This window comes from Halobaculum saliterrae (genome assembly GCF_009831625.1).
In the GTDB taxonomy this organism is placed as follows: domain Archaea; phylum Halobacteriota; class Halobacteria; order Halobacteriales; family Haloferacaceae; genus Halobaculum; species Halobaculum saliterrae.
The window spans coordinates 1-46184 of sequence record NZ_WUUS01000014.1 but is presented as its reverse complement, the minus strand read 5'-3'; the positions used below and the strand labels follow the sequence as shown (position 1 = coordinate 46184).

The window sequence follows — 46184 nt, the reverse complement described above, 5'->3', positions numbered from 1 at the left end:
TCGTTGATGATTGCTCGGGAAATGCCGGAGGGTAGTTCTCAAATCTTACCAAACATTTATTCTCCTATAGTTTGTATTGTTAGGTAAGAAGATGCCAACCCGACCCCCAGCTCCCGATTCACTGCCGCAGTACCTCGCCGAGGGCATCCCGAAGCAAGACGACGCGGACTTACGTGCCCTCCAGGACTGGATTGACGACCTCCTCGAGTACCGCCAGGATGTCGCTGCCGAGGACATCGACGCCGGCGAGGGAAAATCGATCGAAGCCGTCGAGGAATCGAGCGGGGGGACCGTGGTGATCAAGAAGGTCAGCTGTGGCAAGGACAACTGCAAGTGTCAGTCCGGCGCACTGCATGGTCCCTACAAATACATCGTCCGTCGACAGGGCGACAGTCTCGACTGGGAGTACAAGGGGCCGGTCACGGAGTGATCGTCTCCTTCTGACTCGGTCTATACCAATTCGGTGCTCGCCAAAGTAGTTAACATTCAGGCAGTCATAGCTCCGCGTGAATCAACGGTCGGCCTATGATTACGAACGCCTACTATGCCATCTGATCCCTCGAACTCGGATACGCCACGGACGATCTCCGATCTGGACAGCACCGTTGAAACTCAGCGCCAGCGTCTCAACACTGTCACCCAGGAGACCCGCTTCGTTTTGATTCAGAACATTCTGTCCCATCCGAAGCAGTTGCCCTCACTCAAGGAACTCAACTATGTGAACCCCAGTAAGAGCCAGAGTACGATCCGCGAGCATCTCGAGATCTTGATTGAGGAAGGTATCGTCGAGGAACGGGTGCTTCCCGACGACCGTCGACAACGTGATCTTCCCTGGCGCTTCTACGGGTTGACCGAGGAGGGACGAGCGTTGCTATCGGAGGCGGGCCTCTTGCGAGCTGAAGCGACGTTGCAGGATATGTATACGCGGCTGGACACCACGCCCGAGATCGATAAGTATGCACAAGCGGTACGTCCGGGACACGCAACCGAGTAAGCCGAGAAACGAGTCAGACGCTGAGCTTGACTACAGTGCTCTCCCTGTTCGTTTCGTCCTACGACGACGATCTGGTAACGAACGCCCTCGGTTCTACTCGTTTGAAGGCTTCTCTTCAGTCAATTCGTCTGTACAGCTTTCCCTATAGATAATCCTATATTGGGACCTATAGGGTATCAGTTAGGAATTCTACCCCCGATAGCGCGTTATATTGGCGACAGGTTATCGACCCGTACCGACGTCGACGCCGTCGAGATCTGGTTCGTCAAACTCGAGTGCCGCCGCAACAACCGGCGGCAGGTCCGGACGTGGCGCCGCTTCGTGACGCTGGATCTTCTCCGTTTTCCGGGTGTTCTCATAGAGGGCTCGAGCAACTGGGACCCCTCGTAGGTATTTGTAGCTGTGAAGGATCTCCACACCACGCTCTGTGAACCCATAGAACTGCGCTGGGAGTTCCCGGTTTTCCTTGTTCGACTCCGAGGTGTACCGTGCGATGATATCCGCCTCGCGTAACGTGTCGAGGTGGTCCTTGATTGTCGCACGATTTTTCCCCGTCATATACTCGAGCTCCGCGAGAGATATGAGGTGGGCGGGGTGGCCGAGGATCTCTTGGACGATGAGTTGCCGGGTATCCTGCGAGAGAAGCTCAAATAGCCGCTGTTGCTCTCCGAAGGGATCCGTGCCCCCGGTGTCCATATTTGAGCAAACGTGGAATCAGCATAAGAAATCTCGGTCTGTAACGGGACGATCTACGGCCGCCTGCGTTCTACTCATTCAATGTCCGACCTGCGACGACAGTATCAAGCTCACGAGTCTCGCTTTCGGTCCAGTCGGTCCTCGATGTCCTCCCGGGCTTCAGTTTCAGCTTGTTCGTGGAGACGCTGCAGGTGCTCTTCACGGACGACGAGTCGGGCACCGTAACGGAGCGCTTCCGACCGTGATCCGAACATACCGTCCTCAACGAGTCTGTCGAGACGGGAAACGAGTTCCAGTGGGAGAGAGACTGGAATAGACTGTCGGTCTTTGCTCACGTCGCTACCTACTCTACACGATTGTATAACTTCGTTCACGATTGAACTGACTGTTATGACCGGCATCGGATTACGAGTGGGTAAGCTACGGTCGACAAACCCGGGTACTCAAGCGGATGGATACGAGATTCCTACGTAGAATCGTACAATGACCGATGATCTGCCGGTGTTGCAATTACATCATCCCACCGACAATCGGTTTGCGCTCCGATTCATCAGTGATGATAGGAAAGCCCGATCTGAGAAGGCGGCTCAGCTGGCCGAACAGTCCGATATCGAGATAGCGACCACCGATGAATCGATCGGCGGCGAGACTATCTACCTCCTGTACACACGGACATTATTCGATGCGGCGTATCCGGAGTTCCAGACCGAAGAGGCGGTCATCGAATGGTTTGACACGGAGTTTTCCGCGGATGACAAGCAAATTCTCTTTGCGGTTATCGACATCTTCGATGGAATCCTCTCTGAGAAGGAAGAACAGGGGGCGAGTTTAGCCACGTACAAGAAAATGGATTTGGAGAAGATCCCGGAGGTACTGAACCGCGTCGAGTGGCGACAATTAGTACCCGATGTCGGTGCAGAACTCCTTTCGGGCTTCATTCTCGCCCATCCGATGCCCAACACAAATCATCGAACGGGGATCGGACTTCTTGACCGATACCTCACTTCATACGAGGCGGATTTCACGATGCCAGATACCGGAGAAGAAGGCCGGTGGTATCAGTGGGCGCGGGAGTTCATCTATGATTCAAAACAGGTCCTTACCCTTCGAAATCAGCTTCCGTTGTTGAGATGGGCACGAGAGTACGGATACGAACACGCCGAGCGGAAGGAGGGGATTCGGATTGATCTCACCGAGGTCGACGTGGAGCGCGACGATTACCGGAACTATTACGCGCAGCGACATCTCTCCCGTTCCCGCAGGTTCGTCGAGACCGTTCTGACGGAGGCTGATGCTACTCACTTACTCAATAAACGGGATGATGGGAAGCGGGCGTTCGTGGATCGGCTGCGAGGAGGGGAGTAACTAGTCGGGGAGGTTGGCGAGCTTCCGGCCGACTTCATACGAATCCTTGCTGAGCTGGGATCGCTCCCCCGTTTGCTCTTCGAGGACCCGCTTGAACTCCTTGAAATCCATTCTCGCCTATGTCTAGGTCGCTCCGGCTTATTAATATGGTGGAGCAAGTAGTTCCACAGTTGCTGTAGGAACAGATGGCCGTGACAGGAAGAGCTGGATACGCGGCATCTTCTTGATCGAAGTTATGATACAGACTTCTGATTTTTTGTTCTCTCATTGAGGTGGACTGGTCTATGGGTCACCCTATAGCCGGAATACGGTGTGTGTCTGACGTAGTTTTAAGCCTACAGCTTTCGCTATAGGAGATACTATAGGTGCTATAATGAGTGAGACATTACGCGCCGCCGCGTTCCTCGACAAAGGCGGCACCGGAAAGACGACGACTGTTGCCCACCTCGGCGTCGCCCTCGAGGAACTTGGTCACGAGGTCTTACTTATTGACCTCGCTGGAAAGCAGGGCGATCTCGCTAAACATTTCGGCGTCTGGGGCGATTACCAGGCGCGGATCGAGGCCGACGAGGCGTGGCCGAACATCAGCACAGTCTTCGACGACGCGTGGGGAACAATTGCCGAAAAGCTCGGCGACGACACTCTGGCTGATCTCGTCGTACCCACCGACGAAGGTCCGGATCTCATCCCGGCCCATCCCGGCCTCGACACCCTCGACGCCGAACTCGGGAATATCGACGATGCCCGCGAGCGCTACAGTCGTCTCGAACAGTTCCTCGACGAGTACGTCGACCCGCTTGGCTATGATGTCGTCCTGGTCGACCTCCCGGGGATGACGAACAACGTCGCATATAACGGACTGTGGGCTGCCCGCCACGTCATCACGCCCGTCGAGATGGGACCGTTCGAGGCCGAGCAGGCTGATGCCCTCCGTCGCGACCTCGGGAAGATTGCCGACAATTTCGCCGTCGACATCGAGCTCGCGCTCGTACTTCCGAACAAGGTCGATACTCGAACGAATCTCGCCGAGGAGTACTTGAACGCGTTTGAGTCGGAGTATCCGGACGCTATCGCGCCCGACTACGTCCCGTATTCACAAGACATTCGGAACGCAGCAGACCGCGGCCAGACTGCGTTTGCGCTCGAAGAGCCGTCGACGACAGCACGCCGGGCCCGTGAGGCGTATCTCGCTGCCGCTGAAACGCTTGTCGAACGGCTTGGAGGTGAACACTATGGCTGAAGACGATGACGATCTCGCGGCCCTTCGCGAACAGACGTCCCACGGTGACCGAATCGAAGAGGCGGCTGCCGAAGACGCAAAGCGCGATCTCGTCGAGGACATCCTCGATGAGTTGGAGGCTATCGACGCTGGCGACAAACAGAAGACCATCAGCGTATGGGATGGACATCTCGCGGCGTTTATTCGCGCACTTGAAGAGAATCCTGACCGCTTGGAGGAAGTCGGCCACGCGCTTCAGCGCCAGCTAGACATCGAGGAGGGTGACGTTGACCGGAGTGAAATCCTCCGCCTTGCCCTCCGCCTTGGATTCCAGGAAGCCGCTCCCGAGGAGTTCGAAGCGGTTCGCGAAGCGGCCCGGAAACAGGCGACAAAAGGTCTGTAGATTCTGCTATAGTTTTAACAATAGCTATTCCTATAGGATAGTTCCAGCTTTCCCACTAAGATGGTCACTAAGCCACTCTGTATTGCTCTTTGAGTGCTTCGTACTCCGTTCGACGCGGCAAATGAACTCCATCTTCCGCTGCTGGCTCGTCTTCACCAGCTAAGTACCGATACATATCTGAGATAGTATCCGCTAACCCGTACCACGTTGCGACGTCGATAAGTTCCTGTTGGGCGATCGCTTCTGCCTCGATCAGTAGGAGGGAGTAACTCACTCGTCGCGATCCGCTGTCAAGGACAAGGGTATGGCAGACGATTTCGGCCGGCGTCAGCGTCTCTTCTGGAGCATACCAGAACGCAGGTTCTCCGGCGAGGAAGAACTGTAATCCGAACTGCTCGAACCGGCCCAGGCCGGTTACCTCCCACTCTTCGGCCGCGTAGAGTGACTCTGTATCCTGCCGTTCCTGGACACGAATGAGCGCTCGGTCAGGGTCGCACCATTCGACTGTGGTGCTGGGAGCGAGGTTTCGAGCGCGATTCTGGTGATCGTGAACCACGACTGCCTGGATGAATTCCAATAGCGGTTGAATGCTATCGCTGAGCGCGTACTCCGGACCAGCTGGAGATAACATCGCTCTGTTCTTCAGCGGCGATAACGCTTTGTGGACGCTTTGGCGAGAAATTCCCAACCGGTCCGCAATCGATGTGATACGGCGTGGTTCATTGAGGTACCAACAGACGCGCATCGTCGCAGGAGTGAGTAGCTCCGACCAATCGACGTGACTGAACTCCGCTGTCAGCATCCGATATTGCTCGATCACAGGGTGCTCTGTGATCTGGACCACTCGCTGATTGTGATGTCGGCGCGTTTCACGGAGGAGCGCAGCGTCGATCAGCTCGTCGAGGAGGTGGTAGATGTGGTTGCGTGTATATTCTGTGTCTGTTGCGAGCTCTTCAGGAGTCGCTTCACGACCTGTGATGAGTGCGTCGACTATCGCGAGTCCGCCCTTCGAGAGCACTATGAAAAAATATTCACTGTACACTTATAAATGATACCAGATATTAGTTTACAAAATTGAGCCATAATTGGCCATTAGGTATACCTATATTGATTCCTATAGATTGTCGCATTCCCTACTAAACACAGGCTAGAAGTTGAGGAGGGCTATGCCGACGGATTCATTCGGCCCACTGGACTGACTCCAGGCCGGAGACCTCGGCAAGTCGGTCGCTGATCTCTTCATCGGTCATCGTCGCCGTCCAGTGAAGCGTGATCTCGATAGTGATGACAGTGGCCGAAAGATTCGGATCGATACTGTGAAGCTTGTCAATCGTAACCGAATTCACGTCTTTCACCCGTGAGAGGCGCTCCTCGGCATCGGTGACGAGATCACCGTCTGCGCCGCAGGGGATTCGAATCGTCACGACAGCAGTTGTCGTCGCAGCTGAGTCGTTGGTACTGGTTACAGCCATTCTATCATCTCCGTAGAGGAGCACCTCACGGGCTGATTGGTCCACGAGCTGTGCTCCGAGTGCGCGAGGGGCGATTCGAACGCCCGCCTCGGCCGTGGCACGACCGCGTGTTTCCGAACTCCACCACTCGCGCATCCTCAAAGAAAAGATACAGACAGGGCTAGGTCGGCTCGAACGCCTCGATCTCATCGATGATCTGCTTGGGGTTCTCGGCGTGGTCGATGAACGAGAGGACGTTCTCCGACCATCCCGAGATGTTGTAGACGTTCTCGTAGCCTTCTGGCGTCACCAGATCGCCGTAGGCCGCGAGATCGACGAGATACAGCGCGGTGTCCGCAGACACCTCGTCCCGATACGCATCGAACGCGTCCTTGACCGTCTGGGAATCGCGGGCCGTGAACGGCGTGTTGTCCCAGATCTGCATATCGGTGAAGATGACGATGCGTTCGACGGGCTCACCTCGTTCGCGGAGGTAATCGATTGTCTTCCAGCCGTTCGTCGAGTTCCCGACGTCCTCGTCAATCGCCAACACCGCCGCCTGGCGCTGCAGTACTGGCGTGTCGACGTGCATCGGAACGGTCTGGAAGTCGTCGCCGAACCCGCCGACTTGGGCACCTTGGTCGGCCAGGATCGCACCGAACAACGCACCGATCTCCTTCAGTCGGAGCGTGCTGTTCGCGGACAGCGGATGATCCATCGATCCCGACAGGTCGACCGCGACAAAGGTATCGCCGAATCCGCCAGGCACCGTCTCGACTGCGACATCGATTGCGTCTTCGAGCCACTGCTCGACCGTCGGTGCTTGGACATCGGCGTCTTGCAGCGCGGTGTAGGCCTGGTAGTACCGGAACGGGTACAGCGGCGCGTGCCGGACGGCCTCCAGGTCGAGGTGATCCACGATGGTGTCCTCCGGAACGCCGGCTTCGAGCATGTTCCGGAGGTTCCGGATCGACGCGAAGATGGGCAGCGTGTACTCGTCGTCCTCGATGAGCAGTTCCCAGGCGTCTTGGGTGTTGCCGCGCTCGGAGATGACTGTCTCCCACGTGTTCGGCGCCGGCACCGGATCGACGTCGGGATAGTCGTCGAGGCCGCCGCGCATGAACCGCTCGAAGAGCACTTCCTGCTCGGCGTCGACGGGCGTGGGGTGAACGCGGTTGAAGACGTCGTGCAGCGTTACCTCGCGCCGCGACAGGTCGTACTTGCCCAGCGTGTAGGCGTCGGCCATCTCCACCAGCGCGTCCTCGATGCCGCGTCGAAGCGGCCACGGCGCAGTCCCGCCGAACAGCTGATCGTGGACCGCAAGCGCGGTGGCTGTCTCGTCCATCCGCTGGATGATCGCCGGCGCCCATTCGCGGATGAGCGACTCGGGGGAGTCGTCCTTGAATCGGTCGTCGTTGGCTGCCAGTACGAGTAGCACTTGTGGGATGTCCCGCAAGTAGAGCTCCTGGCGCGCATAGGCCGCGAGCTTCAGGACGAACTCCGGGTTGTCGTTTGCGGCGGCATCGAACTGGTGAACGACAGCAGCCAACTGCTCGTCATCGGACTCGTAGAACGAGCCCTCCAGCAGCTGATTGATCGTGCGCTTGTACAATGCGAGCCGAGGGTCGGCAGGCTCGAACGCTTCTCCACCTTCGTAGTTGGTGGTCCGCGTTGCCTCCGCGACCGTTTGCTTTGGCGTATTGAATTCCATCCTATCACCCGGAGCCGCAACAGGCGACTCCGATCGCAGCTGCCCACACGATCTGTGAGCAGCAAGTATCGGGAGAGAAACTTCCCGAACCAGCCTCGTTTCGCTCGGCTGGACGTTCCCGGCACGATTCGAACATGCGACACCCGGCTTCGAAGGTCGGTGCTCTGTCCTGACTGAGCTACGGGAACATGAGTGGCCGGACAATTCCTGGAGCGAATGACGGGATTCGAACCCGTAGCGTGCCATCGATGTAGCGCTCCAGATCGACGGCCACTGTCGATACGGCGACCGGAAAACTGTCGGAGCGGAACCGGTGTCGAGCGTCCTCTCGTACGCTCTTTGTCCGGGATGTTCTCGATGGACGGGGCCACCGACAGGATTTGAACCTGCGAGTTCCTGGCGAAGCAACGCTCCGACTTGACGGTCGCCACGTGCGGCCGGACAACCGGTGGTGCGACGGGCTATGACTCCCGTTGGTGTGCTTTGCGGGCGAAGAAACGTACCACCTCGACGACCACACGTTGGGGGAAAGCCGACCGTGACAGCGTCACGGATCCGTGGCTGCCCGCTATGTCAGACACGGAAAACGCTGTCAGGGCCAGCCCCCGAGTGCTCCCGAGGGGAATCGAACCCCTGACCTCCAGTTTGAAAAACTGGCGTCTCTCGCCAACGGAGACTCCGGGAGCGTTGTAGGGAAGAAATCAAGCGTTGAGGTGCGGCGGACACGCACGGATTATCGCAGGCGTTGGAAGCCCTCGAGTTGGCCGTGCGTGAACGTCACTTGATACGTGACGAGTGTATCGAGATTCTCGAAGGAGTGTTTGAGCTTGAAGCGGCCGTGGTAGTCGTCTCGTTCGATCCAGCCGTCGTGGACTCGGTTCCGACAACCGGCCATATAGAGGAGATCGTCCTCGTCGACGTCATCACGGCTCGCGTATGGCCGGTCTTTCGGCGGGACCGCTTCGGTGTGCCACTCCTCTTCGAGGAGCCGACCGTCCGCCGTAATCCGAAATGTGGTCATAGTCGGTCGATCGATGCCTTTCGTCTGCCAGTCGACGTCCTCTGCTGGAGCCACTGTACCGGGATACTCCGGCAGATGGACGCCGTCATAGAGTTCAACGGTGTCGAAGAGACCCATTTATCATCACCTCAAGCGGGATGGGTAGGATCCGATCCTACGTGTTCTCGTGCTGTTTGACAGCACGTACTGTTCAACTTCTGACCGTCGCCTTCGAGGCGAGAACGTTTACAAGTCCCAGTCACGGCACGAACGAATGGCGGTTACCTCGTTCCGTGGAAGTACGCTCCGTCCTCGGTGACGCAGATTTTCACGCTTCCAATCGTGTCGATGGATGTTGTCTCACCGAGCGGGACGTGACGGAACGCTTCCTCCTCGCAGGCAGGACAGACATTCGTTGTCATGATGTCGCGACCCGGATTCGAACCGGGAGGCCGAACGCAGGCGGCCACGGCATAGCAGGCCGCTGGGTTCCCCGATACCCAGTCGCGGCACCCTGAACCGACGAGAGCCCGACCGCCTCGGTTCTGTGCGTTCAAGGCACAGCTCGTCGGTCGTTGGACTGTCGGCTTAGAGGGACTGCTGAGTGTTCGGCAGTTGGTTATCGAACTGTACAACTCATTACGACTGCGCAACTGCGACTGCTCGGTCGTAGTTGCGTTTCTCATCGTTGGGGCGTACTTCGGGAGATCCCCGGGAATACCACACCGGAGCATGGAGGTTGCAGACCCTGCTGGGCCCGTCACCGCCGGACCGATCCGATGATCGGACAAGCGGACTGTGCCTCCCTCGATGGGTATCCCCACGTGGCCACGCCACGCATCCACGCCGACGCCGGGATTCGAACCCGGATCACGACCGCGACAGGGCCGTATGCTCGCCGGGTTACACCACGTCGGCACCGTAGTCGCCCCGGCCGGAATCGAACCGGCGACCTCCGGATTCAAAGTCCGGCGTCCCTCGCCAGCGGAGACTCCGGGGCTCGACGTAGCCGCAGCTATCGCTGCGGGGCTGTTGGCTAACGACTTCCGTACGCTCAGCGTGGACGGAGCCCATTCGCCCCTGTATCGGAACGAACGGAAACCAATCAGCCGCGAGCCTGGCATCCCGCACTCGCATCAGGCTGTGTACTGAGCGAGTACTGGGCACAGGCAGGCGGCAATCCCGTGTTCCCCGACCCCTGACGGGTAGTCCGTATGGGGGCCGAGTTATGCGGGTGAGAGTGTCCGGACGTCGCCGGATTGCGTCGAACTCTCGTATTCGAAGTCGACGTGGATCCGGCGGTTTGCGCCCGGGCTCTTCGCACGCTGATCTTGTAGGCACTCGCCGAACACGGGGCCCGCGGCTAAGCGAGGACGAGCACGCCGCGGGGTGAGGCGAGTGATGATCATCGTGTTGAACGCTCCCAGTTTGAGGGGTGTATCGGACGTCAGCCTGGAATATCGTGGCAATTGTATTAAAATTAGTCAGGGTGTGTTACCCACAGGCACGGTAGTCACACTTCAAGATACGGTTGTATGCGACGTTCATTACTCTAGCATCGGCTGTCGCCGATAGCCAGACGCTGGCCGGTGGTCTCGGTTGGACCCACAGAAACTATTTACAACAACCTGCTCTCTGTGGCGATAGATGAGTGACCGATCGTCGGTCCGGTTCTAGCCGGGAACCCAGTCACACGGCGTGACTGATGGTTCTCGGTTAGATACCAATGACCGAGAATACCGACTCCAACGAATCTCAGAACGTAGGGAGTGCAAACAGCGGATGTTCCAACCCCACCGAACAGCGATCATCCTCCGGATGCGAGTGCAGTGGTACATCCCCGCCGTGTGATGCGTGTGATACCACCCAGTCCGACAAACTCCACGAAATCTCCCTCGGTGAACGGGCGTATGATGTGTGCGGTGATTGCCTCCAGCTCCTCATTGACGACGTCGAGGCGCACCACTGGTGGGACCGCCTGACTGAAGCGCACTACAATCGCGCTGCGGAGTTTCTCCGGTCACTTGATGCAGTCTGGTGTGTCAAAGATCAAGCGTACGCTGGCGGGGAACTGTGGATCCACACGCCCTATTGCGACGCTGCCGTCGTCAGAGATGTGTGTGACCACTTTGGTTTCCGGATTCGCTGGTTTAGCGTTGTATACCCCTTTGACGACGGCTTCGAGTGCGTCTCCGAGCACGGCCCTTGTGTTGAAATCAACCTCACGTTCACGACCCACCGTTCGGATCCACTCCCGCTTGAATACGACATTCAGAATGACGTGGCGTACCACGAGATCGAGTGGCTTGACGACCCTCATCGCCTGTTCGACTCGATTCTCGATTGAGGTAGAGGGAGCGAACGCACTCGAATTCAGGAGTGAATATGAGGCTCGCCCGTGGCTGTCCTCTCGAATCACGAGGGCCATCCATTCCACGGCGAGCAGTATATCGCGCTGACACTGACCACTAGATCGTGGCTGGATGACCTCATCGAGATCCCTGGGGTGAGCTGGATTCGCGGTGGAATGCCTGATGACCGCAGAATCGTTCCTTGGGGCGTTCAATCAGTCAGTCGTGACGATATCGATTTCTGGCAAGGGCGTCTTGATCCGGAGTTAGTTGATGCAGCCGTCACAATCCTTCTTCAGGAACTCCGGTAGCACCTTGATGTAGCTGCTAATCATATATCGATATGCGCTATATCGATTGCTTCGAGTGGTTGGGTCCTGAGCTCTGACGACGTCTTCTTACCTCCGTTTCTAGCCAATCAGCCTTCCTATGTTTCTATATGATATTCTATAATATTTGCTATAGGATTCTCTATATGGATAAAACGGGGGTAGTCAGGAGTTAGCTCCGTACACTTCCTGAGAGAGGTTGCTTAGATCGTTCGGAAGTGATCGTACTCTCGGAGCGTCGTCTGGAGAGAGGCGTGGCGCAACCGATTCCGGACAAAGTAGATGTCGAACCGATCGTTATCGCGCTCGTGCAAGAGTCGATAGGCGAGACTATGGCGCAGGACGTGAGGATGGACGTCCTCTGGATCCCCACGGCCGAAGTCCCCATCCTCGTATTTGTAGGGACGGACGTCGGCTTCGACCGCAGCCTGTTTGACGAGATTCCGAACTGACCGCGTCGTGATCTGCTCTTTCTGGCGACTCGGGAATAGATAGGGACTCTCCTTCCACCGATTGTCGAGGTAACTGTTCAAGGAGCGCTGTGTGCCCAACGTCTCGTCGACGTCGAGCTCGAGGTGATGAGATCGTGGCCAATCTGAGCGACCGTTGTGACTCGATTTCTGGATCTCTTTCGGGAGATACAGTTCTCCTTGGTCGCGTAGATACATCTCGACCGTCAGCTGCGTGAGCTCCTCGTTGCGAAGTCCGGTGTCCGCGAGCAGTGTAATGATAGCCTCGTTGCGCTGTCGGAGGTACTTAGCCCCGGTATCAATCACTACATCACGCATCGCGTCGACCTGGTCGGGCGTGAGCCAGACATCGGCTTGTTCGTTCGACTGAGTTTCCGAATTCGTATCGGCGGACATCGGTTTATATACAGTTACCCGTAGGAACCGGCGCCAACCACTTTGAGTTTCCGACTCCATTAACAAAGTCGGAAACTAATTCTGGCACCGCATTTATCCACAATCCTCGACTTACAAACTCAGGAAAGACATTACAATCTATCCTATCTAATTTTCAGGGAAAACTATTTATCATCGGCTATTGAATTGTGAGGTGATGCCTGGGACGATCAACCTGGACGAAGATCTCTACCGAGAACTCGGTCAGTACGGAAACCGGGATGAGTCGTGGAACGATATCGTGGCAAGGGTGCTGGAACACCTCGACGAGGACGCTGCCCAAGAGGATCGGGAGAACCGTACCACCACCTTCAGTCGCGAGCGGCCAGAGCAGGGTGGCAACCCTGCGGTTCGTGCGCTGGACGATGGAACCGAGGTGCGCCATCGATACAACCGGGGAGAGTACGAGGACGCCGAGGCGACTGTTCGAGGAGGTCACCTCGAGTACGATGGGGATCTGTGGAGTCCGTCGGGAGCGGCCCGCGAAGCAGATCGGGACATCCGAGGAAATGATGCGCGCGATAGTGGGTATCGTGGGCCGACATGGTGGGAGTACCAAGACGAGAGTGGGGAGTGGGTCCCGCTCAACACGGCAACCTCCGAGTAGGCCGACCGACCCGCCGTATTCTGTACATTTTACTGGTAGACTAAGACGCCAGGACAGCCACAGAGCTTGCCGCCCTCTCTGGTTCGTACTGATCAAAGAGTTTCCCGTGGAGAGGCGCTATTTCCCGGAGATTTTTCTAAATAGGGAATTCTATCTTTCTGTTTAGAGAAAGATTTATACGTAAATAGTCTCTTAGCAGAAAGTGACAACATGTCGCGGTCGAGAAAAACTGATGCGCAAATCAGAATGGAGAGAACACGAATGACATACTACCCCAACCGAAACGACGACATCGAAAAGAAGCGCGAATTGGCCGAGGCGTTCCTCGAGAACCCGACTCGCGACGCATTCGCAGAGTTAGTAGCCCACGACGGCTTCTGGGCGACCGAGCCCCGCCGCAGCATCGACTACTACGTCGACGATATCGTGTTCGACGACCAGACGCCCAAGGAGGTTGCCACCGCAGTCGAGCAAGCACTCGAGAACACGGACTTGCTCGAGGATGTGCTGGAACTCGATGGCTTCGGCTGGGCTACTGCGACCGAGCTCCTCCACGTCCTCGCGCCGGACACCTACGCGATCCTCAACAAGCGTGCGGTAGCTGGGATGGAGGGCCTCGGTTACGACGCCCCCAACAGGCAGACGGCGTCCGTTGAGGAGTACTGGGACTTTGTCGATGATGTGCGGGAGGCGTACGAGAAGTACGATCTTCGGACGGTGGTCAACGAGTCTGAGTCGGCGCCAGACGTCCCCGCGGCTGCGGCAGATCTTGAGGCAGCGGACGCCGCGTTTAACGCCCACTATGATGACGACGCCTTCGACATCGATCTTGAGGAATTACGTGAAGAGCAAGCCGGTGGTAGACAGCTCGAAGTGCCCAGTGAGCTGTGGGAACGGATCGATGAGAAAGTCGCAAGCGACCCAACGTACCGGGATGTCCAGGACTTCCTCTACTCGGCTGTGCGGAATGAATTGAACTAACTCACTGGTCGACGCCAATTACTGGTGCTGATCGATTACGACAACGATTCGTTCTCTTTGCGTGCTTTCGCCGTCGTCGTCAGCACCCATTTGTTGGCAGCGTTGCGCCAGCCCATCGGCTCGTACGTACGCCCGCGGCTCACTTCGTCGCTCTCGATGACTGCCGTAACCACGTCGTCGAATCGAACGATCCGCTCGATATGGTCCGTGGGGTTCGTGAGCGCGTCCTCGAGCGGTCCCTCGGCATCTAGTGCAGCTGCGGCAACTGCGCGAAGCGTTGTCGGCACATCGTCGGGGTCCTCCTCGCCGTCAGCCTCCGTCTCGTCGGTCTCATCCGGATCGGCATCTTCGGGTTCTCCGCCGTCAGCGACCGACTGCGTCTCGTCGTCGCCAGCGTCTTCGGACTCCAGCGCTTGGCCTTCTTGCTCGTGTAGGTCCTCGAGGAACCGCGAGATCTCTTCGTCGAGGAGTGGCAGCATCTCTCTGTTGTTCGGGTCGAAGAACGCCTGTCCAGTCCGCTCATGTAGGATGAACTGACCGCCTCCTTGTGAGACTTCGTCGACGACGTTGATACCTTCGAGATGGTCGAGGAGCGTGTCCACGCCGTATTCGAGCCGGTCGCCGAGGATCTCTTTGAGGTCACTCGTGGGGACCACGCGGTCGTTGGTCTCGAAATACTCGTTCGCGTAGAGCCAATTCGCGAGCGCAATCATGCTCTCGCAACTGTCGAGATGGCTCTTCTCATCGCGGATATACTGTTCGAGTCGGTCAGTGTCGTCGGAATCGCTGGTACTCATTGTGTAGTGTGGTGGGTTCTCGATCACTACGGGTGGCAGTTCCTCGGCGTGAGTCCGGGTTCTGTTCGAGAAGTAGGCGTCCACGGCACTCTGAGCGGGCTCTCACCGGACAACGTCGCATTCCCAACGGCCTACTCTAACGGAGGTTCTGTCTGAACTTAATGGTTTTCCACCCTGTTCTCCGTGTTACTATTGTCTTATACACAACAGGCATATTCCAAAACGCCGAAATAAGTTCGAGTAAGCCATCTTTCGCCGTGGTTTCTGGATATAGCTCTCTCAGAATCGAACGTTTTGTATCAAGATATTGTAACCGTTGTTCTCGGATAATCACTTCATTTGGTTCCTCGTCAGCTTTCCTAGCTCCGGTTCACCCCCTGATTTCGGGGATATTCTGTGAATAAGACGCTAAATCCGGATTTCACAATCGGAATTCTCTCCGCTAGTAGACGGAGTTATCCCGATTATGATCGAGTGTGAGACTTCTCCGCCCCCAGAGAGTACAAGTTCTACGCGGGCCTGTCACTCACTAATGTCGCCCTCCAGGTATCGACGCTCTACAGGACTGTGGCACAGTTCGGACAAGACGAGACATCTTGGCCATCCAGAGGGAGGTCGTACCGATGCTCAGTGAACGCATTCCCGGCTGGGAGACCGTTCCCGAGGCGCTTCGCAAGCGCGAGCAGTGGGTCTGTTGGCGGGCGGTTGATGCTGGCGACTCGGCAGACGGAATTTCGCTTACACCGATCGATCCGGCGACCGGCGAGCGGGCAACCTTCGATGACGAAGATACGTGGAGTGGTTTTGAGGATGCATATGCCACGGCGACGGCGTCCGAACTGGATGTCGACGGACTCGCCTTCTATCCCACACACGATGATCCATTCACTGCTGTCGAACTCTCCACCTGTCGTGATCCTGAGACCGGCGACCTTGATGACTGGGCCCGGACGGTGATTGAGACGCTTGATTCCTATACCGAAGCTGCATACGACGGTCAGAGCATTCGGATTATCGTTGCGGGACAGCCACCGAGTTGGACCTCCGGACCGATCGACATCTGTGATGCGGAGTTCTATGTCCCGATTACGGGCGATCGGCTGTCGTCGACGCCGGCGACAGTCACTGAACGAACGACGGAACTCCGGGGTGTCTACAAGGCGTGGAAAGGAGCTACCAACCCAACCGAAGCTGCGGCCACGCTGTCTGTCGTCGATGTTCAGGAATTCGGTGAGCTGCCATCAGAGCCCGGTGTCGACGTCGACTTGAGTGACACAGCGGTCATTGAACAGGCCCAATATGGGCCCGCTGGCAGCGTCTTCCGGCGGCTGTGGAGTGGCAGTAGTGCGGGGTATGCGAGCCAAACGGAGGCTGACGTCGCGTTCTGCAGCCAGCTTGCGTATTGGACTGGGGGCGATGGCGAGCAGATAGAACGGCTGGTTCGGCAATCGGATCGGAATCGAGCCGAGTGGGTAAGCCTTGTTTCGGAGGATACGCTATACGACGAACGGACTATCGAACGGGCACTCGAACTGACCGACAACTACTACGACCCTCGAGACACGGTGTAGCCGTATCTGATCTTATTGAAATATCAGTCCATGATAAGTCTCAGGAGTTGTGCTGCATACAGGGTGTATATTCAGCAAAGAGTTTTGCATCATTTCGTATCTAATTGAAACGATGACACAGCCATCACCGACTCCCGTCCCAGACCATGGCACCGGGTGGGGCCTCCTCTTTCTCTTTATCTATCTCTTCGGGATTGTCGCCCTCTTGGGGGTCGGGACGGTTGTGGCGATTGTCATGACCCAGTTTGATCGGCGGATTCCAAAGGCGCTGCACTACTTGGTGGCGGCAGTACTCCTCCTCGCCCTCGGTCTCTCCGGGTTCGTTATCGTGGTCGCAGGGACAGCCCAACGATACGATGTCGTCGCGTTACTCCTTCTTATTGTTGTTCTCCCCCTGACGCTCATTGTCCTCCGCCGTCGCGGAAGGATCCGTAGTCGCTTGGCCCTCCTGACCCATGCAGCAATGGCGTGGAGTCTTCCATTTCTCGTTGGGTTTGGCGTGATCGCCTTTGTCGGCACCCAGTCTGGTGGTGTCTCCCCCGAGATCGCCGGCGTGCTGGCGGTGATTATCGTGGTTACTGGGACGATTCTTATCGAACGCCTTCCATTCTTTCCGGAAGTTGAGTTATCCCGAGAGAAATCGTAGAGAGCCGCATCTAATCAGTCTGGAACTCATTCTTTCTTCTCTTCAGTCCGGATAGTGTTTCCACGTCGTCTCTCAGGATCCGCCTCGGTTCTGGTTTCATCGTGGCATACGGGGGGTCTATCCGGCCTGGTTTGATGCGAGTATCCGACCGACAGCCACCTGCGTCCAAACCATCCACCCGCCGATTCCGATAGCCGCCACCCCGAGCACGGCAAGGCCAACAGCATCCCACCGCGTCACTGCGAGCGCACAATCCAGCGTCTCGCTGGCGCAGCCTCTGGTGAATAGCTCCCGGACGATGGTGCCCTCGTATGCGAGGATCGCGCCGACCACCATCAGAACTGCACCGCCAAGCGTCTTGAGCACAGCTTCCAACACGGAGGGCGGATCATCCAGGACCGCCTTGTGGGCGCCCGGTCGTGGACCAGTCCACAGCGACGCCACGGCGGCCCCGAGTAGCACGAGTGCGGCTGGGGCAACGAAAGGACCTAGTGACCACATCCCGACGATAGACAATCCCACCAGCAGCAACGCTGCCACCCAGAGGAGGGCAGTCCGGCGCGTCCATGCCCCGAGTGCCCCGACCACAGTGAGGATGACAGCAAAGAGCACCCACACGGCGAAGAAAACATCAGCCAGCGGTTGGGGGAACAGGAGGAGGACAGCCCCTAGGCCAGCCAGCACGACGGCGAGCCCGCCCAGCAGTCGGCTCACGGTCACCGCATCTGGCAGCCGATTTGAGGGGACCATATCGTGGTATCGATCGGAGCGGCCATAAACATAGGACTGTTCTCTACCGAGTGCATCGAAGGAATCGTTCGGACGTTCGACGAGGTTAGTAACGAACCGCGTGATCGGGACGAAATATATTCTAGTATTCTGAACACACGGGTTGGAGACCTCTGTAAATTCTACTCGGGTCGGAGATGTGCTGTTTACACAGGTGTTTCAGGATGATTCTGTAGCCTCTCGGTACTGAACACCCCTTGAGTCGGTGGCTCTCACCTGTGTAAATCTCCGCGATTATTAGGAGAGAGGGGGTGAGAAATACTGCGAGAGTGGTGTCTAGGTGAGGTATGTTCGATAGGTGAGAGATATCAGGGGTGGGTGGTGGATGTCGATGTCGCGAGGTTGGCGCGAGCGGCGTCGTCGTAGTGGCGGCCATACCAGCCGGTGATCGTGTCGATCCGGTCGATGCCGGGACAGTGGTAGTCGGCGTCGGTATGGCTCTGGTCGAGGTAGCGGTTGCCGACCTGGAGGCTGTAGTTTTCCGGCGTGTCGAACGGCGCGTTCGCGATCTTGCAGTCGACGTTGCCGGCCTCGTGGAGGCGGTTCAGCGTCTCGAAAGCAGTTTCTCGGTTCTCGAAGATCCAGAGGTGCTGTCGCTCCGGTCGCTCGGCGAAGGTCGCGAACTTCGATCGGGGCATCGCCCGGTCGTGGTGGTCAGTCAGCACCTCGGCTTCCCAGGTAGTACCGTCGAGTGCTGTACTCCGAACGTCCGGCTGGGCCTGCCCCTGTTCGCCGGGATACAGCTCGACGGAGCGTCCCTGCTGGCGCCAGACCGCGGCCACGACGGCGACGCCGGTGCGGTGGAGGAGCGACTCGTCCCAATCACCGACGAGGCCGCTGTCGGCCTTGAGCTGATGCTGCGGGAGGTCGTCAGCGTCGAACAGGCCGGCGAAGAGCGTGTCCATCGCGGTTCGGGCGCTCCGGGTCGGTGTCCACCGAACCTTACGCCGGAGGATGTACTGCTCCGTAAGCCACGGCTGTGATTCCTCGCTCTGGCCGCCGTGTCGGTTCTCGACGAGCGTCGGCGACGTCGCAGGGGTCTGTAAGTCGGCGAAGACAGCTTCGTATCGTTGCTCCCACTCCGCGTCGGAACAGCCGAGGAGCGTCTGGAGGTCCGGCGGACGGTGCCACCCGATGTGATAGCGCTGGTCGTCTCGCTCCAGCACGGCGCCGTTGTACCATTGTGCGATCGCCCAGAGAATATCGAGTGTCGGCGGGGACCAATCCTCGAGGATGTCGTCAGCTCGCGTTCGAGCTTCGGGCGGTGCGTGATCCATCGGCCATCGCCTCTTCTAATTCTTCGAGTTCTGTGGTCTTCAAATTCCGTCCTGCTCGTGAGGCGAGCCAGGCCTGTACACCAGTCGTGACTGACATCGAGTCCTCGCTGGTTCCGCTTCTCAGATGAATCGCCGGCGACAAAGCTTCGGAAACAGTGGAGGGGGTAGGTCATTAACCAACAGGCTCTGCTTTCGATTCGGATTGTTGGTTAATCTCTGTGCGTGTCTACTACCGAGTTCGGACTGTGAACGAGTGACCTCTCAGGATATCGAGAGGATTACGTGTAGTGCTATCTCGCTTGTACTGAAACCCCGTCGGGCAATTTTGAGCGGGTTCAGCGTCCCGAATTCGCGGGAATCGGGGATTCTTTCGCCATCTCTCGGGAGAGCGCGGCTATTCAGCGAGGTGTTCTTGACACAAAGTCATTCGTGGCTCTCATCGGTACTCCCCGAATTTGCCCCGCTTACCCGCCGGTCGAGCAATTTTAGCGAAATAGTGGTGAGTCGGCAGCTCGTCGAGGTATTTTCTACCGCCTCAAATCGGCCCGACGAGGGTCTTCTGCGATTTGAGCGTGTTATTCCGCCTTGCATATCGCGGGTTTCGTCCAAAGAAAGGGGCGATATGCAATGTGCGAAGGCCGCCGGCTCTCTCCGGCCGAGGGGCCATCTCTGGAGTCCTGCTTTCCGAAATGTATCAGTTTGAGAGCACAGTATCGTCTACTGAGCCACCGGGGTGATTGTCGTCCCAACGACCAGCCTGAGGTATCAGGTTTGCCTCCTCGAGAGTTCTGTCTGTGGGTCCGTCTCATGGGCCCCTGATGTTGATGACTGCGGCGCGCATCTGTAGGATATGGACTGTCCTGCGTGCGGTGGCCCGGTCACGCTCGAGGTCGGGCCGGACCGACTCCCGTCGACGTCACTGACCGACGTGGTGCTTGATGCTGCTGAAGACGAGCGTTTCGACGTCGTCCGGACGTGCTGGGACTGTGGGTGGCAAGAGGAGCGCCGGCTCCGCGTCGAGGCAATCGATACGACCGCCGGCGATGCTGACGCGATCGAGCGTGCCCGTCTTCTGGAGGAGATCACCGATGAGCTCGCGGCCATCGAGGCTCTTGGGACGCTGGAGGACACGCTTGCGGAGGTTCGTCGACAGCGACGGCTGGAGCCAGCGGCGGAAGACACGAACGAGAACGCGACGGAGTAAGTATGATGACCGACTCTGAGCCCCTCTATGACGTTCGTGAGCGCACCGGGCACCCAGAGCATCCATCGGTTGATGACGTCATCGACCTCGTCCTCGAGCGAGCAGAGAACCCACGAGCGGATCATCAGGACGCCCACCTGGACGAAGCGATGGCGACTCTCGTCGACAGATATGACTCGGAGACTATTCGAACCGTTATCCATCGGATTCTCGTAGAGGAGTATCCGTTTCGAACTGCGACGGCGGACCTCGACGTCGACAACATCGACGGCGTTCGAATCGGGACAACGGCTGTCCAGGTTCTTGAAGAGCTGAACGCACGACAGGACGATTCTTGATTTCACCCCTCGATGTGCAAGCTGTGTGCAGACGCCGAAACGGTTATCACTCTATGTGCAAGATATGCACATAGGATGAGTTCGAGTGACGAGCCGCGACGCGTCCACTTCCAGTCCCCGGAGTATCTCGTCGACCGGCTTGACGCAATTGCCGACCTCTTCGATAAGGATCGGACGGACCTGCTTGTCGAGGCTATCCGTGAATATATCGAAGAGACCGCCGACAGCGAGACGTTCCAAGAGCTGGTCGCGACGAAGTACTACGACGACCAGATGGAGTTCGAGACTGTCAAGCAGCTTGTCGGCGCCGAAACTGCTCAGCGGCTGCGGCTGCTCAAGGCGGACCTCGACGACGAGCCACTCGATCTCGCGGCCCCTGAGGACGTCGACATCTATGGTGGAGACGCGGTGACAGTCGACACTACTGCCGACGAGTGATGAGTGAGCAGCGACTGCGGACGATCGTCGCTGACACGAGCGCACTGGTCAGTCTGGCCGTACCGCGGGCCGACGACACGTACGATACTGCCACCGAGCCCGACCCGCTCCAGTATCTGCTCACCTCCTGTGACGTGTTCGTGCCCCCGGAGGTTGTCGCCGAACTTCAGGATCTTACCCAGTATCAGGATATCCACGGCGCCGCAGCGACGAACGTGCTCGCAGCTCGTGACTTCTACACCGTCGAGGATCCCTACGAGCGTGCGGAAACCCCAGACTCGCGGCCGACGTTCGGCCTCGACGACGGTGAAACCGACGGGATCGTTCTTGCGAATACACGTGACGTCGACGGCTTTCTCACCGACGAGTTCGGCGGGACAAATTTCCCGCTCATCCACGCGGTGCTACAGGGACCACGAATTGTGCCGACACCGCGACTCATCAGTGAGTACGCACGAAACGGCTATCTAACCGACGAAGCGGCGCGGACGCTGCTCTCCGTGATCAGCCCACATCGAAGTTGGGACACCAGTCCGTACGTTACCCAAGTTCGAGAACGCCTCGGGGAGTAGTCGAGTTCGTATTTGAGCTCAGAATTTCATAGTGTGGTCCGTTTGCCCGCAATTTTCACTTTCACTTCGGTACTAAAAGGTATTTAAATACCAGTGTATAATATGACACTATGGCGGCCGTAGACTCTGAGATCATCGACTTTCTCCAAGCCAGTCCTGATGACTGGTTCGACGCAGAGGCAGTCACCAATAACATCGACTCTGACGTATCCGAAGGCCATGTCAGAAGTAGGCTCGATCACTTTGAAGCAACCCGTGACGATGTCGAGGATAATTACTGGACCGAAGAGATCTTTGGATACTACTTCGGCGACAATTGGGTTCCTGCCAATCGAGAAAACTTGGTGAGGGAGCTACGGATGCGAACTAGCGAACCTGTTGACAGTATGACTCTCTCTGAACTCCAGAGCCTTGCAGAAGAGGTCGGGAATCCCGCCCCCATCGATAACGAACATCGTGACTTCCGGTACGATGGGTAGCCTGTTTCTTGCGACTGTATCGACGGTGGCGTTGGTTTAGCGAAGCCTGTAGTAATTCCTATAGTCTCCGAACACGGCCACCTACCGCAATATCTCCCGTTTCTGTCCTACAACAGGTATGAGACATAGGGGCCGAAGGCAATGAGTAGGCCACTCAGTACGTGGGGCCACTCGTTCGACAGCTTCCAATTCTCGATCAGCAGATGCAGGTACCACATACCGACTACGAGCAGGAGGCCGGTAGTCTGGACAACGACGAACGGGAAGGGCTCCACCAGCTGGGGAATGACGACGTCAATCAGGAGGCCGGCGCCGACACCGACGCCGAGAATGATCAGGAGCGCCTGTTCTTTGCTCTGGAGTGTCTGCCGGCTTCGAAACGAGATGTCGCTCGTACTGTAGGCGAAGTGCGTAATCATCCCGGCGGCAACCCCCTTCAGTGCCATCACCAGCAACTGTCGTAGCTGCGTGAATCCGTCAAGCGACGCCAGAAGTTGGTCCAGGGCCCGGACATCGACGAGCGCAACGATGACGACGATGGAGCCAATCCCGAGCGGCCAGACGTGTTCGGGGTCGATGTACTCACTGTCCGCGGCCCGCGACATAATCGCATCATAGAAGCCAGACATTCGGGTGCCGATAACCAGCCTGTAATTGTAAAGCATCATCGTCGAAAGCCCTCGGCCGCTCGGCATCCCGCGACCACCGCTGCGCGCCTCGTTCCTGCGGTGCTTGCGGGATCGGGGGACGACCGAGGCGGCCTCGCCCTTTCTGAGTCCGCCAGGTAGTGGTCTGCTTCCTCATCGACGACATCGGCTGTCCGGTGTGTCCCGAACGGCCCGCGCCGCTCGCCGCTGCCGCCCTCCGCGTCGCTCGCGACCGACCATTCCGGGCGGTCTGCCTGCAGTAGCGGGCGGACTGCCGGGCTAAAGTGAATGTGCCCTCGACGCCAGCGCTTCACCCGTTCGGGTCCTGCGGACCTCGGCTTCGCCGACCGCGACGGACGTAGTTGCGTCGCGGCGAACGGGGAATGCGCTGGCCGCTCGCTCCGGGCGGGTCGGCGCGCGGCGCTGGTTGTGTCTCTCCGTGCGGGCGCGCTCTCGCTCGCGCCCAGGAGGGCGCTCGCGAAGGCGCGAGCGAGAGCGCGCAGACGGCTCTGTCGGTCGTGACGTCGAGGAAACCCCGTGCTGGAACACGGGGAGTCGGGCGCTGTGGTGAGCGCCTTCGGGATACTGCAATGACGAGTAACAACGCGAGCGAAAAGACGGTTTCGGACGTACAGAGTACGACCACCGAGGAACGCGGTCACGAGCCGACGGTCGAACACGAACCGTCGGGGCGGTCGGCCTGTCCGGAGTGTGAGGGCCAGGTGATCACCGAAGACGAGCAGTCGTTCTGCACGGACTGCGGGCTGATCGTCGCCGACGAATGGGTGGACCTGAGCCCGACGCTGAACGACCTGGGCCTAGTCGGGGACGCTGACCAGAGCATCGAGACGGTGGATCCACTGCGGACGGACAAGGGCCTGCACACAAAGATCGGGCGGAACACCGACGGTCGGGGTAATCCCCTGAGCAACGAGCAGTGGGAGAAGGTCCAGCGCCTCCGGAAGTGGCACAAGCGGATGCAGTTCGGCGAGAAGCGCAAGCGAACGAAGCGGCTCAACGAGGGGCTGCGGGATGTCGAGATGATCGGCGGTAACCTGGGCCTGCCGGACCACGTCATCAAGCAGGCGGCCCGTCATCTCCGGAGCGCCTCGGAAGCGCGGCTGCCGGGCGGGCGGATGGCCTGGGAGGCACTCGCCGGCGGCGCCGTCCTCTTGGCCGCACGGGCCTCATCGGTCGACCGAGACGAGATCGATATCGCAGTCGCGACGCACACCAAAGCGCCCCACGAGCGGGTGTGCGCTGCGGCACGGAAGATCCGGTGTGAATGCGGGTTCGACGTGCCGCTCATCAGGCCCAACGCCGTGATGCAGGTTGTCGACGCGCTCGATGATGACGCGATCCCCGGAGCGCGAGCGATCCAGACGTGGCGGCTGGCCCAACACCTGATGAAACTCGGCGACCAGGTGCCGGTCGGGCCGGGGACGCCACGGTGCACCGTCGCGGCGTCGGCGCTGTACGCGGCGGATCGGCTGCTCTCGCGCAAGTACCTCACCCAGGAACAGGTCGCCGCGGCGGCGAGCACGATCGTGCCGACGTCCCGGAACCGGATCGCGCGGTACAGTCGGGAGCTCGTCGACGCCTACGAAGCCGAACACGGCACCGACGACCCGGGTGTCGGCCTCGAGGAAGAACGGGACACCCTCCGCTGAGCGGGGCGCTCCCCCGTTTTTAGTGGCGACCACCGCCCGTGGACGCCCCGCCGCCCCACCCACCGCTCCGTGCTCGCTCCCTGCGGTCGCTGCGCGCGCAGCCACAACCTCTCTTCATACGAATACAGACAGCCATGTGTCGATGGATTTAATCGCGTATGATTCCGAGGACGGGATGCAACAGCCACGGTGGGACACTTGTTTGGTCCCATCTTCCAGAATCTCCAGTAGCCGTAGCCCTGTCTGTAGTTCCACTTTCACCCCGCTGAGCGAGAGTTTTTATGTCGCCAGACAAGTGTCTCTAATGGGTTGAAATCACCCACCGTGACTGTTGCATCCGCCTGCATCCACCGCTGTAAGGCGGCAGGGCGGACCCCGGGAATCTACGCTCGCACCATATCGAGACCAAATGGTGAAAACCGCTTGGAGTCTCGACCAGTGCGTGACGGCCCCTGCGCCAGCGGGCCTAAACCGGCGTAGAAAAACACAATGACGAGTACGCCACCCACAGACGACCTCAGTATCGACATCAACGACCTCCCTTGCCCAGCGTGCGACTCGCCGTACGCGACCGTTGCAACGATCCTCGCTCCCGAAGAGGTAGAGAACGCAACCGGCGCCACGTTCGCCGGCACAACCACCGGTGCAGCCGGCGGTGCAGCTGTCGGATCGATTGCCGGGCCGGCCGGTACCGTCATCGGTGGGACCCTCGGCGCACTCGTTGGCGGATCAATCACGAAGGAGCGACAAGAGAAACGTCGTGTCGTTCTTGAGTGCCCGGAATGTGGCTATCACGGTGATGCGCTCGGGTCCGATACGGACAATCAGTAGCCATGTCGTCGGTATTTTTGATCAGCTATGACCTCAAGGACGTCAAAGACTATGAGGAATTATATCAAGCTATCAAGGACTACTCAGGGTGGTCCCACATATTAGAATCGAGCTGGTTCGTATCAACGAGTACCAGCAGTGCCTCAGATGTTCGAGATAATCTACAAGATCATATTGATAGCGATGACCAATTATTGGTCACGAAGATGCCCGACTCAGGGAGTGGCCGCTGGGCAACAACATTCAGCGACGACACAGTAGAGTGGTTAAAAGACAATCTTTGAAAAACGATTAGCATGGCTCACCGAAGCCGAGAAGAGCAGAAGGCTCACGACAAAGGTGTACTGGCAGAAGCTCGGGAACTCGACCGAGAAGGATGGGATATCAAAGCCGATCACATCTCAGATCATGGGTTCGGAACGCCACCGGCAATCAACGGCCATCGTCCGGACGTGTATGCCACAAAGCGTGGCGGGACGCGGATCGTCGAGATCGAAACGGATCCAGACGACGATCATGACCAACATACCGCGTTCAGGCGGAGTGCCGGCCAGACGGGAGCAAACTTCTACGGCTGGATCGTCGACAAGGGTGGGAATCGCCGAACGAAATTCGAGTGAGTGCTACTGATCCTCCCGTACCCCATACTTGACTCGGTAGGTTTGTCGTGCCCACGGGGGGTGGAGGTCGAACGACGATGGACACTACCCAGCCGTTCAAGATCGATCGGACAGCCGCCGCGACCGTTCGTGACTGGCTCGTTGACGAACACCACACCGGTGAGCACGGCTCACCAGTCAGTGAATCGCTGTATCACCTTGCAGCGCTGCTCGACGATGGACTGCAAGAGTCGGGGAACACGTTGGAAGTTCGTGTGACGACAGGCGATTCGGAAGCTGAAAATACGGGCACAGGGACATCCGCAGAGCCAGTGCAGTACGTCACGACGTTCGAGTGTTCGATCTGCGGCGCTCACCGGGTATTAGCCGCCTCGATTCAGGTGTGTGCGTATCTCGAGGACTGTCCGAACTGTGGGACTGCGAACGCCCGGTTCACTGCGAATGAAATTCCGACGCGCGTCAGCGACGAGTAGACCAGGTCGCTGAGTAAGACAGTTCTCCGGTTCTCTCGCGACGTAGTTTCAAGGCACCCAGCGACGAACTGAGCGGTAGAAATGGCTGAGGATAACGGTACCAACCACTCGATCGAACTCACCGAATCTATCGGCGTTGATGACTCAATAGAAATCAATCTCCGGTCGTACTTTTCACATAATCACATCCTCTCAGCAGCCTATCTCGCACGAGAGGCAGGGAAACTCGAAGCAGAACATACAGACGACCTCCCTGACCAGCCAGAGGAACGCGACGAGGTCTGGACAACCCACCAGTCACACGTCATCACGTCGCTCATTAGTTCCGTGTCCTTTCTGGAATCGACGGTGCTCGAGCTGTTTACTGATATCTGTGACGACGGCCAGCGCGTCGAGGAGTTGGACCCAGCGTTCTGCCGGAAAGTCCAAGTCCTCGATGCCCATGTCGACGACTTTCTCAATGGGCTGTCCCCGATTGAGAAGTTCCAATTAGCGCTGGACCTCGATGGCTCGCAACGATTCGATACGGGAGCCCAACCGTACCAGGACGCGTATCTTCTCAAACAGCTCCGAAACTACCTGCTGCACCACGAACCGGACTCCGTTCAGGCACATCCTCAGCTGGCGAACCCGCCAACTAGCGTTGCTCGTGGACTCCAGACCAAGGGTTTCGATCGAAACCCGCTGATGACCGGACCGTTCTTTCCGAATCAGTGTTTGAGTCACGGGTGTGCAGCATGGGGCGTAACGACGAGCCTGGAGTTCGCCGATGCATTCTTCGATCGACTCGACATGGAGCCACCGTACGAACACCTACAGTCGCGGCTTGCGACGGCGCCGGAGTAACGAACCGCCACGCCGGCACGGATGCACAGAGGAAGACTACTTAATTGGATTCAGCACGAACCACCAGACACGGAATAACCGAGCTTGATGGGAAATGTGGACAAATGAACCGCGCTCACTCCCAGACTGGATCGAAGACGCTTACGAGATCCTCGTCCCCGAGATAGAGGACGGAGAAGGTGGGCTCTCGCAGGAGCAGGCATATGATCGACTGTTAGCTCACGATACGTTCCCATCCGAGCCTGCCGATGCGGAGTATGCTGTCGAACGGCTACTCGATTCCGGCTGGTTCTATGAAGTTGATGGGGCTCTCCGAGTCACTGACCCAGACCCCTAGCTCTATCGCGGAGTAGTAGTACCTGCCTACAGATCGCGCGGCTGGACCGTCTTCCGGTCGTTCGCCTCAGCCCGTCGTGCGGCGTCGTCGAGCAGTTCGGCGACTTCGTCGTCCAGCACCTCGTAGAAGTCTGCGGAGACGTTGTTGTCGTCGAGTGCTTTCTTCACGGCCGATTTGACAATCAGGTCTGCCATACGGCCCAGTTCAGCCATCTCTCACATAAACGTAGATATTCGATCGCGGCTCTCGACTGCGAGTCGTCGATATAGCTGGTAATTTGGGGCGGTCCGACAAAATCTTACCAAACAGTAGCAGTGTATTGTAGACGCAAAGTTTGGTAAGAGTGTGTTGTCCAAATACAACCACCGCTTGGATAATAACGTGAAACGATACCTCAGGGTGGCCGAAGATCGCGCCACCGAACATCCGTTTTTGTCCCGTCGTCCAGCTGAACACGGTACAGCACGGCGTCACGATCATCACCCGTGACGGCGCCGGCGTCGTCCTCTAAGATAGCGACGATTTCGCCGTGCCGCCCGTGGAGCCGGTCATAGTCCGGGTCCGTCTCATCAGGAATATCGATTCGCACACGGTCACCCTCCTCGAACTGGTGGTCGGTCATTCTCGCTCCCGGAGGTACTCCGTTCGTTCGTGGACGTCTTCCTCGAACTCAACGAGCCACTCCTCGAATGGTGTGTCTTCCTCTTCAGTTCCGAAAACCCGTTCGATGAATCCTTCGTCTGTATCATCTGAGGTTGGATCAAAAGTTCGAACGGAGATGTTGCGTCCCTCCGGCTGCTCACCCGCTTTGAGGAGCGCAAATGCCCGGTCAACGATTGTCGGATCGTAATCCCGCCTTAGGAGCCCAAGGTTGTTCGTCCACATCCCGAGACGGCCGTCCTCAAGCTGATCAACACGATAGGCAAGTTGGATCGTCGTACTACAGCACAGCGTTGCCAGGCCATCTATCCCAGCATCGGCAGCAGATTCGGTGATTCGCTTCCAGCCATCGTCGATTGACCCCTCGACAAACGGGTACTCTTCCTCCGAGACGCGATATCGGAGAACGGTCTGCGTAAAGCTGACATACTCGCGCCAGACGTGTCGCAGTGGCTCCGCCTCATCAGGGAGCGTCCACTTTCGACCATCAGTAGGAGAGATCCAATTGATATCTTGGTCTTGCACGTCGTCGCCGTACCGGTCAACGAGGACTTCGAATATCTCGCCCACCTCTCGGCTGTAGTAGTCCCCGACGAGCCGGTCTGTGACGTTCGCGTCCGGTCGCCGTCGGAGCAGAACAGCCATTTGATGATCCAGATGGTGCGATACCGACATGAACGTCGTATACTCAGCATCGCTGGCTGTGGCTTTCGTAAGTTCGACCAGCGACTCTTTCACCGGGCTCCGAAGCCGATTCCCCTCCCACGTCAAGGGCGCCGCATCGAACGCGTCTCCAAGTCCCTCAGCAGCGTCCTCGGCGACGTCAGTAAAGCCACGGTCGAGCCCGTCGAGAGCGACCGCCTCGACATCGTCGACTGCCTCCGAAACCAGGTCGTATTGCTCGTGGGTGTATGCCTGCTCCAAGATCGAGGGAACATACTCCGTGAGGACCTCAGTCGAAACAGCCGAAGCATACTGCGCGGCATCTTCCTCGGAGTACTCGCTCTCGAGGTACGCGAACGTCCGGGTGAGAACCGTCCGAAGTCCGTCGATCCCCTGTTCTGCGGTTTGGTATTCACCCAGCTCGATCGCCCGAGCAATCGTTCGGTACAGTGGCCGAATCGGATGGACCTCGATTTCGGTGAATTCCGTTGCGGTTGCTGGAAGGTATTCGTCGGGTGCGAGTTCCCGCTCAACCAACACCGAGATGAGATCGTCGGGCGAGCTGCGCTGGATCATCAGCTGGATGAATTGGTAGAGCGCAAACGTGGAGACAGCAGCAAGCGCAAACGCGATTCCGACGGCTGCGTTCAGTAGGCGGCTGTTCTGTATCGGGAGCAGATAGACGACCAGCAGGTTGAACGCAATAGCGCCAACGAAGAGCGCAAACGTCGTACGGAACAACGGCTCCTTGATGAACAGTGAGGTGAGGCGGGCCGAATATCGCGTCACAACGAGTTGTAGGGCGACGACTGTCACGGAGAACACGATTGCCAGAACGGAGGCTTCTGCCGTCGCTAACGTCGTCAGTAGCGCCCTGATATTCTCGGTCTGAACAGCCGGGTTGAGGAGAGCAGTCAGCGTCGCGACCACCGCAGCTGTAGCGACGATGAAAGCAGTATATCGAACAGTTAGATTATGAGACCACTCTTGAAGTGACTCCCTCAAATTCCAATCAGTCATAAATTGCCCTCATATATGCTTTCTCACACCCACCACGTAGTTCTGTGATATGAAGCTGAACGTGGAAAGTCCTATTAATAGACAAACTCTAATCTTACAAATAATGGCAGGTGACGTCCGCAACCCGCTTGGAGACCTGAAGGGTTACCAGTTCTGGGCAGTTGTCGGGATACTCACGATCATTGTTCCCCGGATTCTCCTCGCCTATGATATCCCTCTCGGAATATTCACCCTCCATCTCTGGGAAAATCCGCAGGCTACGATTCTGCTTAATGACGCCCTCGGCTTTCTCATCACCCTGAGCGCGTACTTCACTTACAAGGATTTCGTGAACGCATCCTCTGCCTGATATGGCATACGGACAGCCCCGTCAAGAACCAGATCCCGCTTCCGCCGCTGGCATCATCGCCGGGTTCGGTGAAGGAATCGCAGTCGCGTTCGTTAACAAAATCGTGGTCGTTATTTTCACCCAACTCGCTGCCATTCAGCAATCCCTCAATCCAGAGACGACGCTCGTAGACCTCGGTACGATCTTTACTGCATGGGGTATCGCCTACTTTTTCATTGCCTATGTCGCTCCAATCATCGCTGCGTACGTGTGGGCCGACAAGGCCGGAGTCGCCGTGTATGGCGTAGGGTGGCTCGGAACTACGATCTTCCTTAACGGCGGCTTCACACTTGGTGTAGTTTTGTTGATTGTCGCTAGCCTGCTGGTCGTCATCGTAGACGTGCTGAAGAATGCGGGGAACAATCGACAGGGTGGTCGGGGACATCCGCCGGTTTGATACATCTACCCCTCATTAGATCTGTTTTTCAGCCCCAATCTGCTCTACCAGCCAGTTGAACGCATCAAACGCTCCTTCAACCGTTGACGTACCTGGAATAACCACCCGACCCGATGAGAAGATTAGAAATACACTCTCCATCTCGTCTGGTCGGTAAACCATCCCTGGGAATTGCTCTGGCTCATACTCCACCCGTTCAAGACCGAACTGGATAGCTAACCGGTTCAAATCAATCGTTTTCTCTAGATCTCCAACGACAACCACATTCTTCACCGCAAACGTGACCTCCACGTCCTCAACACCTATTCTCTCCAGTTCCCCGATAAACCAATCCCGCGCCCCCTCAGCGTCCTCCACGGACTTTGCACCCGAGATATGGTAGCTTCCAGACTCGTACACGGTAACGAGGGGACCATCCTCGTGTTCCCGAATGTAGGCAGTCGGCGTTTTGTATTCACCCGTCTGTGACTTCACCTCGTTAGCGTCGATATCCTCACCAACGGCTCGAATGTTCAATTCACGGCCCAACGCCCCCGACGCGACGACATTCACTACTTCAGGCATCACATAAAGTCGCTGAGTTCGGCCTCTTCCTCCGCTTCCGTGCCAACAGTAAATGTATGGGTGCCAACGTCCTCTAACGTGTCCACGCGACTGACCATCACCTCTGACGTGGTCCCCCGGTCGTTACGTTCCTGCGTCACTGCCTCCCGAATCTCCTGAAGCTCGTCCACGTCCGTCTCGACATCCATAATCTCAAGAATTACTTCATCAAGTTCGTCCTGTGCTCCCTCAACACCGGACTCCCACTCGATGAATGCATCCTTAATCGCCTGCTTTTGATCGTCGTCCAGTTGCCGAACATCCAGGACGGGTAAACTCACTAGGTCTCCCTTGGACAGTTCGAGCATTCCGCGCCCCTCGCTACGCCCGAGCGTTTCGACGGCGGCCTGGTATACGGTGGAATTCAACACGCCGAGCAGCACCTTCGTGTCTACGCCGCGTGCTGGATGGAGACGGTATAGGCGGTTGTTAGCCGCGATGTTGTCGACATTGCGCAGACAGAACAGTCTGTACTTGAATCCCTTCGGATGGAGTATGTCAGCACGTTCCAACTCACCAACATCGAACCATACGTCACGGGCAGCGCACGTCCGCTTCTCGTTGACACCTTGTGCTTCCCCCTCTCGGATATAGTCCCATAGAGCGGTATACCCGTCCTCACGAAGCCGAGATTTCACGCGCTCCTCCAAGTCCGACTGTTGGAGGTTCCCACTCGACTTCACCTCCTCGACGTAGTCATGAGTGTCAAGAAGATACACGTCCGTGGAGTCCTCGGTAAGCTTCGTTTGGGGCTCCATCTGCTTGATCCACCGGATCACAGGAGTGAGGAACCGCTCATCTATCCCGCGTGACTTGGCGTCCTCCTCGTCAATTAGGAAGAAGTCGTTGTCACCAGTCGTCACGCCACGACTGGAGTCTCGGAGAAGATTCTTCAGCGAGGTGGTATGCGGATTTTCGAGGAGCTCGATGAACTCTTGCGGAGCTGAGAGGAAGTGACCGAGTTTGGACGACTCACGCTCCATCAAGTACTCCTGGCGCACAGCAACCGTCCGGTACGAGTCGCGCGTCAACACCATCATCTCACGACTACCATCCAAGTCGATCTCGTACTCCACGGTATCAACGATGTCCTCGGCATCCATCTCCTCCTTAATCCGGATGAAGTTGACCACATTATTTCGACGTTCCTCTTCGTCGTCACACCGCTCGATCATCAGCAGCGCACCGTCGACGAATGCGTCCTCGAAAGCCCGCGCCCCGAACGCCACCACGGCTCGAATCTTGTAATAGTCGTGAAGGAACTCTTGGAATTCCTCACCATACCCGGTCATCATCCACTTTGTCGGGACGATGTATCCAAGCCGCCCGTTGTCGTTTAGGAACTGCGTGGCATGAGTGATGAAGTAAATATAAGCGTCACACCGTTTGCTGAACCGCTTATCGCCATCGTAGTACGGATTCGATCCCTCCGGCCCAAGTTGTTTGAGATGCTTCCGAAAGTGTTCCTTGTCGGGATACAGACGCCTTTGATCGATGTACGGCGGATTACCGATGGCCGCATCGAACAGTCCCACCTCCCCGTCGTCAGCCTCCGCGTGAACTTTTGAGCTGAAGAGCGCGTCAACATCCGGTGAAATGTTGAAGAAGCTGTCGTGGTGCGTGTGGATGCGGTCGGTCTTCTCGCTGACGTTCTGCGAGGCGACGTTTAGCGCAGTGAGATGAAGTGGGAACTTGTTGATGTCGATGGAGACGAGATGATCTACAATCTCCTGATGAGAGGGCTGCGAGGGCAGCTGTTCCAGCTGCTGGTACGCCTCGACGGTGAATGTCCCACTCCCCGACGCAGGATCCAGAACACGCGGAATACCATCATTCGAACGGTCAGGAATTGCCCACGACGCAAGTGTCTCGGCGATTTTCGGCGGAGTGTAGTATTGGCCGAGCATCTTCCGCTCGTCCGCGGGAATTAGTTCCTCGTAAATCTCCCCAAGAAGGTCTTCATCCAGCCGCGTGATCGACTCCGCCTCGATGTTCTCCAAGAAGTCCTGCAGAGTCGTTAGTGTCTTCCGATTCTGCGGGAAATCAGAGAACAGGCTCGCCCCATCGTCGAAGATAGGTTCGTAGTCGATTTCCTTAATGATCGTCTCAAACTGGTTTTGGAGGTGATTCTCGAGGTTCTCGAGGGTAGTGTGCCCGTGGAGCGGATCAAGCTCGAATCCGCTCTCCGTCTCGATCTCAGCCACACTTTCGCCCACCTCGGGATCGTACGTGCTTTTCGTCTTTTCGCGGATGACCTCGTAGAACAGCACCTTGTTCGTCAGCAGATAGGCGTATTGCTTTCCCGCTACCTCGTACTGCTCTTCTTCATCCAGGTCCGTGTAGTCGTTCTCCTGCACCCACTCGTCAAACTGTTGCGTGAACCGCTCGTTGCTCCCATACTTCTCGCGAGCCAATCCCTTGTATGTCGGCCAAATCGAGCTGTGGAAGGAGCGGAGAACCCCAACGATACGCTCGCGCTCGGTCTGATCCGGCAGCGATTGCGCTTCATGGACGTGTTCGACAACCCCGAGAAGCTGCGGAATCGCCTCAGACAAGTCGACATCTCGGAGATTGAAGTAGTAGAAGTCTATGTCGCTGACCTCGATCTCCCCTTGGTAGTGGAAGAGGAACAGGTCATTCGAGTTACACGTGGCGAAGAAATCTGCATCCAAATCCTCTGTGTACTCGCGTGCCTGCTTGATGACCTCCTTATCACGAGGGTAAATGTCGTCCCGCTTGACTTCAATAACCAGTTCACCGTTTAGAGCAGATGGAACGTAGATATCCGCAAAACCCGATTCAGTTGTTTTTTCTGATACAGGCTCATCGAAAAGAGTGTCATTATCTTCAACATAGTCAAGAAGACGAGTGTACAGGATCCCATGGAACTTCGCCTCTTTTGCACTCATTGTTTAACTGACTCCCCACCCAACCATCAAAATTGTAACGACGCAGGACTACGTATTCTCAAAGGAGTTGAGATGCTCAGTCCCCGAGTATCGACCGAGTGATCCCGGCGAGATTCGGAGCTTCTAGCGAGGACCCACAGACGCACTCGTACATCTCTGTGTCATCCTCTCCATCGGAGATGCGAGTGTAGAGCGCGCCACAGGAGCACTGTGGGAGTTCGGTTACCCCATCGGCGCCGGAACTCGGCATATCCGCGTCACCCTGCCGGACGAGTTTCACTCGCGAAGGATCCGCGTCGACGTCCTCCGCATACGTCCGTTGTGCATCATCACGGATGGTGAACGCGGTGTCCGTCCTCGGATCAGTGGCTGCCTCCTCAGCTGCGTCGGAACTTCCCTGTGCCATCGTAACGACAGCCGCCGATTCGCCACTCCAGTGTTCGAGCGCGAAGGCCACGATATCCCGCGCTCGTGCGTCCAGCGCGTCGACGTCCCAACCCACTGCTGGAGCTGGGAGGTCGTCACCAAGAATCTCCATCTGCGCGTCTTGGTAGATCTCCTCGTACTTTGTCGCATAATCGTCGTTCGACGCTGACGGATTATCCTTCGGCCCGAGAAGAGCGAGATTCCCCAACCGATTCACGTTCTCCTCGTGATTTTCAAGCTCCGCAGCGCTGGTCTCCGGCGTTCGCGGCGCGATGTGCTCGATCGTGAACTCGTCGAGGTCCATCACGCTGGGGAGCATTTTCAGCGACGTATCCGTGTTCTTCTCCTGGCGAAGGTGCTTCTCGTACTCGAACAACAGGAACCGGATCGCACCCTTGTTGCAGAAGCCCGGCCAGCCCCGGGTGTCGCTCCCTTGGATGATGTCCGACCGCGTCAGGTACTCGACGAAGTCGTTGTCGGGGCAGTGCCGGCCGATGTAATTGTCGAGATACGCCGTCACCTCGTCGACGGCGACAGCTGGGTTCTCGTAGGGCGGGTCAACGACTGCTTCACCGAACAGGTCCTCGACGAAACCGTCCTCGAACTCGGAGGCGTAGAGCCGGTGTGCTGCCTCCTTGAACTCGCGGCGTGCGGTCCGTTGCGATCGTTTGGCGACCTGGTAGACGCGGAACGAATAGACCTCACAGAGCGTTGCGATCCGCGCGAACTCCGGGCTGTCAGCATCGTATCGCTCGATGGCTGCGATGATGAGCGGCGCGATATTGGAGAAGTTGATGTTGTGAAGGGACTTAACGCGAGCCTGAACCTGGGGCGAGACGTCGGTTTGCCGGTTGAAAACGTCGAGGTAATTCGCTTGGACGTAGGACTTGGAGACGCTCGAGAGTGTATCGACGTAGTTGTTGACCCACGTCGCGACCTCTTCTGGATCCCGTTCGAGGGGAATATGGCGGGGTGATTCCTTGATACGCCGGTGGATTGGCGTCGGGCCAGATCGGTTCTTGCGGACCTTCTTGTACTCTCCCGTAAAGAGCTCCCAGTGGAACTGAACCAGTTGGTCGATATCGTCATCATCGGTGGCGTACTGGGCTACTGTTTCGACGGCGTCGTTGAATCGACGGGCGACCGCTTCCGAGTCCAAGGTGTCGAATTCACCGGAGACGTAGATCAGGTACGATTTGACCTTGTCGGCAAGGGTGATATCCCGCCCTCGGTCGTTGACAGCCTCGAAGAGCCGACCTGCCTCGTCCGTGCTCTCGACCTCTTGGGAGGTGAGTTTGAATTGGGAGGTGAGAACACCCGTATACCGCTTGATGGCCGTATAGTATTCAAGAAGATCTGCTTCCGTAGCCTGTCCCAGGTCTTCATCACCGAGGAAGAGTTCCCGCTTCTCACGGATCCACTTCTGGATGATCTCTTTCGCTCTGGCCAGCTTCTTCTCCGGGACAAGCCGCTCGTCATCGTCAAGGATCGTCTGTGGCTCACCTTGGTCGATGATGAGTTCTGCATACGCTGCTTCAGTGAGTTCCCCGGGCTCGAGATGGCGGCCCTCCTTCCGGTCGCCAAGCTTGAGATAGTTCTCCGTGTAGTTCGTCGCGAGATAGCCGGGGAGCCGGACGACACCTTCCGGGAGATCCTCCTTGCCAAGCCCCGCAGCATCGAATGCATCCGCGATCGCCTCGAGCTCCTCCACGATACACGCGATGAAGACGTTGGTCGTCGTGAGCCGCTGTTGCCCGTCAATTATGTCGTAGACGGTCCACTCCGATCCCATCATGTCCTGCTTGCCTCTCGCGTTGAGAACCAACGTCCCGAAGTAGTGGTAGACGTCTGAATTCCCGTTCGTGTCGTTGCTGTCCGCATCAGATGAGGCAGTAGTCACGCTACGAGCGTTCGGAGAGCCGTAGCGCCGGCGATAGACGTAGTCAATATCGTTCAGGAGGTCCTCGACCTGCTGCGGTTCCCAAGCATAGCTGCGCTGATAGAGTGGGACTTGTAATTTTGCGTCCGAGAAGACCTGTGAGACTGTTTTTTGATCCGCCTTCGGCATGTTAGCAGGTGTTTAAATGCCGCCGTAATAAATTCCTGTACCGACAGGGGACCAACACCTCACCTACGAACGTATGCTATCAGGTTTTTACGCCGCACTTGCTACTTCGGCAAGTGTCTTTATCGGGATTCTGACCGCCCTCTTAGTCAGTAACCTCTCGAATCTCAAGGCCGAACGTCACTGGATCAACCGCCGGCTCGAGGAGATCGACGCCAAGCTTCGCGGCCTCGACAGCGAACAGACCGAAATCGAGGACAAGACCCACAGTATTGACGAGCCTCGGTATGTCGAAAAGCCTCGGTTCTCGCCGGAACGGAAGTTCTATCGCGAGTCAGAGGAGTCGCAGGCGGCGAACGTCCAAGCCGACATCCAGAGCGCCAGACGGCACAATCGAAATCATCGCCGCTGGCTCCAGCTTCGGAGTCGACGGGAAGCACTCACCGACGAACGACAGCGACTCGTGAGTCGATACGAAGCCCTTGACCCAGCGAATGTAACAGGAACTCTCAAAGCGAGTGTGATCGCGATTCTCCTGGCGGTCGTTGTGCCTTCGCTCGCGTACCTCCTTCGGGTGTTGGGACTAGCAACCGAGTTCGGATCAGCGAGAGTGCGCTCGATAGCTGTGTTCGCAGCGTGGGTGTGTGGTCTCAGCTACGTATTCCTACACCTCTATCGAGAAATTTCGGAAGTATCGGACGAGTCACCCAAGCGGTCAGTCGATAATGACACGACGGACACGGCGGATGAGAATCAGCCGGTCTAACGGGCAACTAAGTGGGAGGATAGAGTGGTCCTCGATAGAATGCCACCTGAGTGGGGCGCTGATGTGCGCCCGCTAATCAAAGAGGGAGTCCGTGCCGTCATCGAACGGCACTCCGATGTGGATGTCGACCCACCTACACGGACGTTCCATCAGCTGAGTACTGGCGGGTTTATGCAGAACACTGAGGAGGTCACGGTTCCTGTCCCTGGTGACTTCTTCGACGACAAGGACGTCTTCGACAATCTCTATGCTGGGGAATTTGCAGAGGCGTCCCAGCTCATCTATGATCAGCTCCTGGATCCCCCCGACGACGATCAGTTATCCGAAGCCAACCGTATCGAGTCTATCGAACGGGGACTGTTCGAGTTCGTCGGTGTCGTGTTGAATTACGCCGGCGAGTTTCAGTTTGACGAGGATGCCTTCGCAACCGCCTTCGAGGAGCAGTTCGAGCCCCGGTTCACCGATCGCGAGTACTCCCGATTCCTGCTCGTTCTGAAGAACACCTCCATCGAGCCAGACATCACGATCAACCTCGAAACGGAGATCCAGGGTAGTCCGGACTATCTGGGACCATACGCCGTTGACACGCTCCGGATTCGTCCCTTAGACCGTCTGGAGGAAGCCGGAATCGCGACGCACGAAGCCCCGGGGACGAGCGTCCTCGAGCCAGTCGAGACGCTCGATGCAGGCGGCCCGAACGCAGCGCTAGAAATCGTCCTCCGTCGACGCCGGCCCTATCGGGATATCGCTCGCGATATCGATGACACCGAAATCTCCCCCTGGGAACGTCCCGACTTCGACGTCACACCGGCCGATGTCTATCCCTGGCAACAACTGACCGATGTGGTCGAATATCTTGCAACGAGCGTTCGTCGGTGTCTGCGGCTTCTCTGCCCGATGGGGACTGTTGGCTACGAGAAGGGCTACAACGTAGTTCCAGGCTGGGAAACGTACCGTGGAATTGCGGCACCAGTCACTTTCGAGCTCGAATTCGAGTGTCCGAGTTCGACGACAAGAACGCATATCGCTGAAGATCGTGCCCTGGAGATCCCTCGGCTGTGGAAAGATCATCGACGTCGAATCGCACCCGGCCATGACAAGTTTCAGAACCCGCTGGCTCGGTTCGAGCGAATGTTCAGCCGGGAGTCCCTGGAGGATCAATTAGTCGACTGCGTCGTCGGCTGCGAAACGACCGTGCTGAAAGGTGGCTCTCCCGGCGGAAACAGATACCGGCTCGGTGTGCGGACGGCAGTGCTTCTAGGTGAGCAGAACGCTCGGAATTGGCCGTCAAAGCGGACAGGGGAGTTCTTCAGAACGCTGTATGACTACCGGAACGAGGTCGTTCACGAGGATACAACACTCCCAGACGAACCGAGCGATAGTGAGTGGATTACAGTCGAAGACGAGGAATTCCTTGCTAGCACGTTCCTCATCCGTGCTCGCGAACTCTATGCAGATCTCATCCTGGAGTACCTTGATTTAATTGTATCTCAGGATGCGTCCATCGAGGATGTCAATGAACAGATTGACAACCAAACACTTGAGTACGGTACAGAGATTCGCGAACAGCTGTTCTAAATTCATCCAGAAGACTCTATTGAAACCCATCAGAGTTGATATTCAGGAGATCGACTCTTCAGCGTAGATCACATAGTTCCAATTGAAGACTAGATTCTCGGCAAACCGCAAGACAGCAAGAGAGGTTCAACAGAGCCAATAATTGCTACCTGATTATTCAACCCTGCGCAACTGCTCTCGGCCTAACGCATAGAGGTTCCCTGGATCGTCAAGTTCGACATCATCGGGATTGTCTGGGTCGATAGCAACTGTGTCTAATCCAATATCGATGAAAATCACCTTCATCGGGGGGCCACTGGCTTCATTTTCCCCACCGTCTGTAATTGGATCCCCTGAGTCATCGACGAGGGAGTTTTCACTCCTACCAGAGGTGAACGTAGCGTCCCGCTGCTCTTCGAACATATATCGAAGCATCCTATCGAGCTCATCGCCAGACTCGAAGGGTTGACCATACTGCCGCCTGACCATACTGATGAGTCGATTCGAGTATTCATTCACGTCCCATGGCTCTTTACGTGGAAGTGTATAGATCGTAGGATCGGACTCTTCGTCGTAGATGTACCACTTCGAGCGATCAACTGTCTCAAAGAACGGTGGGAGGAAGTTGCTGGCGAAAATGTAGGTAGTCAAGCTTTTGTTTTCCTTTTCGATCGAGAATGTCTCGTCAGCATCTTTCCAGACAAATTCGAAGTCTGGGAGGTTGTCGAGCAAGTAGAATTGGTGCAGATCTGGCTTCCACACGCGGTCTGTTCGCTTGCCGTATTTTCCTTTCTTGAATTTCGCCTGAGCAATTGATGCGCGGCGTTCAACCACCTGCCCCGATTCGAAGAAATTCAAGATATAGAGGAGATCTCCCAATTCGGGGTTTGTATTAGGCACATATTCCGGTCGGTCAAACGTGACGTACGGCGATTGGTGAAGCTCTTTGACCTGAATACGGGCAGATTGGGAACCGACCGAACAACTGATATTGTCGAGTTGCTGGACAGCGATATCGATGAAGTTCACCTCGTCGTCGAATTTCTGGTAGACTTTCTCTTCGATTTTGGGGAGTCGGCTTCGTAATTCGTCGATGAGCCCATCAGAAGGCCGATTTTTCATTTTTCTAAAATAAGTGAATCAAACGCAGTGTAATATAACTACCACATCTTGAGCGAGAAAAGTGGAGAGATAATTCATTGAGCCAAGTGAAATGCCTGCACGACGAACCGGTCCAACAGCGAGTGAACCGACTCGTGAACGGGAATATGGATCGGCTTTCGGATCGGGTCACAACCGTTGTTGAGCGGCAATACAGTGGCGAGGTAAAATTCCAACCGAGCAACGCGATATCGATCAGGAGTCACTCAACAGCTATCTCTACCGGCTTGACGAGGAGGGGACTGACCTTTCGACACACAGAATCGGACGTTCATACATACTATGCTTGGACGACCAGAACGAGGTAATATCAACTCCTGAAGGAGGGAAAATCAAGAGGTAGTAATAGCCGATAGTCGTGGGAGTAGCGTGGGCTAAATTGGGGGACTCCGACACGGTTACGGTGGTTTCAAGCACGGTGACTGTCTACGGTTGGTAATAACGAGATAATGTCGAGTGTGATGGAACAGTGCGATCAGTTCAGGTAATCGATCAGTCCTCGGGGAATACAACACGGGTTGAGCATGTCATTGGCGTGGATGAGTCTGGTCGAGTAGTTGGACCAGAACCATTTGCCCTTGCAGTAGTTCGGTGTCCTCGTGAGAATAGTGAACGGCTCGCGGAGTTGCTTTTAGAGCATAATCTGGCCCCGTGGCAAGCGAAATCACAGACGCTCGTTGAAAATGCGACACCGGCTGAACGAAATCAGCGAGTGCATAGCTTTATCGAGTCGCTGACCGAGGAATCGATTCCGTGGAGTGTGGCTGTTGGGCGGTCACAGGAGTCGATCCATCATAAGGCAGCGGCAGTCTGTGTTCTCGCAAAAAAGACGATCACATCCGTGGACGAATTCAGCGGTGATTCAATCCTGATTCCGGATGGGGCACCGAGTATGTATGGCGATAGCCAAGCCCATCTCCGAACGCAAGCATCTCAGATCTTCGACGGATCGTTTCAGTCGACGTTTGGTGGTGTATACGTGACTGGGCTTCCGAAAGCGGATCTCACGTATCCTGAGGTCACAGCGGCTGACTATATCGCGGGCTACGTCCGAAACGTAATCGACGAAGGAACTGAGCAGGTTCATACGCTACCCGAGGAAGTTGTGCGATTCGATACAAACTGGCGTGAGCCATCGGTATCTCCCGTCCCATTCTATCGAATCCGCGGCGTCGGAGGTGACTACGGGGCACTTGAACGGACTCGCGTCGCGGCGTGGATCAAAGGGCGACACCCCGATAATGATGGGTTCGACGTGAGTTCCCAGTGGGAAAATACAGTACAGATGCTCGAGTCGCAACAACTCCGAAGATATCTCTTGGAGACGATTGCGCCGTAGGATCGGACGTCATCAGGACGTGGGCCACTACCCCACGTCCCTAACCGGATCAGTCCCGAGGGTTCAACCCAGCGGGCCTGGTCCGCGTCCTCATTCTTCCTTAGCCGGCGAACGCCGATAAGCCTTTACCTGCGAATCCCAGTATAGCCTATGCTAGCAATCAAGGGATTGCCAACATAGGCAAGCCACGGAATCCCGGAGACCACTGGTCCGGGATATCGTGGTGAACACGAGGCTACCAACATATGCCCATGCGACCCGAAATCACGGACCGAGATATGGAGTTGCGGATTAAGGGACACCTCTACGAAATTCAAGAGATCAACGACGAGGTGATCGGTGGACAGCAGGGACTACCCATGGCAAAAATGGGGTATCAGACGACGCTTATGAACGTCGCCGAGTGTGCTGACGCCGACGTCGTCGACGAAGTTGCCACCTACATCAAGGAATATATCGACGATTATGGAGAGCGGCCGCCAAATCGAAAAGTTCGGCGCACCGCTCGAACGAAAGTGACACAAGCTGAGTACCCAGCCAATCAGTACCTGAATTCCGCGTAAGCCGCTGGCTACAGCAATAGGTGAAGAGTGGAGTCATTGTAGTACGTAGTGTGTGCTAATCCTGGAGGGTCGCGACTGTTCGGCCTGCCTCTTCGGCCTCTTCGCTCCACGACATCCCGTACGTCGCGAGAGCTTCTTCGACTGCGTCGTCCAGACTCATTAGTCAAGCAACACTTAGCTCTGTGAACGGACTAAATCTCGCCCGATTTCCGTTATAACTGACTGCGCTCGGGTTCACCGTAGGCAACGTCAAGATCCAGATTCTCGTACATCCGATTTAAGATCGCCAGCGCTGACTGGAAGTGGGCGTAGTGCTCGCGCATATACTCGATCGTCTCGTCTCTCGGGATCACTGGGTACCCCTCGACGTGTTCGATGTCGAGTGACGGTTGTGAATCGAAGACAATCTGCAACGGTCCGTCCAGCTCCTCTCGGGACTGTCGCTCGAATGCGGTCGGGAGATCGAAGGACTCGAAGAACGCCTCCCAAGCGTCGACGTCTTGGTCACGGACAGTCAGGAACAGCGGATAGTCGTCAGGCTCGCGACCGACCTGGTAGCCGCCTTGGGTCCATACGTAGACGGCGTCGACCCGTGTGAACGCGAACGGCCAGTCACCGAACTGTGGGATGACGTAGGCCTCCTCGATGGTGGGTGAACTGATGCCGGCGCTGGCAGCGACGAGTTCGCGGGCTGCATCGCGCACGCCCTCGTCGACGACAGTGAGGCCGTCGTCATAGGTGACGTAGCCTGCGTCTTCGAGCCGGTTGACGGCTTGTCGCACCGTCTCGTAGGGCGTGTGGAGGTGTTGGGCGACACGGCGGATGGAATCACCACTCTCGATGGCGAGGATAGTCTGTGCCGCCGTATCGTCGAGTACCTCGTACATCTAGTAGTTACCAGTAATCCGGTAACAGTTAAAATTCTTATTTGACTGCCTATTGTGTAAGCCGTATCTTACCTAACACATTAGAATAAGTCTGTTTGGTAAGACTCGGACCACCGTCGCGAACAGCTCAGTCCAATTTTGCGATGCTCAAACCAATCTCAGTCACACAGATTGGCGGGTTTCACCGACGGGCTGCGTCCGTTATGGCTACCACCTCATCGATAAACGCCGTGAGAAGGTCGACAGGGTTGCGATCAGAATCTTCCACCGGTGGCTCCCAGAGTGCGACATCGAACGCTCGAGCAGTCGATGCTTGCCCATCAGTAGCCGTAACCATAAGAACGGCACTCTGGTAGATCACAATCGTCCGGGTATCGTCGACATCGAGATACTCGATCCCAGCGGCCCCGAGCGTATTCGGAATATCCACTTCCGTATCCAGTCTACAGCTCTGTACCGGCTCGCCGTCGTCCGCCATGACAGTTGCTACTCCCCGCCTATACAAGTATACCCGGACGTCGTGGCGGCCTACCGTCCGAGAACCCGCTTCCGTTGAACGCCGCAATGGCTCATCCACCAACAAGGACATACGGTAACTCGGCGTCGATGATTCCGACAAAGTCGGCGACGCGCTTGAGGTAACCGATCTTCGCGAAGAGGACGTCTACGACATCGACGAGCGGGCCTACGTTCGGAAAGCCGAGGTCGACGGCGACATGAAAGAGACATGCCTGCAAGGGCTCAAAGACCAGTTGGCAGCCAGTGAGAACGAGGAAGCCGCAGAACTTCGTGACGAAATTGAAGCTCTCGAAGCCCGGATCGAGGAGTTCACCGGCTTTGACTCTGCACGAGAATTCTATACCGATTCGCAGGCGAATTAGTAGTTGTGAGGAGGAACAGCCGATGCAAACCTGTACCAGGCTACCGTCGTGTGCCGCGTGGTTCAACACAGAGGGGTTCGGTTCACTTACCAAACATACGTGTTGGAGCACTACGGAGTATGTTTAGTAAGACTCGGCAGTAACGGATTACTGCTGTCAACACCCCACCACACACCACTGTTACAAGTGAATCAGCAGTCACCCTCCTGTATATCGATTCAACGACACAGACACACCCCACTGTTACAAGTGAACCACACCACGATTGCGAGTGAACAGCGACAGAATTGACCACACCACGTTTGCAAGTGAACACGAGAAATCGCTCTACGTCGCGGACTTCACTTGCAGCAGTGGTGTGTCTATGCCACGTTATTTATTGACGCGATTTCCCGAATCGTCTCTATTTCGCTGTCTAACCGAAGCACGTCGGACATCGCCTCAACCGCGCTCGTGAATGGGACGTCAAGTTCGTAGCTGTAGTAGTTCCCCCGGGAACCACTCCGGTTCTCGTAGGCTGACAGGATCCCGAGCATCCGGAGATCAGACAGATGATTATGGACGGATCGTTGGGCGAGGGAGTCGGTTCCAGACGAATCACAGAGCGTGATGTACTCCTCGTAAATCTCCCGCGTTCGGCACGGCGTCTCCTCCTTGGCAGCTTTCGAGATGACCGCTAACAGTGCAAGACGCCCGTGCGTCGTTAGCTCACGCATTCCTTCCTCAACACGTTCCTGTTCGAGGCGGGATCGAGCTGCCTCGACGTGGTCACGTTCGATGAGATCCGCTTCACGATTTTCAGCGATCTCGCCGGCCAATCGGAGGAGATCAAGCGCCTGTCGAGCGCTTCCACTGTCGCGAGCAGCGAGAGCCGCACAGAAGTTCAATACGCCCTGCTCAACAGCACCCTCGGTGATCGCGATTTCAGCACGGGATTCAAGAATATTCTCTAGTTCAGGGGCATCATATGGCGGAAACTGTAGTTCTCGTTCACAGAGCGTGTCTTGGACACGAGGATCCAGCTGCTCGCGAAATTTGAAATCGTTACTGATCCCGATGACACCGACCTTCGTTGAGTCGAGGTTGTTGTTCGCTCGAGCTCTCGGGAGTTCGTACAGCAATTCGTCCCGGTCACCAATCGAGTCGACCTCGTCCAAGACGATTAGAATCGTTCCCCCGATCGCCTCAAGTTCCTCGTACAGTTTCTTGAAGACAGTTTGCTGGGGGTAGCCGGTCGAGCTGATTTCACCACCAGCAGGACGGAGTTCGTTCACGAGTTCTACGGCGACTTGATAAGAAGAGTTCAGCGTCTTGCAATTCAACGAGATAACCGAGAGATCGATATCGTCGTATTCTGCGACGTCGTCTCGGAGTCTGTCGAGAAGGTAGTCGGTGACGGCGGTCTTCCCGACGCCGGTATTCCCGTAGAGGAAGATGTTGTTCGGTTCCCACCCGTCGATGACAGGTTGGAGAGCGTCCATATACTCCTCGATCTCCTCGTCCCGCTCCTCGATTTGGTCAGGCTGGTAGGATTCTCCAAGGGCGTCTTTGTTGCGGAAGATGTTCTGCTTCCGCTCGAATCGCCGCATGTCACCGCTTTCTCACGTCTTCCATATAAAACCACCCCTACATCTGTTTCAAGTGAAGGACACAGACACACACCACTGTTACAAGTGAAACACTAGACTAGTAGTAGTAACTGTAGCAACAGTCCACAATTTCAACTAAAGCGTTGACATTTTCGGGTGGTTAATACTGGTCATTTCCGTCCTAGAAACCCTCTTCGTGTTGGAATCGCTGTTTGTATCTCTATCGGCTTATTGTCTCCACTCGTACCCCCCACCTCGAATTTTTGGCTTCACTTGCAAGAGTGGTGTGTCTCTGTCCTTCGGCTCCATTCCGTGATGATTGCTCTAACGCGGCCTGGTCTGGTTTCTACTGATGTCTATCGTGACTATTTAACTTGACACAGAAAGCTCCGGAAACGGTGGAGGGTCGGATACCGAACTTTCCGAAGCTACTGTATTTGCGATAATCAGCCGGTTCAGAGACTCTCGTTGATGATTGCTCGGGAAATGCCGGAGGGTAGTTCTCAAATCTTACCAAACATTTATTCTCCTATAGTTTGTATTGTTAGGTAAGAAGATGCCAACCCGACCCCCAGCTCCCGATTCACTGCCGCAGTACCTCGCCGAGGGCATCCCGAAGCAAGACGACGCGGACTTACGTGCCCTCCAGGACTGGATTGACGACCTCCTCGAGTACCGCCAGGATGTCGCTGCCGAGGACATCGACGCCGGCGAGGGAAAATCGATCGAAGCCGTCGAGGAATCGAGCGGGGGGACCGTGGTG

The 46184-nt window shown here is 56.7% G+C and carries 47 protein-coding genes, 6 tRNA genes and 2 pseudogenes; 28 read left to right on the top strand and 27 right to left on the bottom strand.

The features are described 5' to 3' along the window. Window positions 1-91: 91 nt before the first annotated feature. Window positions 92-430, top strand: a complete 339-nt coding sequence (locus tag GRX01_RS17995) for a DUF6788 family protein (protein ID WP_159671029.1) — start codon at window positions 92-94, stop codon at window positions 428-430. A gap of 114 nt (window positions 431-544) precedes the next feature. After that, complete coding sequence (locus GRX01_RS17990) at window positions 545-994, top strand: winged helix-turn-helix domain-containing protein (RefSeq protein ID WP_159671026.1); 450 nt, start codon at window positions 545-547, stop codon at window positions 992-994. A 222-nt stretch (window positions 995-1216) separates the two neighbouring features. On the opposite strand, the gene GRX01_RS17985 is transcribed toward GRX01_RS17990, so the two are convergent. Next, window positions 1217-1690 (bottom strand): ArsR family transcriptional regulator, encoded by a 474-nt coding sequence (locus GRX01_RS17985; protein ID WP_159671023.1) that lies wholly within the window; start codon window positions 1688-1690, stop codon window positions 1217-1219. A 483-nt stretch (window positions 1691-2173) separates the two neighbouring features. Between GRX01_RS17985 and GRX01_RS17980 the strand changes: the two genes are divergently transcribed. The 3 genes from GRX01_RS17980 (at window position 2174) to GRX01_RS17970 (ending at window position 4677) form a co-directional block, all read left to right on the top strand. Further along, window positions 2174-3055, top strand: a complete 882-nt coding sequence (locus tag GRX01_RS17980) for a hypothetical protein (protein WP_159671020.1) — start codon at window positions 2174-2176, stop codon at window positions 3053-3055. Window positions 3056-3428: 373 nt separating this feature from the next. Continuing rightward, window positions 3429-4295, top strand: a complete 867-nt coding sequence (locus GRX01_RS17975; protein WP_159671017.1) for a ParA family protein — start codon at window positions 3429-3431, stop codon at window positions 4293-4295. Next, window positions 4288-4677: a hypothetical protein gene (locus GRX01_RS17970; protein WP_159671014.1), complete on the top strand. Its 390-nt coding sequence runs from the start codon at window positions 4288-4290 to the stop codon at window positions 4675-4677. Before GRX01_RS17975 ends, GRX01_RS17970 begins: the two co-directional genes overlap by 8 nt. A 67-nt stretch (window positions 4678-4744) precedes the next feature. Here GRX01_RS17970 and GRX01_RS17965 read toward each other — a convergent pair whose 3' ends face one another. The 10 genes from GRX01_RS17965 to GRX01_RS17920 form a co-directional block, all read right to left on the bottom strand. After that, window positions 4745-5695 carry a MarR family transcriptional regulator gene (locus GRX01_RS17965; protein WP_321168195.1) on the bottom strand — a complete coding sequence of 317 codons (951 nt, stop codon included), beginning with the start codon at window positions 5693-5695 and terminating at the stop codon, window positions 4745-4747. A gap of 160 nt (window positions 5696-5855) precedes the next feature. Next, window positions 5856-6194 carry a hypothetical protein gene (locus GRX01_RS17960; protein WP_159671011.1) on the bottom strand — a complete coding sequence of 113 codons (339 nt, stop codon included), beginning with the start codon at window positions 6192-6194 and terminating at the stop codon, window positions 5856-5858. Window positions 6195-6209: 15 nt separating this feature from the next. Further along, window positions 6210-6282 (bottom strand) — tRNA-Gly (locus GRX01_RS17955). Between the two features lie 27 nt (window positions 6283-6309). Further along, on the bottom strand, window positions 6310-7839 hold the full coding sequence (locus GRX01_RS17950; protein WP_159671008.1) for a TROVE domain-containing protein: 1530 nt from the start codon (window positions 7837-7839) through the stop codon (window positions 6310-6312). Between the two features lie 113 nt (window positions 7840-7952). Beyond that, window positions 7953-8027, bottom strand: a tRNA-Arg gene (locus tag GRX01_RS17945). Window positions 8028-8449: 422 nt separating this feature from the next. After that, window positions 8450-8525: transfer RNA gene (locus GRX01_RS17940), tRNA-Glu, on the bottom strand. Between the two features lie 47 nt (window positions 8526-8572). After that, complete coding sequence (locus GRX01_RS17935) at window positions 8573-8977, bottom strand: hypothetical protein (RefSeq protein WP_159671005.1); 405 nt, start codon at window positions 8975-8977, stop codon at window positions 8573-8575. 286 nt (window positions 8978-9263) lie between these two features. Further along, window positions 9264-9350, bottom strand: a tRNA-Ser gene (locus tag GRX01_RS17930). Window positions 9351-9683: 333 nt separating this feature from the next. Then, a tRNA-Asp gene (locus GRX01_RS17925) sits at window positions 9684-9757 on the bottom strand. A 7-nt stretch (window positions 9758-9764) separates the two neighbouring features. Continuing rightward, window positions 9765-9840: transfer RNA gene (locus tag GRX01_RS17920), tRNA-Gln, on the bottom strand. Window positions 9841-10565: 725 nt separating this feature from the next. Between GRX01_RS17920 and GRX01_RS18980 the strand changes: the two genes are divergently transcribed. Next, the gene (locus GRX01_RS18980) at window positions 10566-11186 is read left to right on the top strand and encodes a hypothetical protein (RefSeq protein WP_201289649.1); all 621 of its coding nucleotides are present in this window, start codon (window positions 10566-10568) and stop codon (window positions 11184-11186) included. After that, window positions 11182-11501 (top strand): annotated as a pseudogene (locus tag GRX01_RS17910) (type II toxin-antitoxin system PemK/MazF family toxin). Before GRX01_RS18980 ends, GRX01_RS17910 begins: the two are co-directional and overlap by 5 nt. Before the next feature lie 221 nt (window positions 11502-11722). On the opposite strand, the gene GRX01_RS17905 reads toward GRX01_RS17910, so the two are convergent. Further along, on the bottom strand, window positions 11723-12385 hold the full coding sequence (locus tag GRX01_RS17905; protein ID WP_159670999.1) for a tyrosine-type recombinase/integrase: 663 nt from the start codon (window positions 12383-12385) through the stop codon (window positions 11723-11725). A 196-nt stretch (window positions 12386-12581) separates the two neighbouring features. Here GRX01_RS17905 and GRX01_RS19295 point away from each other — a divergent pair, with 196 nt between their 5' ends. Both GRX01_RS19295 and GRX01_RS17895 read left to right on the top strand, forming a co-directional pair. Continuing rightward, window positions 12582-13031 carry a hypothetical protein gene (locus GRX01_RS19295; protein WP_159670996.1) on the top strand — a complete coding sequence of 150 codons (450 nt, stop codon included), beginning with the start codon at window positions 12582-12584 and terminating at the stop codon, window positions 13029-13031. A gap of 261 nt (window positions 13032-13292) precedes the next feature. Next, window positions 13293-14012, top strand: a complete 720-nt coding sequence (locus tag GRX01_RS17895; protein ID WP_159670993.1) for a hypothetical protein — start codon at window positions 13293-13295, stop codon at window positions 14010-14012. A gap of 35 nt (window positions 14013-14047) precedes the next feature. Here GRX01_RS17895 and GRX01_RS17890 read toward each other — a convergent pair whose 3' ends face one another. Beyond that, complete coding sequence (locus GRX01_RS17890; RefSeq protein WP_159670990.1) at window positions 14048-14893, bottom strand: hypothetical protein; 846 nt, start codon at window positions 14891-14893, stop codon at window positions 14048-14050. Between the two features lie 539 nt (window positions 14894-15432). Here GRX01_RS17890 and GRX01_RS17885 point away from each other — a divergent pair. Together GRX01_RS17885 and GRX01_RS17880 are read left to right on the top strand one after the other, a co-directional pair. Next, complete coding sequence (locus GRX01_RS17885; RefSeq protein ID WP_159670987.1) at window positions 15433-16380, top strand: phage NrS-1 polymerase family protein; 948 nt, start codon at window positions 15433-15435, stop codon at window positions 16378-16380. Window positions 16381-16492: 112 nt separating this feature from the next. Next, window positions 16493-17026, top strand: coding sequence for a hypothetical protein (locus GRX01_RS17880; protein ID WP_159670984.1), 534 nt, complete (start codon window positions 16493-16495; stop codon window positions 17024-17026). Window positions 17027-17143: 117 nt separating this feature from the next. On the opposite strand, the gene GRX01_RS17875 is transcribed toward GRX01_RS17880, so the two are convergent. After that, window positions 17144-17776, bottom strand: a complete 633-nt coding sequence (locus GRX01_RS17875) for a hypothetical protein (protein ID WP_159670981.1) — start codon at window positions 17774-17776, stop codon at window positions 17144-17146. A gap of 347 nt (window positions 17777-18123) precedes the next feature. Further along, window positions 18124-19092 (bottom strand): hypothetical protein, encoded by a 969-nt coding sequence (locus GRX01_RS17870; RefSeq protein ID WP_159670978.1) that lies wholly within the window; start codon window positions 19090-19092, stop codon window positions 18124-18126. An 850-nt stretch (window positions 19093-19942) separates the two neighbouring features. On the opposite strand from GRX01_RS17870, the gene GRX01_RS17865 reads away from it, so the two are divergent. The 5 genes from GRX01_RS17865 (at window position 19943) to GRX01_RS17845 (ending at window position 22123) form a co-directional block, all read left to right on the top strand. Then, window positions 19943-20296, top strand: coding sequence for a hypothetical protein (locus tag GRX01_RS17865; RefSeq protein WP_159670975.1), 354 nt, complete (start codon window positions 19943-19945; stop codon window positions 20294-20296). Between the two features lie 5 nt (window positions 20297-20301). Continuing rightward, complete coding sequence (locus tag GRX01_RS17860) at window positions 20302-20634, top strand: hypothetical protein (RefSeq protein WP_159670972.1); 333 nt, start codon at window positions 20302-20304, stop codon at window positions 20632-20634. Between the two features lie 75 nt (window positions 20635-20709). Next, a complete protein-coding gene (locus GRX01_RS17855; RefSeq protein WP_159670969.1) occupies window positions 20710-21072 on the top strand; it encodes a hypothetical protein in 363 nt (120 codons plus the stop codon). After that, complete coding sequence (locus GRX01_RS17850) at window positions 21072-21644, top strand: hypothetical protein (protein WP_159670966.1); 573 nt, start codon at window positions 21072-21074, stop codon at window positions 21642-21644. Before GRX01_RS17855 ends, GRX01_RS17850 begins: the two co-directional genes overlap by 1 nt. Window positions 21645-21754: 110 nt before the next feature. After that, window positions 21755-22123 carry a hypothetical protein gene (locus GRX01_RS17845; protein WP_159670963.1) on the top strand — a complete coding sequence of 123 codons (369 nt, stop codon included), beginning with the start codon at window positions 21755-21757 and terminating at the stop codon, window positions 22121-22123. Window positions 22124-22230: 107 nt separating this feature from the next. Here GRX01_RS17845 and GRX01_RS19290 read toward each other — a convergent pair whose 3' ends face one another. Then, entirely contained in the window at window positions 22231-22791 is a 561-nt protein-coding gene (locus GRX01_RS19290; protein WP_233741111.1) for a hypothetical protein, read from the bottom strand. A 569-nt stretch (window positions 22792-23360) separates the two neighbouring features. Between GRX01_RS19290 and GRX01_RS17835 the strand changes: the two genes are divergently transcribed. From GRX01_RS17835 to GRX01_RS17815, 6 genes are all read left to right on the top strand, one after another. Beyond that, a complete protein-coding gene (locus GRX01_RS17835) occupies window positions 23361-24440 on the top strand; it encodes a transcription initiation factor IIB (RefSeq protein WP_159670960.1) in 1080 nt (359 codons plus the stop codon). 489 nt (window positions 24441-24929) lie between these two features. After that, window positions 24930-25271, top strand: coding sequence for a glycine zipper domain-containing protein (locus GRX01_RS17830; protein ID WP_159670957.1), 342 nt, complete (start codon window positions 24930-24932; stop codon window positions 25269-25271). Between the two features lie 2 nt (window positions 25272-25273). Continuing rightward, window positions 25274-25555 (top strand): CRISPR-associated protein Cas2, encoded by a 282-nt coding sequence (locus GRX01_RS19660; RefSeq protein ID WP_394351402.1) that lies wholly within the window; start codon window positions 25274-25276, stop codon window positions 25553-25555. 12 nt (window positions 25556-25567) lie between these two features. After that, window positions 25568-25891: a hypothetical protein gene (locus tag GRX01_RS17825; protein WP_159670954.1), complete on the top strand. Its 324-nt coding sequence runs from the start codon at window positions 25568-25570 to the stop codon at window positions 25889-25891. 77 nt (window positions 25892-25968) lie between these two features. Continuing rightward, the gene (locus GRX01_RS17820) at window positions 25969-26364 is read left to right on the top strand and encodes a hypothetical protein (protein ID WP_159670951.1); all 396 of its coding nucleotides are present in this window, start codon (window positions 25969-25971) and stop codon (window positions 26362-26364) included. A gap of 81 nt (window positions 26365-26445) precedes the next feature. After that, window positions 26446-27210, top strand: coding sequence for a hypothetical protein (locus GRX01_RS17815; RefSeq protein ID WP_159670948.1), 765 nt, complete (start codon window positions 26446-26448; stop codon window positions 27208-27210). A 363-nt stretch (window positions 27211-27573) separates the two neighbouring features. Here GRX01_RS17815 and GRX01_RS17810 read toward each other — a convergent pair whose 3' ends face one another. The 3 genes from GRX01_RS17810 to GRX01_RS17800 all read right to left on the bottom strand — a co-directional run bounded on the left by GRX01_RS17810 (window position 27574) and on the right by GRX01_RS17800 (window position 29890). Next, complete coding sequence (locus GRX01_RS17810; RefSeq protein ID WP_159670945.1) at window positions 27574-27741, bottom strand: DUF1931 domain-containing protein; 168 nt, start codon at window positions 27739-27741, stop codon at window positions 27574-27576. Window positions 27742-27941: 200 nt separating this feature from the next. Beyond that, window positions 27942-28169: a hypothetical protein gene (locus GRX01_RS17805; protein ID WP_159670942.1), complete on the bottom strand. Its 228-nt coding sequence runs from the start codon at window positions 28167-28169 to the stop codon at window positions 27942-27944. Next, window positions 28166-29890: a DUF2254 family protein gene (locus GRX01_RS17800; protein WP_201289648.1), complete on the bottom strand. Its 1725-nt coding sequence runs from the start codon at window positions 29888-29890 to the stop codon at window positions 28166-28168. The genes GRX01_RS17805 and GRX01_RS17800 overlap by 4 nt, the downstream gene beginning before the upstream one ends. Window positions 29891-29993: 103 nt before the next feature. On the opposite strand from GRX01_RS17800, the gene GRX01_RS17795 reads away from it, so the two are divergent. Continuing rightward, entirely contained in the window at window positions 29994-30239 is a 246-nt protein-coding gene (locus GRX01_RS17795) for a hypothetical protein (RefSeq protein ID WP_159670940.1), read from the top strand. Window position 30240: 1 nt separating this feature from the next. Beyond that, the gene (locus GRX01_RS17790) at window positions 30241-30675 is read left to right on the top strand and encodes a hypothetical protein (protein ID WP_159670938.1); all 435 of its coding nucleotides are present in this window, start codon (window positions 30241-30243) and stop codon (window positions 30673-30675) included. Between the two features lie 15 nt (window positions 30676-30690). On the opposite strand, the gene GRX01_RS17785 is transcribed toward GRX01_RS17790, so the two are convergent. From GRX01_RS17785 to GRX01_RS17775, 3 genes are all read right to left on the bottom strand, one after another. Further along, entirely contained in the window at window positions 30691-31239 is a 549-nt protein-coding gene (locus GRX01_RS17785; protein WP_159670935.1) for a TATA-box-binding protein, read from the bottom strand. Further along, window positions 31239-34187, bottom strand: coding sequence for an HsdM family class I SAM-dependent methyltransferase (locus tag GRX01_RS17780; RefSeq protein WP_159670933.1), 2949 nt, complete (start codon window positions 34185-34187; stop codon window positions 31239-31241). The genes GRX01_RS17785 and GRX01_RS17780 overlap by 1 nt, the downstream gene beginning before the upstream one ends. A 76-nt stretch (window positions 34188-34263) precedes the next feature. Further along, window positions 34264-36681 (bottom strand): DUF262 domain-containing protein, encoded by a 2418-nt coding sequence (locus GRX01_RS17775; protein ID WP_159670931.1) that lies wholly within the window; start codon window positions 36679-36681, stop codon window positions 34264-34266. A gap of 73 nt (window positions 36682-36754) precedes the next feature. Here GRX01_RS17775 and GRX01_RS17770 point away from each other — a divergent pair, with 73 nt between their 5' ends. After that, window positions 36755-37444, top strand: coding sequence for a hypothetical protein (locus GRX01_RS17770; protein ID WP_159670929.1), 690 nt, complete (start codon window positions 36755-36757; stop codon window positions 37442-37444). A gap of 24 nt (window positions 37445-37468) precedes the next feature. Then, complete coding sequence (locus GRX01_RS17765) at window positions 37469-39022, top strand: hypothetical protein (RefSeq protein ID WP_201289647.1); 1554 nt, start codon at window positions 37469-37471, stop codon at window positions 39020-39022. 153 nt (window positions 39023-39175) lie between these two features. Here the strand turns inward: GRX01_RS17765 and GRX01_RS17760 are convergent, their stop codons facing one another. Then, on the bottom strand, window positions 39176-40030 hold the full coding sequence (locus GRX01_RS17760; RefSeq protein WP_159670927.1) for a hypothetical protein: 855 nt from the start codon (window positions 40028-40030) through the stop codon (window positions 39176-39178). Between the two features lie 1749 nt (window positions 40031-41779). Between GRX01_RS17760 and GRX01_RS17755 the strand changes: the two genes are divergently transcribed. Continuing rightward, complete coding sequence (locus GRX01_RS17755; protein WP_159670925.1) at window positions 41780-42064, top strand: hypothetical protein; 285 nt, start codon at window positions 41780-41782, stop codon at window positions 42062-42064. A gap of 212 nt (window positions 42065-42276) precedes the next feature. Here the strand turns inward: GRX01_RS17755 and GRX01_RS17750 are convergent, their stop codons facing one another. The 4 genes from GRX01_RS17750 to GRX01_RS17735 all read right to left on the bottom strand — a co-directional run bounded on the left by GRX01_RS17750 (window position 42277) and on the right by GRX01_RS17735 (window position 45421). After that, entirely contained in the window at window positions 42277-42951 is a 675-nt protein-coding gene (locus tag GRX01_RS17750) for an RNA polymerase subunit sigma-70 (RefSeq protein WP_159670923.1), read from the bottom strand. 181 nt (window positions 42952-43132) lie between these two features. Beyond that, window positions 43133-43429, bottom strand: coding sequence for a hypothetical protein (locus GRX01_RS17745; RefSeq protein ID WP_159670921.1), 297 nt, complete (start codon window positions 43427-43429; stop codon window positions 43133-43135). Window positions 43430-43520: 91 nt separating this feature from the next. Then, complete coding sequence (locus tag GRX01_RS17740) at window positions 43521-43901, bottom strand: hypothetical protein (protein ID WP_159670919.1); 381 nt, start codon at window positions 43899-43901, stop codon at window positions 43521-43523. Window positions 43902-44194: 293 nt separating this feature from the next. Beyond that, window positions 44195-45421: an orc1/cdc6 family replication initiation protein gene (locus GRX01_RS17735; protein ID WP_159670916.1), complete on the bottom strand. Its 1227-nt coding sequence runs from the start codon at window positions 45419-45421 to the stop codon at window positions 44195-44197. A gap of 556 nt (window positions 45422-45977) precedes the next feature. Here GRX01_RS17735 and GRX01_RS17730 point away from each other — a divergent pair. Beyond that, window positions 45978-46184 (top strand): annotated as a pseudogene (locus GRX01_RS17730) (hypothetical protein); the annotation flags it as partial.

Excerpts from the sequence above, each read along its gene's own strand:
- GRX01_RS17860 (WP_159670972.1), top strand. The coding sequence starts at position 20,302 with ATGACCGACTCTGAGCCCCTCTATGACGTTCGTGAGCGCACCGGGCAC.
- GRX01_RS17995 (WP_159671029.1), top strand. The coding sequence starts at position 92 with ATGCCAACCCGACCCCCAGCTCCCGATTCACTGCCGCAGTACCTCGCC.
- GRX01_RS19660 (WP_394351402.1), top strand. The coding sequence starts at position 25,274 with ATGTCGTCGGTATTTTTGATCAGCTATGACCTCAAGGACGTCAAAGAC.
- GRX01_RS17980 (WP_159671020.1), top strand. The coding sequence starts at position 2,174 with ATGACCGATGATCTGCCGGTGTTGCAATTACATCATCCCACCGACAAT.
- GRX01_RS17990 (WP_159671026.1), top strand. The coding sequence starts at position 545 with ATGCCATCTGATCCCTCGAACTCGGATACGCCACGGACGATCTCCGAT.
- GRX01_RS17950 (WP_159671008.1), bottom strand. The coding sequence starts at position 7,839 with ATGGAATTCAATACGCCAAAGCAAACGGTCGCGGAGGCAACGCGGACC.
- GRX01_RS17880 (WP_159670984.1), top strand. The coding sequence starts at position 16,493 with ATGACACAGCCATCACCGACTCCCGTCCCAGACCATGGCACCGGGTGG.
- GRX01_RS17905 (WP_159670999.1), bottom strand. The coding sequence starts at position 12,385 with ATGTCCGCCGATACGAATTCGGAAACTCAGTCGAACGAACAAGCCGAT.
- GRX01_RS17735 (WP_159670916.1), bottom strand. The coding sequence starts at position 45,421 with ATGCGGCGATTCGAGCGGAAGCAGAACATCTTCCGCAACAAAGACGCC.
- GRX01_RS17830 (WP_159670957.1), top strand. The coding sequence starts at position 24,930 with ATGACGAGTACGCCACCCACAGACGACCTCAGTATCGACATCAACGAC.
- GRX01_RS17795 (WP_159670940.1), top strand. The coding sequence starts at position 29,994 with ATGGCAGGTGACGTCCGCAACCCGCTTGGAGACCTGAAGGGTTACCAG.
- GRX01_RS18980 (WP_201289649.1), top strand. The coding sequence starts at position 10,566 with ATGACCGAGAATACCGACTCCAACGAATCTCAGAACGTAGGGAGTGCA.
- GRX01_RS19295 (WP_159670996.1), top strand. The coding sequence starts at position 12,582 with ATGCCTGGGACGATCAACCTGGACGAAGATCTCTACCGAGAACTCGGT.
- GRX01_RS17785 (WP_159670935.1), bottom strand. The coding sequence starts at position 31,239 with ATGCCTGAAGTAGTGAATGTCGTCGCGTCGGGGGCGTTGGGCCGTGAA.
- GRX01_RS17745 (WP_159670921.1), bottom strand. The coding sequence starts at position 43,429 with ATGGCGGACGACGGCGAGCCGGTACAGAGCTGTAGACTGGATACGGAA.
- GRX01_RS17845 (WP_159670963.1), top strand. The coding sequence starts at position 21,755 with ATGGCGGCCGTAGACTCTGAGATCATCGACTTTCTCCAAGCCAGTCCT.
- GRX01_RS17820 (WP_159670951.1), top strand. The coding sequence starts at position 25,969 with ATGGACACTACCCAGCCGTTCAAGATCGATCGGACAGCCGCCGCGACC.
- GRX01_RS17895 (WP_159670993.1), top strand. The coding sequence starts at position 13,293 with ATGACATACTACCCCAACCGAAACGACGACATCGAAAAGAAGCGCGAA.
- GRX01_RS17790 (WP_159670938.1), top strand. The coding sequence starts at position 30,241 with ATGGCATACGGACAGCCCCGTCAAGAACCAGATCCCGCTTCCGCCGCT.
- GRX01_RS17780 (WP_159670933.1), bottom strand. The coding sequence starts at position 34,187 with ATGAGTGCAAAAGAGGCGAAGTTCCATGGGATCCTGTACACTCGTCTT.
- GRX01_RS17865 (WP_159670975.1), top strand. The coding sequence starts at position 19,943 with ATGGACTGTCCTGCGTGCGGTGGCCCGGTCACGCTCGAGGTCGGGCCG.
- GRX01_RS17835 (WP_159670960.1), top strand. The coding sequence starts at position 23,361 with ATGACGAGTAACAACGCGAGCGAAAAGACGGTTTCGGACGTACAGAGT.
- GRX01_RS17885 (WP_159670987.1), top strand. The coding sequence starts at position 15,433 with ATGCTCAGTGAACGCATTCCCGGCTGGGAGACCGTTCCCGAGGCGCTT.
- GRX01_RS17750 (WP_159670923.1), bottom strand. The coding sequence starts at position 42,951 with ATGTACGAGGTACTCGACGATACGGCGGCACAGACTATCCTCGCCATC.
- GRX01_RS17975 (WP_159671017.1), top strand. The coding sequence starts at position 3,429 with ATGAGTGAGACATTACGCGCCGCCGCGTTCCTCGACAAAGGCGGCACC.
- GRX01_RS17800 (WP_201289648.1), bottom strand. The coding sequence starts at position 29,890 with ATGACTGATTGGAATTTGAGGGAGTCACTTCAAGAGTGGTCTCATAAT.
- GRX01_RS17815 (WP_159670948.1), top strand. The coding sequence starts at position 26,446 with ATGGCTGAGGATAACGGTACCAACCACTCGATCGAACTCACCGAATCT.
- GRX01_RS17755 (WP_159670925.1), top strand. The coding sequence starts at position 41,780 with ATGGAGTTGCGGATTAAGGGACACCTCTACGAAATTCAAGAGATCAAC.
- GRX01_RS17810 (WP_159670945.1), bottom strand. The coding sequence starts at position 27,741 with ATGGCAGACCTGATTGTCAAATCGGCCGTGAAGAAAGCACTCGACGAC.
- GRX01_RS17985 (WP_159671023.1), bottom strand. The coding sequence starts at position 1,690 with ATGGACACCGGGGGCACGGATCCCTTCGGAGAGCAACAGCGGCTATTT.
- GRX01_RS17850 (WP_159670966.1), top strand. The coding sequence starts at position 21,072 with ATGAGTGAGCAGCGACTGCGGACGATCGTCGCTGACACGAGCGCACTG.
- GRX01_RS17935 (WP_159671005.1), bottom strand. The coding sequence starts at position 8,977 with ATGGGTCTCTTCGACACCGTTGAACTCTATGACGGCGTCCATCTGCCG.
- GRX01_RS17870 (WP_159670978.1), bottom strand. The coding sequence starts at position 19,092 with ATGGATCACGCACCGCCCGAAGCTCGAACGCGAGCTGACGACATCCTC.
- GRX01_RS17770 (WP_159670929.1), top strand. The coding sequence starts at position 36,755 with ATGCTATCAGGTTTTTACGCCGCACTTGCTACTTCGGCAAGTGTCTTT.
- GRX01_RS17825 (WP_159670954.1), top strand. The coding sequence starts at position 25,568 with ATGGCTCACCGAAGCCGAGAAGAGCAGAAGGCTCACGACAAAGGTGTA.
- GRX01_RS17855 (WP_159670969.1), top strand. The coding sequence starts at position 20,710 with ATGAGTTCGAGTGACGAGCCGCGACGCGTCCACTTCCAGTCCCCGGAG.
- GRX01_RS17875 (WP_159670981.1), bottom strand. The coding sequence starts at position 17,776 with ATGGTCCCCTCAAATCGGCTGCCAGATGCGGTGACCGTGAGCCGACTG.
- GRX01_RS17805 (WP_159670942.1), bottom strand. The coding sequence starts at position 28,169 with ATGACCGACCACCAGTTCGAGGAGGGTGACCGTGTGCGAATCGATATT.
- GRX01_RS17775 (WP_159670931.1), bottom strand. The coding sequence starts at position 36,681 with ATGCCGAAGGCGGATCAAAAAACAGTCTCACAGGTCTTCTCGGACGCA.
- GRX01_RS17970 (WP_159671014.1), top strand. The coding sequence starts at position 4,288 with ATGGCTGAAGACGATGACGATCTCGCGGCCCTTCGCGAACAGACGTCC.
- GRX01_RS19290 (WP_233741111.1), bottom strand. The coding sequence starts at position 22,791 with ATGATGCTTTACAATTACAGGCTGGTTATCGGCACCCGAATGTCTGGC.